Here is a 57671-nt window from a genome sequence, read left to right as displayed (position 1 = left end):
ATGAGGGCGTGGGATTTTCAATGATGGACTGTTATCAATACATCCCCATGAAGGTAAATCGCGTAAGGATATCGGGGGGCGGTGCCCAAAGTGACTTTTGGTGTCAGCTTCTATCTGATATGATCGGGCTTCCCCTGGAAGTGCCCAAAGGTTCCGAGTTCGGTGCCAAGGGTACGGCCTTAGTAGCAGGGATAGCTGTCGGTTTATACAAAGATATTGAAGATGCCGTCAATAAGACAGTCCAATTAGAAAGACAATACCAGCCAGATGTGGAGAAGACGAAACGGGCAAGGGCCTTTTATACGTTGTATCGACGGTTGTATGAACACGTGTGGGACGATTGGGATCTTTTGCAAGACATACTAACACAACGTTTCTAACCTTGAAATTATTTGTCAAAGGGACAAAAGGGGATATCTCAAGTGCCTTTCCTTAAGATGGTGTTAGAGCTCTTGCCATCGGAGTGTTTTCATACTGCTTGAAATATTGCCCGCGGTGAGGTTCTGTGATGCTATGGGAGTTCGTTTTAAGGGGGTTTTGTCGACATTCTTACCATTCGATACCTTTTTGTATATAAAAGTTAGACCAATAGAGAGGAGAGATAACCGTGTGTGATACTTGGGTGGCTTTAAGAGATGCAACAGCTTCAGGCAGCGTAATATTTGGGAAAAACAGCGACCGTCCTTTTTTCGATTGTCAACCCCTAGTTCTTCATTCTAGCCGTGAGTGGCCAAGGGGTAGCGCCATACAATTAGAATATATTTCAATTCCACAGGTTAATATGACCCTCGCAACCTTGGGCTCGAGCCCTTATTGGTGTTGGGGATATGAAGAGGGGATAAACGAGTATGGTGTTGTGATTGGCAATGAGGCCATATTTACTAAAGGGTTTAGGGATTCAGCTAAAAAGTACCAGATTGACAAAGGGCCCGATCTTGGTTTGACGGGGATGGACATTGTACGTTTAGCATTAGAAAGGGCTAAAAGTGCAGAAGATGCTATTTATGTGATAGGAAAATTGGTGGAAGAGCATGGCCAGTTCGGTTCCGGCGTTCCTTCCCAGGATCATGTTCAGGGAGGTTATGATAATTCCTACATAGTTGCAGATAGAAAAGAAGCGTGGATTGTAGAGACAGTCGGCAAAAGATGGGTGGCCAGAAGGGTTATTGGCGGGATTGCTTCGATATCTAATGAGCCATCGATAAGAAATCATTGGGATGCAGGCTCATCTGATATCGTGGACTATGCTATTATGATGAAGTGGTGGCCTGAAAAGTTAAGAGGATCTTTTGATTTTGCCAGGGCGTATATCGATGATATGAATTCGAGACAGGTTTCACACATTAGAGCACAAAGAAGCAGAGATATACTTAAACAGAGTTATGGCGGGATCGATTTATCTGTCATGAAGACAATAGCGAGAGATCACTATGAGGGAACATTTTTAGAAGGTCCATATTTTGACGCAGCTGATCCAGATTTCCAGAGTATATGTATGCATGTTTCCCCTTCTGGATTTACGTGGGGCAATACTTCAAGTTCCTGTATTGCTGTGCTTCCTAAAAATGACGATGATATTCCTGTTTTTTGGTGGGCTCCGGGACCTCCCTGCAATAGCTGTTATGTCCCCTTTTTCGTGGACGGATCGGCGTTGTCAGAAATTGTAAGTGAGGCAGGTTCTTTTGGAAAGGTATTAACTCCTCCTGTCAGTGCGACCGAAGACAGTTTTTCCCCTAAGTCCTATTGGTGGCTTTTTAGAAGGTTGATGGACCTTACTAAAGGAGATCCAATAGCGAGCTTGCCAGGATATTACGACGAAAGAAATCCTGTTGTGCGATCGTATTTCGACGAACTAGAGTCTTCTTTTGAGCAGGAAGTACCCGAAATAATTGAAAGAGCACAACGAATTGGTGGCAACGACAAGAATAAGAGGGCCGAGGTCTTTGATCAGTTTACTGCACAATGTGTGAAGCGAGTGGTAAGTGTATTGGAAAAACTGCTACATGATTTTTCGTCATGATATCATGGCTTGCGGATAAATGTTAAAAGACATAAAATCGTTCTAAAAAGCGCTTAGGAGGCTTTTGGAGGTTAATTGTAGAGAAGGATATTTGGCTATAGAGAAAACCAAACAAGGGCAGACCAAGTCCTTTGGATACGTTATGGGGCGTGTTTCTAGAATCTTACAGGAATTTGGCACTGTCATTGTAGAAAAGAACTTTTGGAAGAGGAAAATGATAAGTTATAATTAAATACGGCAATTAAGATAATGTTAGCGATTTCTAGAGAGACGATAAGATGGCGAGTTATGGTTCCTATGAATGGTGGAATGAGATAGTCGAGCTGGAAAAACTCAAAGATCTGGTAGACAGATTTGCCGCGGCTATGCATGTTGGTGCCGTGATAGCTGCTACTGACGGAACTGCGTTGACAATACCCAGCAATTTTTGTGCCTTTTGCCGGAGGCTTCGCTCTCACCCCGAAGGTAGGTGCGGTTGTGAAAAAAGCGATGCTTGGGGAGGTCGACATGCCCTAGATTCGGGAGGTCCTCTGGTTTATCGATGCCATTGCGGATTGATCGATATGGCAAGTCCGCTCATGATCGAAGGTAGATTGGTGGGCACGTTATTGTGTGGCCAGGTGTTACTCAGGCCCTATACAGAGGAGGAGGTTCGCAGCGAAATAGCCCCCCTTTGGCCATGTAGCGCCGATGAATTGGACGATTGGGTCAATGATTTTTTGGCTCTTCCCGTTGTAGACGAGTCAACCGTAATGAATGCCATGAATCTTTTAAATGTCATGGCTTCTCACGTCGTAGAGTTATGCGAGCGCCATTTGATAGAAAGCAAGCTGCTGCACAGAACTATGGAGTTGGTCACAGCTCAGCGCGACAAGGAGATGCTTGAAAGGAACTTGAAAATGACTCAGCTCAAGGTCCTCCAAAACCAGTTAAACCCTCATTTTATGTTTAATACTTTAAATATCATGTCTCGTTTGGCAATGTTCGAAGGAGCTTCTCAAACACAAGAACTTACTATCCAATTCGCTGACTATTTAAGATATATACTGAGAAGGCAATCCAGGGAAGAAATGGTCCCCCTTGCAAGCGAGATCGAGTGCCTGAAACAGTATTTAGCCATACAAAAGGTCAGATTTGGCGATCGTTTTTCATATATTTTAGACATAGAGCCCGTGGCTTTGTCGTGCAAGATTCCCTTTTTAATACTTCAACCAATTGTTGAAAATGCCGTTGTTCATGGGATCGAGCCTTCTCTCAAACCGGGACTGGTTTGCATAAGCGGCAAGATTGAGAATAAGAAACTGGAGATCACCATAGAGGACAACGGAGTCGGTTGTTCCTTGGACGAAATATCCGAGGGCGTGGGTATTTCCCATGTTAAAGAGAGGCTTAAATTGCATTACGGAAGAGACGCATTATTCGATATATGGAGCGAACCGGAAGTCGGTACGAAAGTAAGCCTAAGCTTGCCATCTGTGGAGGATTAGGTCATGTCCAGGAAAATACTCGTCGTTGAGGATGAACCGCTGGAAAGACGCGCACTGGTCGAAAGGCTCAAATCTTTTCCTGTCTACTTGGAATTGGACGAGGCTTCTAATACGGTGGATTTTGAAAATAAGGTCCGTTCGTGGAATCCTGACGTGGTTTTGCTCGATATAAAGGTTCCCGGCGGAAACACTTTAACATCGCTGGGAAAGCTGCGAAGCGAAGGTTTTCAGGGCAAGGTTATAATCGTGACTGCCTACGATTTTTTCGAATACGCCCGGCAGGCTGTAGGGCTAAACGTAAATGCTTTTTTGGTAAAACCGATCAAGGATGAAGCTCTTTGCGATGCCATAGGCAAAGCGATAGATGAAATAAAGGAAGCCAACAGAGCGTCCCAACAGCTCTTGAGGCTGAAAAAGTTTATATTGGATAACAAGAACTTCGTGGCATCCCTGATGATCCAGAGCATAATTTACGGCGAAGAAATTACCGAGGGGCTCAAAAACGTGGCTAGGGAAGTAGGATTTTTACCTACAAGGGAGTTGCATGTCTTTGGAGTAGTAGCTTTGGGTACATCAGATGTAGAGGAGAACCAGTGGCCTCAGCTGACCCTTTTGGGTGAACTTCAAAGAACCTTGGGGGAGTCTGTTTTTTTGGTACCCTGGGTTCATTACATAACTCTCATATTTTTTAATGCTCCCTTGGAAAGTCCTGAGACAGTTGCGTCTAAAGTTTTCGACATGGCTTTACAAAACGATATCCATTGCAATGTCGTTTATATGGGAAAAATCAGAGATTTAAACGAAATTTCGGAGATTCTTCCCAGTTTGGAAGAGACGTTGGAAGAAAGCATTTTAGAGGGTTTCGGGAACTTCATATATGGGCAACTGAAGCCCAAAGTGGAAAAGGTAAGAACGGATGCCGACCAAATTGATTTCAACGAATCGTTTTCGGTCGTTTTAGAAGGTATACGAGATGGGCAATTGCAACTTGTAAACGAGGGAGTCAACAGGCTGTTCTCTCTTTTATCTCAATGTGATGTAACAAGGTCCAACGTAGAAGTGGTAAGACTGCTGTTTGGAGGTTATTTAGGTCAAATATGTCAGTTGCTTTTAGATCTGAAATGCGACGAAGAGGCTATCAAGACTTGGGCCAGAAGGCAGGTTAGGGATATGATGATACCGGTCAGGAGCCTCGTCGACCTAAAAAACATGTTTTTTATCTCCCTCGAAGAGGCGTGGAGGGTCAGGCAGAGCGTAAAAGATCCGGAATTGGCATTGATTCAAAAGGCCTTAACGTACATTGAGGAAAATTTGGGCGAGGCTAATTTATCCAAAGTTGCCCAACACGTCTATGTTAGCCCTAGCCATTTGAGCAGGATGTTCGGAAGGGTCTTGAACAAGAGGTTTATTGATGTCATAAAAGAAAAGCGCATAGAACGCGCCAAGAAATTACTTGCAATGGGATATAATGTCACCGAGACAGCTTCTGCTGTGGGATATGAAAATATCGCTTATTTCAGCACCCTCTTTAAGGAAATGGTTGGTTATCCCCCAAGTGAATACAAGAAATCACTCCCCTTTTTAAAAGATGGCACCTGATACCGGATGAATTGTTTTTTCAGTAATAGAAATATGAGCAAGAAAACAAAAGTTTAGTAAAAGGACCTGAGGAAGAGCTTCTCAGGTCCTTTGTCGTATGCGCGAACAAAAAATTTGATCAAAAATGAGCTATTTGCTTTTAATGCAATATTATTGCTTTTCTAGTTTACTAATACATGGTATAGGGGGTGCTCAAGTGGAGGGTAGCGAACGTTTAAGAGTTATCCAAGAATATGTCCCCGGCAAACAAGTCACTTTGGCGCATATTATAAGAAATCCAAAGGGAGACCTTTGTCAGAAAGTGGGTATCGACAGGGCTGGAGCGATAGGCATCATGACAATTACCCCCGGCGAGGGTGCCATAATAGCCGCCGACATAGCGAGTAAATCCTCTGCCGTAAACGTGGAGTTTGTGGATAGATTTACTGGTTGTGTCATCCTTACGGGCGAAGTTGCCTCCGTGGAAAATGCCCTAAGCACAGCTGTTAATTCCCTCAAGGATGCGCTTGGGTTTTTTCCTGCCGAGGTCACCTTTACATAATGTGTGTCATGGTTATCGGGCCGTCAGGTGCCGGCAAGACAACGCTGTTGAAGGCCTTAAAGTTGCTGGAAGATGAAGGGCCCCTTCGCAAAACGCCCTTTTTTCAGTTTTCCGGGAAGGCAATTGATACGCCCGGTGAATTTTTTGATCTACCTCGTTTTTATCATGCATTAATTACGGTTTCTTCGCGTTCACAAATAATACTCCTTTTAATTGACCCCACAAATTTAAGACAGTTTCCCTCCCGTTTTACTAAGTCTCTGAGGTCTAAGGTCATCGGGGTTATAAGCAAAGTGGATTTAGTCGATGAAGATCGGATAAAAATTGCAAAAAAGTTTTTGGCGGAAGCGGGAGTTGAGGAGGTGGTTTGCGTCTCTGCCTTAACAGGAGAAGGGATAGCTGCTTTAAAGCAAAAAATTGAAAAGTTCATCAGGAGGTGTGTAAGACCGTGAATGGAGAAGCGTTGGGTATGATCGAAACAAAGGGACTGGTCGGAGCCATCGAGGCTGCCGATGCAATGGTCAAAGCAGCGAACGTCAGGCTTATCGGCTACGAGAAAATTGGCTCGGGCCTGGTTACCGTAATGGTTCGCGGTGACGTTGGAGCGGTGAAGGCAGCGGTTGATGCGGGAGCGGCCTCGGCGAAACGTGTAGGCGAGATAGTTTCGGTTCACGTCATTCCAAGGCCACACAGCGATACCGAGAAGCTTTTGCCTAAACTGGGCTAAGCCAGCTTGTGGAGGTGTGATTGATGGAACAGGATATCATGCAAAAGGTCATGGACGAAGTTATGAAACGCCTCGGAAGCGGCAGCACTGTCGTAACCCCCGAGAAGGCTGCGCAAGAAAAGGAGAAGTGTGAAACGCCAAATGTGAGCGTACAGAGCGTCGTTGGCGTTACCGAGTACGTCGGCATCTCCGAGGGCGACACCATCGGCCTGGTCGTGGCCAACGTTGAGCCTATGCTTCACGAAAAGTTGGGCATAGACAAAAAGTTCAGATCCGTGGGGATCTTTTCGGGCAGAACAGGTGCAGGGCCTCAAATAATGGCTGCCGATGAGGCGGTAAAAGCTACCAATACCGAGATAGTGTCCATAGAGCTTCCCAGGGATACCAAAGGTGGAGCCGGTCACGGATCGTTGATAATTTTCGGGGCGGAGGACGTATCCGATGCAAGAAGAGCCATTGAGGTGGCTTTGAAGGACTTGCGCCGCACCTTCGGAGATGTTTATGCGAATGACGCAGGACATCTTGAATTTCAATATACTGCCAGGGCCAGCTATGCCTGCAATAAAGCCTTCAACGCGCCTGTCGGAAAGGCCTTCGGATTAATAGTGGGAGCTCCTGCAGGCATTGGTTTCGTCATGAGTGATGCGGCTTTGAAGGCCGCTGAAGTTGATTTGATCGATTACTTGTCGCCTACAAAAGGATTATCCCTTACTAACGAAGTGGTTATAACCTTCACGGGTGATTCCGGCGCCGTTAGGCAGGCTTTGATAGCGGCAAGAATGATAGGCAAAAAGCTGCTTGGCGCAATGGGTGCCGAGCCCAAATCGGCTACGACCCCTTACATTTAGGGATTGTCGAATACGGAGGGGGCGAACAAATTGGCTGAGAAGAAGAGCAAAAGATTTGAAGTACTGAACAATAGGCCGGTACATAAAGACGGTTTTATTGCCGAATGGGTGGATGTAGGACTTTATGCAATGGGAAGCCCCAAGGACCCAGTTCCGTCAATAAAGATCGAAAACGGCAAAATTACCGAAATGGATGGCAAAAAACGCGATGACTTCGACATGATAGAACAGTTCATTGCTAATTATGCTATCGATATCGAGATAGCTCCGCAAGCCATGGCAAAAAGTGATCTAGAACTGGCGAAGATGTTGGTGGATCCCAATGTATCGAGAAATGAAGTCACAAAGATCTTTCAGGGTTTGACGCCGGCCAAGATAAACAACGTAATGGACTGTTTGAACATCGTCGAAATAATGATGGGCATATCCAAAATGAGATCCCGCAAGACTCCTGCAAACCAGGCTCACATCACGAGCGCAAAGGATCATCCTGTCCAGCTTGCTGCCGATGCCGCTGAAGGAGCTCTGAGGGGATTTGTGGAACTGGAAACAACGGTGGGCGTGAATCGATATGCTCCTTTAAACGCGCTCTCATTGCTGATAGGTTCTCAGACCGGCAGGCCAGGGGTACTCACCCAATGCGCTCTTGAAGAGGCCTTCGAACTACAGATAGGAATGAGAGGGCTTACGAGTTACGCTGAAACGGTATCCGTATATGGCACCGAAAGCGTGTTTATAGACGGGGACGATACGCCTTGGTCTAAAGCTTTTTTGGCATCTGCCTATGCAAGTCGAGGGCTGAAAATGCGCTTCACCAGCGGCACCGGTTCAGAGGTTCAGATGGGTGCAGCCGAGGGGAAAAGCATGCTATATCTTGAAACCAGGTGCGTTATGATAACCAAAGGCGCCGGAGTGCAGGGTCTGCAGAATGGCTCCATCTCCTGCATAGGAGTTCCCGGAGCCGTTCCAAGCGGCTTAAGGGCCGTTGCGGCAGAAAACTTGATTACCGTTACGCTTGATATGGAAGTTGCTTCAGGTAACGACCAGACCTTCTCGCATTCGGACTTGAGGCGAACTGCACGCACCATACCTCAGCTTTTCTCCGGGACAGATCTCATCTTCTCCGGTTATTCAGGCGTACCCAATTACGACAACATGTTTGCCGGTTCCAACTGGGATATTGAGGATATGGACGATTATTTGGCTATTCAGCGTGATTTCAAGGTCGACGGCGGTAATAAGCCTGTCTCCGAAGAAGAAGTAGTCGCTGTCCGCAATAAGGCGGCAAGAGCGCTCCAGGCCGTTTACGATGCGCTGGGATTTCCGCCCATAACCGATGCCGAAGTCGAAGCTGCAACTTATGCTAACGGCAGCAAAGATTTGCCTGACAGAAACGTGACTGAGGACTTGAGGGCGGCGGAAAGGCTTTTGAACGAGGGTATAAACGGCATTGACATTGTCAAAATACTAGCTCAAAGGGGTTTCAGAGATATAGCTGAAGCTATCGTAATGATGATGCGCCAGCGGGTTTCCGGAGACTATTTGCAGACATCTGCATGGATAGACAGCGATGGTACAGTTTACAGTGCCGTCAACGACCCCAACGATTACCAGGGCCCCGGCACGGGCTACAGGATATCGGAAGAGCGTTGGAAGGAAATAAAGGAAATCCCCTGGGCGATAAGGCCCGAGGACGTATAGGGAGGGGAAGACAATGCAGGTCAACGAAGAATTGATTAAAAAGGTAATAGCGGAAGTTTTACAAGAAGTAATGGGAGAGCAGGCCAAGACGTCTTCCCCCACGGCCACCCTGCCTCAAAGGGGAGGGAAAATGACTTTAGTGGAGGTTGGTGTGGCTAAGAAGGGGACCGATCCAAAGGAAGTGGTAGTTGCCATCCCTCCGGCCTTTGGAACCGTGTTTACCGAAACGATAGTGGGAGTCCCTCATAGCGAGGTTTTGAGGCAGGTCTTTGCAGGTATTGAAGAAGAAGGTCTTAAACCAAGACTTGTGCGCGTATATCACACTGCCGATGTGGGGTTCATAGCTCACCAGGGCGCTAAGTTGTCCGGTTCGGGCATAGGTATCGGTATATTGTCCAGGGGCACGACGGTCATACATCAACGGGATCTTAACCCACTGAACAATTTAGAACTTTTTCCCCAGGCACCCCTTCTCGATGCCGAAGTTTTCAGGGCAATAGGCCGCAATGCGGCGAAATATGCTAAAGGGGAACATCCCACTCCGGTGCCGACAAGAAACGATCCCATGGCTCGTCCTCGTTATCAGGGTATTGCAGCACTATTACACAATAAAGAAGTGCGCTATTTAGACCGCTCCAAGTCACCGATGGAGCTTGAAGTTCGTTTCGAATAAGAGGGGGCGTTAAAGTTGGCTCAAATGCTTAATGAAGAAATGATAGCTGAACTGGTAAAAGAGGTCTTAAAGGGTATGAGTTCTTCGGGAGGAGAAGGAAAGCCCCCCACTCCAAAAGAAAGCACGGGACAGAAAGGGAGCCTTTCCGTAAAGGATTATCCCTTAGGTTCCAAAAAGCCCGACACCATAAAGAGTCCAAGGGGAAATGCCTTTAGCGAACTCACCTTAGATGCTGTCTTGCAGGGCAGGGCTACCTTTGAGGACTTTCGAATTGCTCCGGAAGCCTTGTTGATGCAGGCGGAAATAGCAGAGTCGGCCGGAAGGCGTCAGGTGGCATCAAATTTAAGAAGAGCTGCCGAATTGACGAAAGTGCCCGATGAAAGGGTGTTGGAGATCTATAACGCTCTAAGACCACATAGATCGACCAAGGAAGAACTCATGGCAATTGCCGATGAGCTTGAGAACAAATATAACGCAACGGCATGTGCCACCTTCGTTAGAGAAGCGGTCTCTGTTTACGAGCGACGCAAACTTTTACGTGGCGATATACCGGAATAGCGGCACAGTTAAAAAGGAGGGTCTTCAGTGCCTATTATTGCTGGCGTTGACATAGGAAATGCTACTACTGAAGTGGCCCTTGCGCGAGTGGAAGATGGCTCGGTGGACTTCATCTCTTCCTCTACTGCCTATACTACGGGAATAAAGGGAACATTGCAGAACGTAACCGGCGTTCGCCGAGCTCTGTCTCTTGCTCTGGAGCAAGCGGGATGGCCACATGAAGATTTCAAAAGGATCGACATAATTCGATTGAACAAGGCAGCTCCTGTGATCGGAGACGTTGCAATGGAGACTATTACCGAAACAATCATTACCGAGTCAACGATGATCGGTCATAATCCATCGACGCCGGGCGGAGTTGGGATTGGCGTTGGAAGGACGATATCGATTTACGATCTCGGAAAGACGAAGCCTGAAGATCCTGTGGTAGTTGTCATTCCAGAAAGCGTTAGTTTTGAAGAGGCTGCAAACATGATCAATCTAGCCTTATCTCGTGGAATAGCCGTCAATGGGGTTATTTGCCAGTCAGACGACGGAGTGCTTATAGCAAACCGGATCAATAAAACTATTCCTATTGTCGACGAAGTCAAGGCAATCGATCGTGTTCCTTTGGGCATGCAGTGCTGTGTGGAGGTAGCTCCTCCGGGAAGATCTGTGGAACTTTTGTCCAATCCTTACGGTATTGCAACTATTTTTGGTTTGTCTTCCGATGAAACTCGTCAGATCGTTCCCGTTGCCAAGGCCCTAATAGGCAACAGGTCAGCCGTTGTGATACGGACACCCTTGGGCGAGGTGAAGGAAAGGCGTATTCCAGCCGGAGAGCTGTATATCCTAGGCCCAACGGGCAAGAGGAGCATCAACATTGACGAAGGCGCCAAGGCGATCATGGAAATTGTTGATGCTAATTGGCCCATTACTGATATTTTTGGCCAACCAGGCACCAACGTTGGGGGAATGATGGAGCGGGTTCGTAAGACCATGTCGGAATTGACGGGTTTGCCTCTGGGGGAGATACACATCAAAGATCTATTGGCAGTCGATACAATGGTTCCCCAGAGAGTCGTGGGAGGCTTGGCAGAGGAATTTGCAATGGAAACCGGAGTGGCTTTGGCCGTAATGGTAGAAGCCCAGGAACTGCCAATGCAAAAATTGGCCTCTGCAATAGAGTCCGATATGGGCGTAAAAGTCGAAATCGGAGGGGTTGAGGCCGAAATGGCAGTTTTGGGAGCATTGACCACTCCCGGAACGGATGCTCCTCTGGCGGTCTTGGATTTGGGTGCTGGCAGCACCGATGCCTCACTGCTCCGCTCTAATAGTCAGGTAGAACTCATTCATCTGGCGGGCGCGGGTAACATGGTTAACACCATAATTTCCAGCGAATTGGGCATAGATGATATGGAGTTAGTCGAGAACATTAAAGAACATCCTCTATGCAAGGTCGAAAGCGTTTTCCACGTCCGCCTCGAGGATGGAACGGTGAGGTTTTTTGAAAAGCCTCTGGCTCCCGAGCTATTCGGTAGAGTTGCCTTGATGATAAAAGAGGACTTTTTAAGTCCGATTTTGTTGGATACATCTATCGAAAAGATCAGGGATGTAAGGAGGAAGGCAAAGAAAGAGGTCTTCGTGACAAATGCTTTAAGGGCTTTAAAGCGTGTCGCCCCGGCACAAAATATACGTCTCATAGATTTTGTGGTGCTCGTCGGAGGTTCTGCTCTGGATTTCGAAATTCCAAGCATGATCACGGAAGAATTGGCCAAGTATTCCGTCGTTGCCGGGAGAGGGAATATCAGGGGTAGTTTAGGGCCGCGCAATGCTGTGGCGACCGGTCTTGTTCTATCGAGCGCTGGGAGGAAGGCTTTATGACTTGGTGCGGTAGATTGGGCGAGATGAAAGAGGAACGACCCACGATTTTGCTGTTGCTTGACGAGTCCTCCAGGTCTATTGCCGGCGAGGTGGGTATCGGTGCCGAGGAAGAGGGGGTTCCTCTGGCATGGGATGTCATGGAGGGAGATGCCAAAAAGCTCGCATGGGAAGCAGCAAATCGATCCCGTTTGCGGGTCGGAATAGGCGTTACTCAAGAAGGGTGTGCCTTAACCTTAGCAAATCTCGATCCGGGGAAGCCATTGATTTATCACGAGGACGGAGGAGCGCTTCGTTGGTTGGGGCAGGCAGCAGCACGTTTGGTCAAAGGCCTTCCCCTGCCCCCAATGCCCCAATTAGCCAAGGGCACTTTCAATAAGGGTAAGGCCCGCGGACAAGCGAGCGAACAAGAGGTTGCTGCAGTAATCGCTAAAGTTTTGCGACAAATGGGTTTGGCTTAGGAAAGGGGGATCCCCAGTGTGCAGGATATTAAGTTAGCCTTGGGGTTCATAGAGACAATAGGGTTGGTGGCTGCCGTAGCTGCTGCAGATGCTGCTTTAAAGGCCGCAAATATTACCCTGATAGGACGAGAAAATTCTCAAGGCGGCATGATGACAGTAAAAATTGCAGGAGACGTAAGTGCAGTGAAAGCTGCCCTATCTGCCGCTAAAGCTGCCTCCGAAGGGGTCAATCGAGTATGGTCAATTGATGTTATCCCAAGGCCCGGACGAGGAATTGGCGAGACATTGGCTTATAACAAAGCGACCTTGGGGTCAGAGGAGTGGCTTGATTCGCTTCTTCCTAGCAAAAAGGCGGAAAAGAGTGAGCCAATCGTTTCAGATGAAAGAGAGACTGAGGACGAAGCAGATCGGAATACACCTCCGAAGCATGATGAAGAATTAAAAGCCGAAGCTACCGAAGTTGAAGAAGATTTTATAAAACCGGAGCAGGACAGAAGGAAGAGATCAAGCAAAACAAGTTCGAAGAAGACGCAGAAAAGGGGCAGTCGAAACGTAAATGTAAATAACAAGGGAGGGGAAGCTCATGACTCAGGAAGCCCTGGGAATGATCGAAACTAGAGGGCTTATCGGTGCTATAGAGGCAGCGGATGCCATGGTAAAAGCTGCAAATGTCCATTTGGCGGGACAGAGGTTTTCAGGAGCTGGATTGGTGACCGTCATGGTAAGAGGTGACGTTGGAGCGGTAAAAGCAGCTGTCGATGCAGGAGTGGCCGCTGCATCGAGAGTGGGAGAAGTCGTGTCGTCCCATGTCATCCCAAGACCGCATACAGATACCGAGGGCATATTACCCCATGAAGAGGCTCCCAAGACCGAGCCAGTTGATGTGCAAAGGGATTAGTTCGATTGCTTTGCAAAGAGAAAATGCTATCTAAGAGGATGTGTTAATTATGGATGAGGCTCTGGTGAGGGAGGTTGTCCGTAGATTATTGGACAGGCTTGACTCGGATCCGACGCAGGTTGTAGCCGGAGTTAGCAATCGTCATATTCATCTTACGGAAGTGGATGTCAAGATCTTGTTTGGTGAAGATTATATGTTGACCAAAGTCCGCGATCTTCGTCAGCCGGGGCAATATGCATGTAAGGAGACGGTTACTTTGGCCACAGCGGGCGGGGTATTGGAAAACGTCCGCATTTTGGGGCCTACCAGGAAAAACACGCAGGTTGAGATGGCGCCTTCGGATGCTAGAAAGTTGCATATCGACATACCTCTGGTTAAGAGCGGGTCATCTCAACCCTGCCCTCCCCTTGTCGTAATCGGACCAAATGGGCACATAGTTTTAAAGAAAGGCGTAGGCATGGCTTGGCGTCATATGCACCTTTCTCCCTCAGAAGCAGAAACCCTTGGCCTAAAAGACGGCCTGGAGGTAGACGTGGAGGTGGGGGGAGATCGGGGGCTTATTTTCAAAAGGGTGTGGGTTAGAGTAGGTCCAAATATGGTGAGCGAGTTTCATGTGGACATAGATGAGGCAAATGCCTGTGGCTTGAAAACAGGCGATTACGTGAGGGTTTTGGTATGACTTACGGAAATCAAAGCGTCTTGCATGGTGATTTAATCGACGAAAATGTCCTAGGTAAGCTTGCATCTATCGATCAAGCCTTCGGCGGCAGCGAGCCTTTGGCAGATTGGGAGGAGCTTTACCTCGGCTTCGATCTGGGCACCACTAACATGAAGCTTGTCGCATTGAATGAGCAGGGTCAGCCTGTTACCGCTGCTTTATACGACTCCCGTTCTTCCATACGCGATGGCGTAATAGTGGATTATATCGCCGCCATCGATGGCATGGAACATTGCCTGATGACATTGAGAGAGCGTTTGGGAGTCGATGAATTTCCCGGAGTGGGCGCATCGGCCTACCCGCCGGGGATTTCCAGAAGGACTGCCGAAGTGTGTGCTAATGTGGTAGAGGCCTTGGGATTTTCATGCCTCGGCCTCTACGAGGAACCCGTGGTTGCGGCGGTAGCTTTGGGTTTAAAAAGGGGAGCAATAATAGATATAGGCGGAGGCACGACGGGCATAGCTGTGATTTCAGATGATGAAGTGGTGTATTCTGCTGACGAGCCAACAGGGGGTACCCATGTAACGTTAGTTATTGCCGGCGCTTTGGGCATATCATTCGACGAAGCCGAAAGATTAAAACGTGACGTAAATTCCCACAAAAAAGTCTTTAATATAGTCCGTCCCGTATTTGAAAAGATGGGTTTGATTGCAAAGGACCATCTTACCAAAAGCGGCTTTCTCGGGAGAGTGCCGGTCGTAGTCGTTGGCGGTGGAGCAAATATGCAAGGTGCCTCGGAAGTTATATCTAAGGTATTGGGAGTTGAGGCTACCTTGGCTCCATATCCATTGGTTGTGACCCCTAGCGGAATTGCTGAATGCCTGTGGAGGCGATGTCATGGGGGATATTGTAAGTAACGTACGCGATATCGTGATGAAAAGGGTATTTATGCCCAGGGTAGGGGTTCTATGGTCTTCGGAAGGACCCAAAATGTATCAATGGCAATCATGTGACGAGGTGACATGGGTGCATTATGTGCCAAAGAATTTTTCCGAGGCATTTAAAGTCGACAATAATCCCCGTTATTTCGTGGAATCCCTGGAAGACCCGCGGCGTGAATCTGCTACGTTATCGGCCTTGGCGATACCGATGGCCTCCATGCAGCTGATTTCCGAAATATATTTGGGAATCCCCTATTCTGCTGCCGGGTTGCTCGTCGATGGTTGCCTTGAAAAGGGCATGCCGATCGTGCTCCATGTTGGCGCCGTCAAGTGTCATCCGGAAACGACTGCGGCGAAGAAAGGCACCTTTGAAGATATTTTATTGAAACTTTCCAAAAAGGGCATAGCTGTAATTGCTGGCGATGAATTCGTTACAAAAGAAGGCACGGTCAGCAAAACCTTGTATGTCGAAGAGGAAGGCTGGATAAGTTGGTGTGAAATAGCAGATCGTCTGTCAGGCGTTTGTAGAGTGCTTTTGGGCAAGAAGGCTCGTTTGACCGATGAGGCTTTGGACAGACTCCGGTCTCTCGGAATTAAAGTGGAGGAGAGATGACGATGGCCCTTCAATGGGAGCTCATAATTGCACCCTCCCCTTCATGTAAGAGGATTTTGATGAACCGAATTATGAAAAGTATGCCTGTTGATCAAAAGGAGCTGCTCAACAGAGTGAAGTGGGGCGCAGTTTTACTATTGCAGGGAATGATAGCACAGACGATAGCTGCTGTAGATATAGCTACTGACATCGCTTCAGTAGAGGCATTTGAGGTAATGGGAAATTGTCCTCAGCACATGCCGGCTGTAGCTATTGTCGGGTCTGTGGGCGAAGTGGAAAGGGCTCTTGAAGCTTTAAAGAGTGGGGGTAAATTGCTGTGAAGCTGGGCAAGGTGATAGGTCAAATTGTTTCGACCCGTAAAGATGAAAGGCTTGTAGGCCATAAATTGCTGCTTGTTCAATTTCTGGAACCGACAAAGGATGGAAAACTTGCGATTGCCCGTAGCAACGGTCGCGTCGAAGTTTCCGTTGATCTTGTGGGCGCAGGTGTGGGAGAGACGGTCCTTCTCTGTTCGGGCAGCTCGGCCAGAAATGCTACCGGAGTAATAGATGCTCCAATTGACTACGCCATCGTGGGAATTATCGATACCGTTGACGTGTTTTACGACGAATAGGTGCAGGAGCCGTAGAGGGTTATGGTGAGAATATATACCAAAAGGGGCGACTTGGGAGAAACGTCTCTCTACGATGGTACCAAGGTCAGAAAAGACGATCCAAGGATCATCTTAAACGGCACCTTGGATGAAGTGACCTGCGCTTTGGGAATTGCGCGATCTAAGGCCATGCCTAAGGTTTCAGGCTGGATTTGTGAGCTTCAGTCGGAGCTAATATTGGTCATGGCTTACATAGCGCGCGGGCAAGCCCAAAGGCAAAAACCTTCACCCCAGGAACTAGAAAAACGCATCGATCTCCTCATAAGTGAGTATCCCTTTTTTAATCAGTTCGTGCTCCCAGGTGACGACGAGGTAAGTTCGACGCTTCACCTTGCGAGGTCCTTTGCTAGGAGGGCGGAAAGGGTAGGGCTGCAGGCCTTGGAATTGAATTTAATAGACAGCGAGACTTATATGTATTTGAACCGCCTTTCTGATTATATATATGCTCTTGCTATCTCGGCACATTGGGAAAGCGTTATAAACAGAGTCACAAAAAAGGTGGTGTTAAAAATGGGACAACAGGCGGATATGGGTTCAAAACCTTTAAATGCGGATGTGGCGCGTAAGCTGATGAATGCAGGGCGTAATAAAGCCAACGAGATAGGCGTCCCCATGGCGATGGCAGTGTGTGATGCCTTCGGCCTTCTAGTGGCTTTTGAAAGGATGGAGGGAGTGCTTCAAGTCAGCTTAGGCCTTGCCCCAAAGAAGGCTTCCACCGCCATAAAACTTAAGATGCCGACGGGCAATTTGGCTGAATTGGTGCAACCGGGTAAAGAATTGTACGGACTTCAGAATGACCCTGAGCTCGTAGTATTTGGCGGCGGCTTGTTGCTAAAAAATGGCGAAGAAATAGTTGGAGCCGTTGGGGTAAGCGGAGGATCAGTCAAAGAGGACACGATCGTGGCTGAAGCCATGGTAAAGGCGTGGGAGAGCTAGGAGGGGTTTACATGAACACGACAATCGAAGTCGATGATCTCGTTAAAAAAATTGTGGCAAGAGTTGCCAGCGAGCTAGCTCGCGAAGAGGCAAAACCTCCCACCTCTGTAAACCAGATCGTTGAAGCTGCAGTCAAAGCTCAGAGGGCCTGGCAGTGGGATTTCAACCTGGAAAGTCGAACGAGGGTAATTTCAGCCTTAAAATCAAAACTCTTGCCCCATGCTGAGGAATTGGCCAAAATTGCGCGAGACGATACTAATATGGGTCGTCTAGACGATAAAATATTAAAGAAGAAACTTGCAATTACCAAGACGCCGGGGCCTGAATACTTCACTACCAGGGCAATATCAGGCGACAATGGCCTTATACTGGAAGAGCTGGCTCCCTTTGGAGTTATAGCCTCGATAACGCCCTCCACCAATCCGGTCGCTACCGTAATAAACAATACTATCTGCATGTTGTCGGGAGGCAACGGGGTAGTATTCTCACCCCACCCAGGTGCATTGCGTTGTACCTTAAGAACCGTAGAGCTGATCAGAGACATTTTGGCCGAGGAGGGGGCGCCAGTCGAGGTGGTATCGACGTTAAGCGATGCGTCGCTGGATAGCTTAAAGGAGTTAATGTCCCATCCGGACATTAAGCTGATATCGGCCACAGGAGGCCCCGGAGTGGTAAAGGCAGCCCTTTCTTCAGGCAAGCCTGCCATAGGAGCAGGCCCCGGCAACCCTCCGGTCCTGGTCGACGAGACGGCGCATCTCGAAAAAGCTGCCAAGGACGTAATCGCAGGTGCTTCCTTTGACAACAACCTTCCATGCATCGCGGAAAAGGAACTGATAGCCGTCAATTGTATCGCCGACGAGCTGAAAGATCTAATGTGCCATAACGGGGCGTACGAATTAAAGGATCGATCGAAGATAGATGCTTTGGTCGACCTGGTGTTGACAAAGGATCACAAGATAAAAAAGGATATGGTTGGCAAAAATGCCTCAGTATACCTGGAAAAGTTGGGCATTACCCCTCCTCCCAATGTGCGGCTTATATTAGTCGAATGTGACGAAAGACATCCCTTCGTCCAGGAAGAGCTCATGATGCCGATACTTGCCATGGTAAGGGTTGCCGATTTCAAAGAGGGACTGGCCATGGCAAAGCGCGTAGAACACGGCTTCAAGCATTCTGCCATAATCCACAGCTCCAACATAGACAACATGAGCGACATGGCAAAGGCAATGGAGACGTCGATGTTCGTCAAAAATGCACCCTCATTTGCATCTATAGGCGTTGGAGGTGACTGCCCCACGGCATTTACCATAGGAACGACCACCGGAGATGGCCCGACTACGCCGCTGTCCTTCTGCAGGCTGCGCCGTTGCGTCCTTCACGGAGCGTTTCGCATAGTTTAGGCAGGCGAAACCTATGACTAAGGATGAATTGACAGAGCTTGTAAGACATGCAGGTGTTGTGGGAGCTGGAGGAGCGGGATTCCCCACCCATGTGAAGCTTCAGGCTACAGGTATAGATACCTATGTCATAAACGGCGCTGAATGCGAGCCGCTCCTTTACGTAGATCAGACCTTGATGTTAAGTTGGGCCTCCTATTTGATAGCTGCATCTCAGGCTATATCGTCTGCCATGGGGTGTAAGGTCGTTTTTGGGGTAAAACAAAAACATGGCGACTGCATAAGCGCCTTGCAGGCTGCAGGAGGCGATGTATGCGTTTTAGGCGATTACTACCCGGCCGGAGATGAGGTTATCCTGCTTCACGAGTGCGTTGGCCGTATTGTCCCTGAGGGTGGCTTGCCCCTCCATGTGGGCGCCATCGTAAACAACGTAGAGACGCTTTACAATATAGGTCGGGCTTTAGAGGGAAAACCCGTAACTCATAGCTTCGTTCAGGTCGGAGGAGCGGTCAGTTCTCCAGGTGTATGGAGCGTCCCCCTTGGAGTGGAGGCCTCAAAGTTGGTCGAGGCTGCCGGGGGACCGACCATTGATGAGCCCGTGTTTGTGGACGGTGGCCCAATGATGGGGCAATATCACAAAGATGCAAATTTCCCCGTCACCAAGATGACAAAGGCCATATTGGTACTGCCATCAAACTCCGCCTTTGCAAGGTACGAGAACATGCCGGTCAGCGTAATGCTTAGGCAGGCTCGTGTGGCCTGTTGCCAATGTAACGAATGTACCATGGTTTGTTCTCGCTATCTTATAGGCTACGACCTTCGTCCTCATAAGATTATGCAGGCCATGGCTTATGAATCCATGAGATTGCCTGAAATAGTCCAGTCGGCCATGCTTTGTTCGGAATGCAATTTGTGCAGCGGCCTTTATGCATGTCCCATGCACCTTTCCCCAAGGCGGGTAAATCAGGTGATAAAGGGAGCCATGAGGCAACAGGGGGTAAAGCCACAGTTCGAGAAAAAGGCGATATATCCTAGAGCAGAAAGGCCCTTCAGGTTGGTCCCGACCAAGAGGTTGATGTCGCGTCTGGGTTTGGACACATACGACGTACATCCTCCCTTTAACGGCGAGTTTGTGGCTGAAAGGGTGATAATACCTCTTAAACAACATACCGGTGCACCGTCTGTTCCCGTCGTGTCGTTGCACGATGAGGTTCAGGAGGGAGATTTGATAGCCAAGCTGCCGGATAATGCCTTGGGAGCTAACGTCCATGCCTCTATCAGCGGCTTGGTCGAGGAGATAACCTCGGAATATATTGCAATTAGGGCTTCAAGCCTGTAGGGGGATGGTTGTCATGGAAAGGGCTATAGGAACTTTCGAGCTTATTAGCGTAGCCAGGGGTGTGGCAACAGTAGACGCGATGCTTAAGGCTGCAAACGTGAAACTTTTTCATGCCTCGCCAATATGCCCCGGGAAATACCTGATCGTGGTATGGGGACAGGTGGGTGCCGTCAGAAACGCCTTAAACGCAGGAAAGCAAGTGGCGGAGGAGATGTTGACAGACGAGATGCTGCTTCCAAACGTTCACCCTTCCGTCTTTCCTGCCCTGGCATGCACTACAGAGGTGGGCGATATGGGAGCATTGGGTGTGGTAGAAGCGTTGGCTGCTCCCTGTATCATAGAGGCAGCAGATGCAGCTGCCAAGGCTGCTAAGGTAGTTTTGATAGAGATCAGGTTGGGAAGGGGCATGGGGGCTAAGTCCTTCTTCTCCATGGGAGGAGATATTTCTGAGGTCAAGATGGCCCTTACTGTCGCCAAAGAGTTGGTCGCAAGCAAGGGTTTGCTTGTGGATACCTCTTTTATCCCCAATCCCCATCCCGATCTGAAGGGTGCAGTTTTGTAACCTATTTTAAACTTATAAGGAGGAATTGGAATGACCAGGATAATGATAGCCCCGGGCAGGTATGTCCAGGGGGCAGGGGCAATGAACGAGGTCGGAAAGCACGTAGCATTGCTGGGCAAAAAGGCACTGGTGCTTGGTGGAAAACGAGGGCTAGATTCCGTTAGGGATGCCATGAAGAAAAGTTTTTCCGAAAGCGGCATAGAATATTTTGAAGAGCACTTTGGCGGGGAATGCTGCGACCAGGAAATTGACAGGTTAACGGCGATTGCCAAACAAAGCGGTGCTGACGTTATAGTTGGCGTTGGCGGAGGAAAGGCGCTCGATACCGCCAAGGCCGTTGCCGAGTACATGAAGGTCCCCGTGGCCTCAATACCCACCATAGCAGCAACGGACGCTCCTTGCAGTGCGCTGGCCGTCATCTATACACCTGAAGGCGTATTTGAAAGGTATTTCGTCCTTCCTCATAATCCCAATTTGGTGTTGGTGGATACCAATATAATTGCTAAAGCTCCAACCAGGTTGCTCGTATCCGGCATGGGAGACGCCTTAGCTACGTGGTTTGAGGCAGAAGCGTGCAGCTTCACGAAGGCCCCCAACATGCCAGGAGGCGAGGGGACTGCCGCAGCACTGGCCTTGGCTAAACTCTGTTATGAATTGTTATTGGAATACGGCTTGGATGCCAAGATCGCCTGCGAAGCCCATGCCGTGACTCCTGCATTGGAAAAGATCGTCGAAGCCAATACCCTGCTTTCCGGCTTGGGGTTTGAAAGCAGCGGGCTTGCCGCCGCTCATGCGGTCCACGATGGCATGACAGTCCTAGAAGAGACGCATAAAGCCTATCATGGGGAGAAGGTATCCTTTGGCACGTTGACGCAGTTGGTGCTTCAGGACGCAGATCCTGACACCATATATGAGGTGCTGGATTTCGCATGCTCAATTGGTCTTCCGGTAACACTAAAGCAGCTTGGACTTAAGGAGGTAAGCTACGAGAAATTGTTCCCGGCTGCTGAAGCTGCCTGTGCGGAAGGCACCACGATGGCAAATATGCCGTTCAAAGTGACCCCCGATATGGTCGTAAATGCCATGCTTGGCGCCGATGCATTGGGAAGGGCCTTCTTGGAAGAGTAAGATACTTAAATGACATAGCTAGTCGGTCCCCGCAATGAAATTTGTAAGCGGGGACCATTTTTTGTCCGTACATCGAGCCTGTACTTAAAACTATTTTAATAAGCTAAACCATATTTGTGATGTTGAAAGATAGTTAATGTTGTATAATGAACAAAGGTTATCTGTCGGTTTTCTACTGTGTGAATGACTTATTTCTGCTGTATCATCGTTAGGGGGTTTATTAATGATTCGTCATCGACTGGGGCTTGTGGTCAATCCCATTGCCGGCATGGGAGGCAGATTGGGGTTAAAAGGTACCGACGGCGAGGAGGTCTTGAGGATCTGCAGGGAAAGGGGGGCGATAGCTGAGGCGCCCAAAAAGGCCGTAGAAGCGCTCCTCCGGCTAGCCCCCTTAAAAAACGAAATAGAGATAGTCACATACGCTGGAGAGATGGGCGAGATCGAGGCAAAAGATGCAGGTTTTAACCCTACCGTTATAGGCAAGATTACCCCGGGAGATACGACCTCGGAAGACACAAAGAAGGCGGCAAGAGAAATAGCAGATTACGGCGTTGAACTTTTATTGTTCGCGGGCGGAGACGGAACTGCCAGAGACATATATTCGGCTATAAAAGAAAAAAGGCAACCTGTTTTGGGAATTCCGGCGGGCGTTAAAATCCATTCCGGAGTATTCGCTATAAATCCAAGGAGAGCGGGCGAGCTTGCTCTCCTTTATTTGCAGGGAAAGACAAAGGATGTAAAGGAAGCGGAAGTCATGGATATAGACGAAGAGGCCTTCCGCAAAGGCCGGGTTAGTGCTGCCCTTTACGGATATTTGTTCATTCCTCACGAGAGGACTTTCGTTCAAAGCAAGAAGGCGGGGCAAGCAGCTTCTGACACGATGGACCTGGAGGGAATATCCTATTACATTTTGGATCATATGGAGAAGCACAAGGATGCCCTTTACATTTTGGGCCCCGGCACAACAACGAGGGCCATTAAAGAGAAGTTGGGAGAAGGCTACACGTTGCTTGGTGTTGACGTCGCCAAGGGCAAGCGACTTGTAGCCTTCGATGCCGACGAAGAAAAGTTGCTCGAAATTTTATCGGATGCCAAAGAAGCCTTTATAGTCGTCACGATAATTGGGGGACAGGGATATATATTTGGAAGGGGCAATCAACAGATCAGTCCAAAGGTTATAAGAAAGGTCGGCCTTGACAACCTCATCGTAATTTCGACGCGCAACAAGGTATCGGCCTTAGGCCATAATCCCCTTCTGGTCGACACGGGAGACGAAGAGCTGGATCGGGCACTCTGCGGATATATTAGAGTGGTTACGGGATATCTCGAGCAACGCATTATGAAAGTCTCAGCTTAAATTTAAGGGAGGAGGTTTTGGCGTGGAGTTAAGTGAAATAACGTCATCCCTACACAGGGCACTGTCAGAACTTTTGTCCATTAGCGAGCTTAAATCAAAGGACATACTCGTCGTTGGATGCAGTACCAGCGAGATTTTGGGAAAAAAGATAGGTTCGGCATCGAATCTTGAGATTGCCAAGGCTGTTATGGACGGCATTAGGCCTCTTGTCAGGAAATTTGATTTATACCTCGCAGTGCAGTGTTGTGAGCATTTGAATAGATCTCTTGTCGTAGAGGGAGAGTGCGCTGAGAAATATCAGCTCGAGATTGTTACCGTCCTGCCCCACCTCAAAGCCGGTGGTGCCCTGGCGGTGACGGCTTACGGAGAATTCGAAGACCCAAGGGTAGTTGAAGGCATAAGGGGTCATGCGGGAATCGACATTGGAGATACAATGATAGGAATGCATCTCAAACATGTTGCTGTCCCGGTCAGGAGCGAGATTAAAAAGATTGGCGCTGCCAACCTGGTCATGGCAAGAACGAGACCGAAATTAATTGGAGGAGAGAGGGCTCAATATCCCTCTTACTACAAAAAATGATCTCATCAATACCAAAAGCAAAAGCCAACCTGGATGTCGCTTTGATCAACATGCCCTTCGCCAGTTTTAGGCAACCTTCCTTTGCCCTCGGTATTTTAAAAAGCGCTTTGAAAGATGAATTCAACGTCAAGGTTTTTGATTTCAACGTTACTTTTTCTGAAAAGATCGGTGTAGATTTGTATGATAAAATATCTACATGGCATATTGTAGATTTGCTTGGAGACAGGCTGTTTGCCGAAATGCTATATGGTAATAATATTCCTCCATTCGAGAAATATGTTGACCAAGTGCTCATAGGAAATTTAAAGGAGCATAAAGCACCATACGATAAACCTGCCGTTGACGCTCATCTTTACGATGAACTTTTAATAGTTCAAAGCTCTGTAGGCTCCTTTTTAGAAGAAATTTCAAAGGTCGTCGCAAGGGAAAGGCCGAAAATAGCAGCTTTCACAAGCATGTTTCATCAGCAGGTCGCCTCTTTGGCGTTGGCAAGGAGGATAAAAGAGGTTCTCCCAAACACCACGGTGGTCTTTGGTGGAGCCAATTGCAAAGGAGCGATGGGCCTGGAATTTTTGGCGAAACACCCCTTCGTGGATGCCATATGCCTGGGAGAGGGCGATACTTCATTTAAAAAATTCGTCGGTCTCTGCCTTGAAGATTTCGACTTGGGTGGCCTGTCCAAGGTAGATGGAACTGTAACTCCTATGAATCTGAAAAGCGAAGGTGAAAAATTTTCTGATCATTACCGTCATGTTTTGGAGATGGATATGGGTTCGGTACCAATTCCAGATTACGATGATTTTGCGAACATTTATAGAAAAAGAAGGTCCGATTCGCGAGGAAAGCCGAGGTTGTTTTTCGAGATGTCCAGGGGTTGTTTCTGGGGCCAGAGAAAAAGGTGTATCTTTTGCGGCCAATCGAGCGAGACGCTCGTCTTCAGAAAGAAAAACAGAGGCAGAATAGTCTCAGAAGTAAGAACTCTTGCAAGCAAATACGAGGGCTTTAGTTTATGCGCAAGCGACGAATCGGCCGATAAGGAAATGCTCGAGGCTTTGGCGGATGCGCTGTCCGCATTTGAAAAAAAGCCGGAAATCATTTATCTCCAGGTAAGGTCGGACATTGACTTTGGATTACTTGAGAAGCTATCTGCCTGTGGGCTAAAAAGGCTTGAAGTCGGCATTGAATCCTTAAGCTCAAGGGTTTTGTCCATAATTGGCAAAGGAGTGAGTGCACTTCAAAACATAGCATTTCTCAAAGGGTGTCGCGAAGCAAAAATAATGCCGGTGTGGAACTTTCTATGGGGTTTCCCGGGCGAACCTGTGGAGGCTTACGAAAACATGGCGAAGCTAGTGCCCCTGTTGACTCATTTACATCCGCCCAACTATGCTGGCCAATTCAGGCTAGACCGCTTTAGTCCCTGCTTCGAAGATCCCTCGGGATATGGTATAAAGGACGTAAGTCCCTATCCATCCTATTCTTACGTTTACCCCTTTGATGATGAATCAGTGAGCAATCTTGCCTCTTTTTTTACCTTCGAATATCAGGTTCCCCAAAATTGCGCCGAGTATACCCATGAACTTATGGAAAACATATTTTTCTGGAAGGAAATTCATCCCAAAAGTTCGCTTTGTTTTTCACGCGACGAAGAAGGGCTCATAATCGACAGAAGGTCCGGTGAGGGTGAATGGCACATAAAGCTTGATCCCTTTACATTGGCGGTTTGCAAAGCTTGCAGTAAGCCCGTGACCATTGAGGCTATCGCGTTAAGTTTAAGCGAAAAAGGTTTCGTAGAAGATGAAGATAAGATTAAGCAATCTATTATCAATTTAATAAAATATGGCATGGTATTAAAGGAAGGTGAGATGTTATTGAGCCTTGTGACTGAAGAAGAGGTGATGCCCTGAGGAAATGTATCTGGTTATTTTTAGCGCCTCAAAATTTATCATTTGGGAGGGGTAACAGCATGGAAGAGAAGGAAAAGAGAAGGGCTCATCCTTATATCCCCAATTCCGTTCCCGAAATTAAGGAGGAGTTGCTGAAGGAAATAGGGATTGAAAGCGCGGAAGATATTTTCGGTCAAATTCCAGAACATTTAAGGCTTAAAAGGCCTCTAAACATCCCCAAGGCAATCACATCCGAATACGAGCTTAAAAAACACGTAACGAACCTGCTTTCCAAGAACAAAAATTGCGAGGAATACCTAAACTTTCTGGGCGGCGGATGCTGGCAGCATTACGTGCCGGCAGTTTGTAAGACCATAATGGAAAGGGATGAATTTTTGTCCGCCTACGTAGGAGAGGCCTTCGCAGATCACGGCAAATTTCAGGCCCAGTTTGAATACGCAAGCTGCATAGGTGAACTGGTCGACATGGATATGGTGAACACTCCTACCTACGATTGGGCCATGGCATGTGCCACCACCGTAAGGATGGCATCGCGCATGACGGGAAGAGGTAAGGCATTGATAGCTGCATCGATCAGCCCTGAGCGACTGTCCTGCATCGAAAACTACGCATGGTCTTCTACTTCAGATATAGAGACGGTCAAGTACGATCCGAAAACCGGCTTGCTTGACGTTGACGACTTAAAGAGCAAACTGTCCGACGATGTTTGCGTCTTGTATATGGAAAACCCAAATTTCTTCGGCGTCATAGAAAACCAGGGACAGGAGATAGCCGACCTTCTTCATTCTAAGGGGGCGTTGCTCTCAGTAGGCGTGGATCCAATTTCTTTGGGCGTGCTTGAACCGCCTGCCCACTACGGTGCCGATTTCGCCTGTGGCGACGTGCAGCCTATGGGCATTCCCATGAGCTATGGCGGCGGCTTGGGAGGATTCATAGCCACCCATGATGAGCCTAAGTTCGTGGCGGAGTATCCCTCTTTGCTTTTTGGAATAGCTGAGACAGTGGAAGAGGGAGAATACGGATTTGGCGAGGTCTTGTACGAGAGGACGTCTTATGCATCTCGCGATAAGGCCAAGGACTTCTTGGGTACGATGGCCCAGCTTCACGGCATCGTGGCAGGCGTTTACATGGCTTTGATGGGACCGCAGGGAATGAAGGAATTAGGCGAGGGATTGCTTCAGAGGGCTTCTTATGCCGCTAAAAAGCTTTCGTCCGTCAAGGGAGTTAAGGCGCCGCTCTTTGATTCCTATCACTTTAAAGAATTTACGGTCAATTTCGACGGGACAAAAAAGACGGTAGCGGAGATAAATAAAGCCCTGCTTGACCACAAAATATTTGGCGGCAAAGACCTGTCGAAAGACTTCCCTGAAATGGGGCAAAGCGCTCTCTTTTGCGTGACGGAGCTTCACAGCAAAGAGGACATAGACATGCTGGCGGATGCTTTGGCCTCCGTCGTAGGCATGTAATGGTAGGAGGGGATATGAGATGGAGGACGTTAAATTGAGAAATTTCCATCAGGCCCATTGGAACGAGCCGATAATATTTGAGCTCTCCGTCCCGGGGCGAAGGGGCCTAATCCCTCCGGCTCCGGACGAGGAAATCAAGAAGGAGGCGGGCGATGCGAAAAATCTTGTGCCAAAGGGGATGTTTCGAGAGCAACTTCCGGCATTGCCCGAGCTAGATCAAAAGAGGGTCTTAGCGCATTATATCCACCTTGCCCAGGAGACGCTTGGAGCAAACCTGTGTAACGACATAAGCCAAGGCACGTGCACGATGAAATATAACCCCAGGATCAACGAAGAGCTGGCGGCACATCCGGGTATAGCTTCCCTTCATCCCTGGCAGGATGTGGATACCGTTCAAGGGATACTTCAAATGTATTACGAATTCGAGGAGATCCTCAAAGAAATCTCCGGGATGGACAAGTTCAGTTTGCATCCACAGGGCGGAGCTCATGCCGTTTATACGGCAGCAAGCATAATGAGGGCTTATCATCGCGATCGCGGCGAGTTGGATAAACGCAGGGAAATCATAAGCGCAGCCTTTACGCACCCCTGTGATCACGCAGCCCCTGCAACGGCCGGCTTCAGGCTGATAATCCTTCCTCCCAGCGAAAACGGCTATCCTTCAATAGAAGCGGTCAAGGCTGCCGTATCGGAAAGGACCGCCGGGATGTTCATAACCAACCCCGAGGATACGGGGATATACAACACGGAGATCGACCAATTCGTCAAGATAGTGCACGATGCAGGCGGCCTGTGCTTTTACGACCAGGCAAACGCAAACGTCCTTCTGGGAATAGCAAGGGCACGCGAGGCCGGATTTGACATGTGCCACTTCAATATTCACAAGACCTTCGGCACTCCTCACGGCTGTTCGGGGCCAGGCTTAGGTGCACTGGGCGTAAGGGATTACCTGGCAAAGTACTTGCCCTTCCCAACGGTCGAATACGACGGGGAAAAGTATTACCTCGATTTCGACAGGCCGGAAAGCGTGGGCAAAATAAGGCAGTTTCAAGGTCCTGCGGGGGTATTGGTCCGCGCCTATGCCTGGATCAGGGCCGTAGGTCAGGAATACCTCAAGGAAGTATCCGAGATATCTACGATAAACCACAATTACCTGCAAAAGAAGCTGCAGGAATTGATCCCTGAAATGGACGTACCTTACGCACCAGGAAGAAGACGCCTTGAGGAAGCCCGTTACTGTTGGCAGAAGTTGTTCGAGGCGACGGGAATTAGCACGACGGATATCATGAGACGAGTGGGCGACTTTGGATTGCAGCATTACTGGACGAGCCATCATCCCTGGGTGGTTCCCGAGCCCATGACGCTTGAGCCCTGTGAAAGCTACGGTAAGGAGGATTTGGATGAATACGCAGCAGTTTTAAAACACATTCGCGATGAGGCCTACTCCGATCCTGAAGTTGTGAAAAATGCGCCTCATAAGTGCGCATCCCACAAGTTGGCCGATGAGTCTGCGCTGGATGATCCCAAGCGTTGGGCAACCACATGGAGGGCGTACATAAAGAAAAAGGGTCGAACCTAAGCCAGTTGGACGAAGTAGAGTAGATAGAAATATAATGGTGGCAAGGCCTCTAAAAAAATGACCAATAGGCTTTGCCGCCTTTTTTATATGACCGGAAAGCTGATTGAGAGGTGATTGAGATAGTGGATGAAGAGAAAGTGAAGGAAAAGGTGGAGGAGTACTTGCGCTCCTTGCAAGAAAAAGGTTTTCGCATTACCAGTCCTCGGAGGCTCATAGTAGAGACCATACTCCAAAATTGGGATAAACATCCGAACGTTAGAGAGCTTTTGAACCTCATACAGGAAAAGGATCCCTCCATAGGTCTTGCCACGATCTACCGTACAGTAGAGCTCTTGGTGGAGATGGGCTTTCTGCACGAGGTAAATTTAGATGAGGGTTTTAGCCGATTTGAGGTGTCGCGCAAGGATATCCATTTCCATCTTGTCTGTCGCGGCTGTGGCAAGGTGGTGCATCTTAACGATGAAGATCAAAAGAGCCAGGTCGCGGAAGAGTGGGCTGAAGATATGGGGTTTACTTTACTGCCGCAAAGCATTGAGCTCTTTGGCGTATGTCATGAATGCCTCAGTAAAGGTTTTGACCCCTCAAGAATGCCCCAAAGGGAATGTCGTTGTCGTCGCAGGAGGCGCATGCATCGCGGACTTATGTGATCTGCTGTTGCAACATCTTCATTGCCCAAAAAGAAAGGAGTGCACTGTCACGTCCATAGCTATTAAAGCTGAAGGGTTAATTAAGCGGTATGGGGATATAGTTGCCGTTAACGGGGTAAGCTTCGATGTGGAAGAAGGAGAACTTTTTGGTTTTTTAGGCCCCAATGGCGCTGGGAAGACCACCACCATCCGCATGCTCACAGGGCTATCTAAACCTACAGCAGGCAATGTGGAGCTGTTAGGTCTTGACATTAAGGCGAACGCTGCAACGACCAAGGGGTTTACGGGAGTAGTGCCGGAGGCCTCAAACCTTTACGATGAGCTCACGGCCTTGGAAAATCTCCTCTTTATGGGCAAACTCTATGGCGTAAGAAGGAAGGAGAGATATGAACGAGCTGGGATGCTCCTTGAACTCTTTCGCCTGCAGGAAAAGAGGGATCGTCCATTTAGGACGCTCTCTCAGGGGATGAAGAGGTCTCTTACCATTGCCGCAGCCCTCATTCACAACCCCAAGATATTGTTTTTGGATGAACCAACTGTTGGACTTGACGTCATGGCTGCACGCTCTCTGAGAAGTGCTATTCAAAAATTGCGCGATCAAGGGATGACGATATTTTTGACCACCCATTACCTGGAAGAGGCAGACGTTCTGTGCGACCGCATCGCGATCATCGTAAGGGGACAAATTGTCGCGGTCGAAAAGCCTGAAGAGTTAAAGAAAATGGCGATTAAGGAACAGGCCATTGAACTTACCATAAGGGGATCTGCCTCAATATTGGTAGAGCAGCTAGCCGCTCTTATAGGGACTAAGCCCATCATTGTAGACTCGAACACTTTGCGTTGCAGTGGAACCACAAATAGTCTGCTTCCTCATATCTGTCGAGCAATACAAGATGCAGGGGCAGAAATTGAGTCTATTAATACTATAAAACCCACTCTTGAGGAAGCTTTTGTGAGGATCACCGGGCTTTCCTCAAGTATGATGGCGATGGAAAAGGGAGGCAAGTGACGATGCGCGATGACTTGAGGGGAATATGGTGCATCATTGCAAAAGACATGAGGACCTATTACCTTAAACCTCCCGCCATAAGTTGGGGAATAGTCTTTCCTATTGCATGGGTTCTGGCCTTCTATCTTAGAAACCCAGTGGATTTTAAGGGGTTGATCCCTGGACTCCTTGCCATGACCGCGTTGTTCAGCACTACTGCTGCGGAAGCGGTGGTGATAAACTTCGAGCTTCGTCTCGGGTCATTGGAGAGGCTTTTACTTGCTCCCATTAGCATGATGGCAATTTTACTTGGGAAAATTCTGGGCGGAGCCATCTTTGGCCTTCTTATGAGCTCACTAGTGGCAGTGGTGTGCGCCCTTTTCTTAAATTTTGACTTGGACTGGATATCCTTTTTATCAATTCTTTTGCCGGCCCTGCTGGCATTTTCCGCTATGGGATCACTTCTTTGTTTAATGGTAAAGGAGGTCTTTGAGGCTCAAACCCTGCTCAATCTTCCTCGCTTTGTCATGGTATTTATAAGCGGTGTGGTATATCCTGTTGAGGCCATGCCGAAAGCCTTGCAATTTTTAGCTCATCTTTTTCCCCTCACATACGCAGTTAAAGGATTCCAGGGCGTTTCAGGTGTTAGTCAAGGTATCAATGTAGCGCTTCATGCTGCTGTTTTGATGGCCTTCTTTTTGATTTTTTTCCTTCCGGCGGCCAATTTGCTATCAAAAAAGTTTGAATGACTTTTCATACGCTTGGTAGGAACATATTGACTGGTTATTTCGTTTAAGAATCGTATAATCATATACCTATTGCCTCTCCTTTATTGGCAAATGTATTGACAATGACGGTTATTTTAGTATAATTACAATTGATAATGATTATCAATATTAATATAAAGGGGGGGTTTGGGTATGCCCAGAGGATTTGGCAGAGGCGGTTATGGGTTTGGCTTTCGGGGGTGGAGCCCCGCATGGCCATATGTTGGTATGGGCAGAGGTGGTCTTCCCAGATGTTGGTACTTCTTGGGCGGTGCTGCAGGGGCACCTTACGAAGGATATATCCCTCGTCCTTGGTGGGGGTATGCGCAAGGCGCTTCTAACCCTCAAGCAATGAGTAAGGAGCAGGAAATTGAGCTTCTAAAAGCTCAAGCTGATGCCGTAAAGGCCCAACTCGATGCTATTGAAGCCCGCGTCAGAGAACTTGAGGGAAAGTAGAGGAGGTGGATTTTATGAAGATAGCCGCATCGGCGACCGCTCCTAATTTAGATGCGTTGGTAGATCCTCGCTTTGGACGCGCTCCCTACTTCATCATCGTCGATCCTGATTCCATGCAATTTGAGACTATGGAAAACAGCAGCGCAAGTGCTCCAGGAGGGACAGGAATCAGCGTTGCTCAGGCGATAGTGGGGAAAGGGGTACAGGTAGTGCTTACAGGAAGCTGTGGCCCCAATGCATATGAGGTCTTATCTGCCGCTGGCGTGCAGATCATCACAGGCGTTTCTGGCACAGTAAGGGATGCCGTTCTATCTTTTAAGCAGGGGAAGCCGGCGTCTACATCTGCCCCAGATGTCCCTCCTCACTTCGGGATGGGCGGAGGGTTCGGCAAAGGTGGGGGTCGAGGTATGGGCGGCTTCGGGATGCACGGAGGCGTTAGCATGTCAGGGGTTGTGTCCCAACCGCCGAGCGAAGAAGAAGGGCTCAGGCAGCTGAAAGGTCAAGCAGAAGCGTTGAAGCAGCAACTTTCTGAAATAAACCGTCGCATTGATGAGATAACTTCTGAAGATTAGAGCGGCAATGACAGCAAGAGCTGTAAATACGTGCGAGGGGGTGGGGATGTGATCGTCTCCGTAGCGAGCGGCAAAGGCGGTACAGGGAAAACGTTGGTGGCCACGAGTTTAGCCTTGGCCGTAAGCGAACGTGCTTCAGTACAGATATTGGACTGTGACGTAGAAGAACCGAATGCCAACCTGTTTGTGCACGCGTCTATCGAAAGAGCAGAGCCTGTGCATGTCCCCACTCCCAGAATAGACGCTGATAGGTGTAATTATTGTGGCAGATGCGCAGAAGTATGTGCCTATCATGCCATAGCGTCCCTTCCGAGCAAGGTGATTGTTTTCCCTGAGCTGTGTCACGGTTGTGGAGCCTGTTCTTATTTGTGTCCAGAGTCAGCTATTGTAGAAGCTAATAGGCAGGTAGGTGTTGTTGAAATAGGTTATCGCAAAAATCTGGAACTTGTCCAAGGAAGGCTCAATACAGGGGAACCCATGTCAACACCAGTAATAAGGAAAGCCAAGATGTATATAGATGATCAAATTGATAATCAAAGGGACGTGATAATCGACGTGGCTCCGGGCACCTCTTGCCCAGTGGTAGAGGCTGTACAGGGGAGCGACTATACTATCTTGGTCACCGAGCCGACCCCCTTTGGGCTGAATGATCTTTCTCTGGCAGTGGAGATGATAAGATATCTTAACATCCCTTGCGGGGTCGTAATCAATCGTTCGAGTCCTTCACGCGATAGCCTGATAGAGAAATATTGTCGCGAGAGCGAGATACCTGTGTTGCTAAAGATCCCTTTCGACAGGGATATCGCTACTCTCTACTCCAAAGGTATTCCCCTGGTAGAAGTGAAGATGCGATGGCACGATGCCTTTTTAGATCTCTTCTACACACTTAAAAAAGGTCGGCTTCATGCCACATATAACGCTTAAACGCCAAGAAAGGAAAGCCCTATGAACGAAATTGTAATAATAAGCGGTAAAGGCGGCACGGGAAAAACCAGTATAGCGGCTTCGTTCGCTGCCATTGGGAAGAGCAAGATCTTGGCAGACTGTGATGTAGACGCCTCCGATCTTCACCTTGTCATGTCTCCCAGAATAGCAGAAAAGGGTGAATTTTGGAGCGGGAAAAAAGCTCGCATCGAAGAGGAAAAGTGCAACAAGTGCGGCCTTTGTCAAAAGCTATGTCGGTTCTGCGCAATAAAAGACTTTAAGGTCGATCGCCTCTCGTGTGAAGGGTGCAGTTTCTGTTTTCATGCATGCCCAGCCGGCGCAATAGTGATGGAAGATGTCCTATCGGGCCACTGGTTCGTGTCCGAGACCAGGTATGGCCCTTTGGTTTATGCAAGACTCATTCCCGGAGAAGAGAACTCGGGAAAGCTCGTGACTTTGGTGAGGCAGAAAGCAAAGGCATTGGCCGAAGAAAAAGCGTTAAAGTATATTATCACCGATGGGCCGCCAGGTATAGGTTGCCCGGTAATATCGTCCCTTTCAGGAGCTGCCATGGCTTTATTGGTAGCTGAACCCACTGTGTCAGGGGTCTACGATTTGGAACGCGTGGCGGGAGTTTGCAAACACTTCCGCGTTCCGGCTGCAGTCTGCATAAACAAATACGACTTAAACGAGGAAATAGGCCGCGAGATCGAAAGATACTGTAATCAGCGAGGCATAGAATTGATCGGTAAACTTCCCTTCGACGAGGTTTTTGTTGAAGCTATATCGCGAGGAGTGCCGGTGGTAGAGGTCGATAGAGGAAATATAAAAGACGAAATAGAGCGAATGTGGGATGCCATTGTTACGATGGTAGAAATCAATAGAAAGAGGAGATGATGTCATGAAAGTGATGATTGCTGCTGATAGGGGTGTTGTTTGTCCCCATTTCGGCCACGCTCCAGAATTTAGACTCGTTGAGATCGATGGAAGCAAGGTTGTAAAAGAAGAGATTTATACTAATCCTGGACATGCACCGGGAGTGCTGCCCAGATGGATGAAGGATCTTGATGTGGATATAGTGATAGCAGGAGATATGGGGCCAAGGGCAAGAGATTTGTTTGCCTCTTTCGGCATAACGGTTCAAACGTGCGATCCCATGAGCGTAGATAGCGCGCTCGAAGCATTTATAAAGGGCAATCTTTCCGGCAGTTCCAACTCTTGTCATCATGGCAAGGAACATAGTGCAGACACTGCTTGTAACGGGCATCACGAAGCATAAGAGGAATTGCGGGGGCAATAAATTGGCATATGCTGTAAATCCCAATATATGTCAAGGTTGCGGGGTATGTGCTAAGACATGCCCCACAGGAGCCATAAAAGTGGAAGATGGCAAAGCAATCATATACCAAACTCTCTGCAACCAGTGTGGTGCATGTGTCACAGTTTGCCCCTACGGAGCCATATTTCGAGACCTTTCCGAGATTCAGGGACCAGAGTCGGTCAAAGAGGGGTATGGCGAAGGGTCTTTTATAGTTATAAGGGCGAAAAAAATCTCGTGCTGAGCCTATTTATGACTGAAGTTGAGAACTTTTGTAGATCTTTGGACTAATCTTTTGGTGCTGAAATGAGAGGGTAAACGTTTGATTTGTCTGGCTTGATATACCTTACATGGGTATGGTAAAATAAATTCCCACAAGTTGGAGCGCAGCGCTCTCAGAAGCGGAGGGATATATAGATGGAAGGGAAAGGACAGATAGACCCCAAAACGTGGAAGGGCATTCGCTCTGTGATGCAAGTGCAGCTTATGGTAGCTTTCGTCGTGGCTGTGCTCCTGCTGAAACAATGGTGGTTTTGCGTCTTGATGATAGCCTTGGGTGGCTTACTCTCCGCATTCCATGGGAGGATATGGTGCGGCCTGCTCTGCCCTAACGGCGGATTCATCGATCTAATCTGGTCAAAGATCTCTTTGAGATTATTGCCCTTCCCCAGATGGCTAAACAAGGGCAGAGTCCTTCAAAGCGCATTCCTCATCGGTATGATTGGATATTTCGCCTGGATCGTTTGGCTTGTCAATATCCATAAGGGCTTGCCAGTAGCTTATGCTTCTTACGCTCAGCATGGCTATTTGTTCCTGCGATTTTGCCAAGTCATGCTGGCTTTGGCGGCGGGTTTAGCAATCGTATTTGAGCCCAGAACGTTCTGCGCTCACCTGTGTCCAGGCGGCACAATAGGGACGATAGCAGCTGCATTGACCAAAAGGAGCCCTATAGTGATGGATACGGAGAAGTGCGCAGGTTGTAGGGTTTGCACTTCCGTCTGCGATGCCCCAGACCGTCTTCTCGTGCCGCTCATCGAGAAATCACAGGCGTTACAGACCCAAGGCAAGAAGGAAAAGCTTCCCATTTCGCCAGAATGCTACGGGTGTCTCGACTGTGTGGCGATTTGTCCCAAAGGCGCTCTGCGCGTAGAAACCTTAAACGCATCTGAAACAGAGGGAGTTCCCTTGAGAGAAGCACAGTAACAGCAATAATTTTTGTCGGAGGTGAAGTATATGAATCAAAGGCGTTTTCGATGCCTCAATTGCGGTGAGGAGTTTTATGGAGAATCGTCGAGGGAGATTCAGTGCCCTCAATGCCGCAGCCATGTGGTTATACTCCTCGAAGGCCCGTCGCTGCGCAAAGCAGCGGGCAGCAGTGGAAGCGACGGCGGCAGCTGCCCATTGTGCAATATTTAAGTTTGTGGAAGACTGCCAAGTAAATCCTATTTTGACAGAAAAATAGGGCTTGACGACGTCGTTGAAGGCGGGCAAGAGGGTATATAATCTCAAAATGAGAAAGGTTATCTAGAAGGGGGTGTTTCTCATGAGCATATTCGGTCCCGTTCCGTCTCGTCGGTTGGGATCGAGCCTTGGCATTAACAACATCCCCTATAAGATCTGTTCTTATACATGCGTCTATTGCCAGATCGGGCCAACGTTGTGCATGGAGACCCAGCGCCAGCACTACAGCGATCCGGAAGAACTCGCTGCTCGTGTCAAAAAAAGACTCTTGCAGCTTGCGGAAACGGGAGAACGAGTCGATTATCTAACAATTGTTCCCGATGGCGAACCAACACTCGACCTCGCCCTTGAAGAGTTGCTATTGAGGCTGAAGGAAACGGGCATTCCTGTAGCCGTTATTTCCAACGCCTCTCTCATCTCGAAGGCAGACGTAAGGAGGGCTCTATATGTTGCGGATTGGGTCAGCCTGAAAATTGACGCCCTTTCGGAAGACCTTTGGAAACGAATAGACCGCCCGCACCCATCCCTTGATCATGGCGATATCCTTGTCGGCATGGAGGAATTCGCTCGTTCCTATAAAGGCACGCTGTGCAGCGAGACCATGCTTGTGAAGGGTCTTAACGACGGGCAGGTGGAACTCGAAAAAGTTGCCCGGTTTATCTCCTCCAGCCTCAGTCCCAGCAAGGCCTACATTTCCGTTCCCACCCGTCCTCCCGCCGCTTCATGGGTGCAGTTGCCCGATGCAGAAACGGTCGCAGCCGCCTATGCAATATTTACAGAGCAAGGGATTGACACAGAAACGCTAACGGGCTACGAGGGCAACGCCTTTGTAGTTACCGACGATCCAGTAGAAGAAATTTTAAACATCACCGCCGTCCACCCCATGCGCAGCGACGCCGTCAAAGAGGTTTTGCGCCGCAAGGGCTTCGACGAAAAAAGCATCGATTGCCTAGTAGCCGAAGGCAGGATCAGACGGGTTCAATACGGGAATTGGGTCTATTATGTCCGAGTTATGAAAGAAGGGGAACGGTAAAAATGTCGAAATTTTCCCTTGACGTCCTGAAACGACATGTCTACCCCTTTACCATATCGTTATGCCCCCTAATCTTGTTCTTATAGGCGTGGGATAGTCTTTCTGAAGATCGAACTATTTCCCTGGATAGTCATACAATGTCTATGGAGTTCCTAGTTACCAGCAGCTTTTCATCCGTGTCGTACCTCCTCCAGCCCGTATATGCCCTTACCATGGCTTTGTGCTTTAATGCATGTACTTCGGTCCAGCCCGTAGATACCTCCGTGGCCGTAAGGGCTTAGATCCTTAAACTCCGGATGAGAAAATAGCTTTGCATTGTGTTTGATTATGGCACACCTAGCCTTCATGGGGTATGCTCCTTGTGATACACGGCTGGCCTCTCAAAATCCCCACTTAAAGAAAATTTCATCCAAAAGGGATTCTCGGAATGGTTGCCCTCTTTGTCAATCATGAGGAAACAAACTTCTTTCGAAGAGATTATTTTTGAGGAAGATAGGAGAGTTGACATCTGAGTGTTATGGATTATATTATTCGTAATACTCATTTTATAAGGGGGCTCCCAATGTCAAGCAGATCTACTATCGAGGCATATAAAGCATATACTTACCGTCGCAAAGTGATGTTTTTCACTCTCACCTTAGGGCTTATGGCGATGGTCTTCGTCTCCCTCTCCGTAGGCTCCTTCCAAGTAAATTTAAGCGATGCCTTTGCAGCCTTGTTAGGGCGTTCCGATGACGTTACATCTACCATCCTATGGCGTATCAGGCTTCCTAGGATCATTGGGGCGGTCCTCGCCGGATGGGGGCTTGCCATGGGAGGGGTGGCGATGCAGTGCATCCTGCACAACCCCCTTGCTTCGCCTTATACGCTTGGGGTCTCTCAGGGAGCGGCGTTTGGAGCTGCCGTTGCTCTCGTCATTTTAGGCTTGGGACCGAGCGGCAAAAACGAAAACTTCTTGGCAGGTTTGCCTTGGGGCGTGAACATGTTTGCCTTTTTAGGGGCTTTCGCCTCCACGTGGCTCATCTTGTTCCTGAGCCAAAGAAAGCGTTTATCACCTGAAGCCATTGTGCTATCAGGGGTCGCCTTGTCAGCGCTCGCCACGTCGGGCACAATGATGATCCAATATTTCGCCAGCGACATTGAGGTGGCGTCTATCGTGTTTTGGACCTTCGGCGATGTGGGGAGGGCTTCCTGGAATGAACTCCTTCTAATGGTCCTCTCCATAGTACCCGCGAGCTTTTTCTTTCTGCTCAACCGCTGGAACATGAACGCCCTCGCCGCAGGAGACGATGTGGCGAAGAGCCTCGGCGTAAATGCCGAACGCCTGAGAAATATGAGCCTCATAATAGCTGCTTTAATTGCCGCTGTAGCGGTCGCAACTTTTGGCGTTATCGGATTCGTAGGCCTCGTCGCACCACACATAACCCGTAGATTGGTGGGCGGAGATCACCGCCATCTATTGCCCCAATCGTGCGTTGTGGGAGCTTTGATACTGCTCTGCGCAGACACGGCTTCCAGGAGCGTTATGTCGCCAATTGTGCTTCCCGTCGGCATCGTAACCTCTTTCATGGGGGCACCGCTTTTCCTCTATCTGCTCATGAAGGGAGGATATGGAAAATCCTAACAGCCAAAGATGTCTCATTTGGATACCGAAAAGATGTAGTCCTAAAAGGGATAACGATCTCAGTGGACAGAGGGACCACAACGGCAATCCTCGGTATGAATGGCTCGGGTAAATCGACGCTTATAAAGTGCCTCAATGGCTTACTGAAGCCGTGGTTAGGAGTTGTTATGCTCGATGGCGACAACCTAAGCAAGCTAAATCGCCAGCAGATATCACAAAAAGTCGCTTATGTACCGCAACGTTCTCCTGAAGGTGAGCTTTCCGTCTTCGATGCCGTGCTGTTGGGACGAAAACCCCGCATGAGGTGGAATCCCACAGATAGAGACTTCGAAGTAGTTGACGAAGCCCTGTGCGCCATGGGGCTTGAGAAGTACGCCCTTCGTCCCGTCAGAGAACTCTCCGGGGGCGAAATCCAGCGAGTCGCTTTGGCCCGAGCCATAGCTCAAGAGCCAGATGCACTCCTGCTCGATGAACCGACCAGCAGCCTCGATCTCCATCGACAGTTCGAGGTGATGAATTTGCTCTGCGAGTTGGCAAGAGAAAGGGGCATGGCGATAATTTTTTCTCTCCACGACATAAACCTGGCCCTTCGTTTTGCCGACAAATTTCTCTTGCTGCGAGATGGCGAGGTTTATGCCTACGGTGGACGGGAGATCCTTACTCCTAAACTCATAGAAGAGGTCTTTGACATTCGTGTTGTTATGCACCGCGTAGATGATCACTTCATAGTCATTCCAACATTCGAAACCAAAAAGGAAAGAATTTTTACAAAAGTTGAGGTAGGAGCATGAAAATAGGAATATTTGCACCAAAACGCATTTTGGCCTTTGGAGTGGCGCTCGCCCTCCTTTGGATGACCTCTTCTGTTGTAGGGGCGGAACCTCTAACCGTTACAGATCTGGCAGGTAGATCCGTAACGATTGACCTTCCTGTGAAAAGGATAGTTTGCGCAGGACCGGGAGCGCTTAGGCTTGTAACCTATATGAACCAAGCAGAAAAAGTGGTCGGCGTGGAAGAGATGGAAAAAGACCCGACAGGGCGACCTTATGCCTATGTCCACCCAGAGTTCAAATCCCTTCCCACGATAGGCCCCGGAGGGCCAGCCTATATAGACCGCGGACCAGATCCAGAAGCAACCCTTGCCTGCAAACCCGACCTGCTTTTTGTAACATACATGCAAGGGCAAAACGCAGAAAAACTACAGTACAAACTGGGCGTTCCCGTTGTAGTGCTGTCTTATGGTCACTTGGCGACTTTCGACGAGACAGTTTTCGATTCCTTCGGGCTGATCGGACGAATAATGGAATGCAACGATAGAAGGGCAGATGCCCTCGTCGAATTTTTCACGCAGATGAAGAAAGACTTATTTGAACGAACAGCAGCAGTGAGCAAACATCGGCAAAAAGTATATGTAGGCGGGATTGGACATAAAGGGTCGCATGGCATCGATAGCACCCTTAAGTCCTATCCTCCTTTTGAGTTTTTAGGTGTTAAAAGTGTCGTAGAGGGACTAAAAGGCGACCATATTTTTATAGACAGAGAAAAACTCTTGGAATGGGATCCGGACGTGATTTTCATCGATGGCGGCGGAAGACATCTAATCCAGGCAGATATAGAAAAAAATCCGCACTTTTACAAACACTTGTCGGCGTTTAAACAGGGGAGAGTCTATTCGACTCTCCCCTATAACTACTACACCACAAACTTGGGCACCTGTTTTGCCAACGCTTATTACGTGGGCATAGTCTTATACCCAGAGGCGTTCAAAGACATCGATCCGGAGAAAAAGGCCAATGATATATATAAATTTCTCTTAGGCAAAGGCGCATATGATGATATGAAAAGGAGCTTCGGCGGCTACGGCCCCATATTTTAAACGCCTCGCTTTGCATCTGTTGGAACTTTACGCAAAATCTAGGATAGTCCCGGTTAGCAGTGCATGTCGCTTGCGACGGCATTACAACAAGCGGCATCAGACCCAGACGGATCCAACTTCTTCTCGTGGTTCCCTTAGCGCAGCATGTTACGGAATATATGTAATTCTACCTAGGAATATAGAGAACCAATACTATTGTTGACTACCGATATGCATCTCTGCGATGTCTTACCCGCATTACCATTACAGCCTTTTTCTCATCGTCAACTTCATAAATTATGCGATATTCTCTGACACGGATCCGCCAATCATTCTTTGATCCCACTATTTTGCGGCAACCTGCAGGTCTTGGATTTTCGGCCAAAGCTCTGATATTAGAGATAATGCGGTCGAAATCTTCGGAAGAAAGGCGCTTTAAATCCCGTTCGGCTGCCCGTTCCAGGTAAACTCTATACTCGTCCACTCTGACATTCTCTCAAAAATTCATCCAATTCCCTAAAATGCAGGGGCTTTTTGCGCATCTCTTCCAAAAGTTTCAGATCTTCTGCGTCCTCCAAGCGTTCTAACAGCTCCCGATATTCATTAATATCTAAAATTACAGCCACTGGTTTGCCATCCCGATATACAAATTCAGGTGTTTTTTTCTCAGCACCACTTTTCATGACACTTCACCCCTAAAATATATGCCAGTAGTATATATTATAACCTAGCTTTGGCGTACCTAGCCTATATAGGCCGTGGCCCGGATTTGGAGGCAAGGGTTGCCTGATAATTAAAGAATAGCGCGAGGTAGGGGTCGTCCACAGCGTTTTGCGAAGGACAATGAGCGAAGTAGTGGCGCAAAATCTCTGATATGCTTTCCTTCGCGGTAATGATGTCCAAAAAACGCTCGCTCAAGTTGATTACGGGATCGCCTTCGATCACAGCTTGAAAACCGATTATTTGCCCTTCTTTTAAACCAAGAGTTTTTTCTTTCGAGATAACGACCTTCCAATAACCGTCTTTCCCCAAAGGCATAGCATTATCCCTCGTTCTAACAGGAAGGACGATCGTATTTACAGGAATCCCTGCTTTGTTTGCCGCCTCTTCGCTCCACCCTACGCTGGCCCAATGCAGGTCAAAGAATGAGCTAACTCCCCATATTGTAACGGGAGGAAGCTCTGCAGGCATTCCTGTAATATTTGACGCCGCAACTAACCCTTGTCGCATGGCAAGGGTGCCTATGAGTGGCAATATCGCCCTGCCAGTGGGTGCATCAACGACCTGTACGGCATCCCCCACGGCGTAGACATCGGGATGAGATGTTCTCATGTGGGAGTCGACCACGATTCCCCGCTCCATTTTGAGCCCGCAAGCTTTAGCTAATGCTACGTTGGGGCGCACGCCTGTAGCGAAGAGCACACCATCAGCTTTGATAGTTGAGCCATCGGACAAAACTACACCTTCGGGTGTTACGTCAGTCACACTCACGCCGATATAGGCTTTAACGCCCCGCTCGAGCGCACGCTTTTCAATCAAAGATGCCAAATCAGCGTCCAAGGCCACGCTCAAATGCGGCAATACCTCGACAATATGGACTTGAAATCCGCGGTCGTGGAGGGCTTCTGTCATTTCCAGTCCAATGGCACCGCTTCCCACTACAACTACGCTTTTGCCGCGAGAGGCGAACTTATCAAGTCTTCGAGCGTCATCTGCTCCCCTGATAACAAAGACGTTGGGCGCCAACTTAGATTTCTCGACAAGTTCATTTCCATACATAACCCATGTGTCTTTGCCATCAGATGTTGCAGACGATGTACCTTCCCGCAAAACACCCGATACAGGAGGAATCCATGGGACGGCTCCGGTGGCTAAAATGAGCTTTTCAAAGGAAATCTCGATCTGCCCATCAGCCTCTTCCGCATAAGCTTTTTTGGAAGCTATATCAAGTTCTTTCACGACGCCATGTACGATATCCTTCGGCATATCTTTGGGCATGCGCTCGCCTTTGGAAAGGTTTACCACCAACGCTTCGGGGCCTTGGGGCACGAGCTTCCTGCCAACCCCATATGGCAAGCTACAGATGATCGTTGGTTCTTCATTCATAACTATCTTCACGTTGTCCTCGCCCATCATTCGCAAAGCCATATAGGAGATGCGTCCACCCGGCCCTCCGCCGATGATGAGAACTTTAGTAGATAAACTATTTTTATCCATGTTTTCTTTCCTCTCTTTCCCTTTTTAAGTTAACTCCATATAATCCCGCAATTTAGGAAACATTATATACCCACCAGGGGTAATATGCAAGCTATTCCCCACATAAAATCTTATAGCTGTAATGTATTTTGTTCTTTCTGTTCCTAATTTGCTTAATGTGATGTGGGAAAGTAGGGTTCCTCGAAATTGAACACATACCCATATACATTGACTTGTGTTTGGCTCATTACAGCCAATTCAACTGCTGCTTTGAGGACTTTAAAGGAGAATACGTGCTTGTTATTCCTGTTTATTTTATTTAGTGCTGCTTTCAAATCCTCATATTCGGCTTTGCATTGAAGAATCTCTTCATTGGTTCCAGCTAAAATCTTCACATTAACATTGATGACATCGCCCTCTCCATTTGGAAATTCCATTCGCACAATACCGTTGCGGATGGGGTGAAAGGGGATATGTTCGGGCTCTATAGCTCTCATGCCCAATGTGTCCAGCTCAATTGATAAAAAAGATCTTATGCCTTCAAGCTGTGATTTGGGCAAGTCGATTAAAAAAATATATTCGCTTCTTCCTTTTTTCGTGATGGCTGGTATAGCGTGAACGCTTGAGGCACCGCGAGCCATCAACCCATCGATCAGATAAGGTAATGCCTCCCCTGTTATGCTATCTACGTTAACTATTAGGAGCATTGTTATCCCCTTGCTTCGCTGTTATTTACCTAATCAACTGCATCTTGCATATCTTTCGCTAAACGCACTGCAAGCTGGCTCACTTTATAGGCCTTCTCTTCAGCTCCAGGTATAGCGTTTGTGATGTTGGCTCCTTTTACAGCTTGTTTGGCAGCATCTTTTGGATCCAATTTGCCAGAGGAGGCAGCTACAGCAGCAGGTATGACCGCATTGACAGTGCAGCAACCAATGTACATTAACTCCTGAGCCACTGCTGATGCTACAGTTATGGGGATGGTCCACTCGGTTCTTCGATTAAGTACAACATCCGGCGTTACTTTATGAGATAAGCCTTCAATCTTAAACTCCTTGCCATCTACCGTGACAACTGCATCTATATCGGCATCGAACCCCCAGAAGGTTTGAGCGAAAGGATGGCCTCTGCGGGCTCCCCCTTTTAGCTTGCTGAACTTAATCGATATCTTTCGATTGAAAAAGCTGCTGAATATCATGCTCGAACGTTCCTCAACCTTCGTTAGCCTCTTGAGATCTATGTCATGGCATATTTCCTCAAGGGTCTTGCCTGCCTTGAGGCCATCCCATGTGTACTTGGCTATGCGGTACTCCATGTTGTAACGAATTCCCTGGGTTCCCTTAATGACTGCCTCCGTAACCGGGCCGCGCGTGAGTTGCTCTGCTTTGTGAGCTACCATATTTGCCGAAGCTGCGGCAATCTCTGGATCGATCCATTCATTAAGCTTCATGTCACGTATCATGTCCGCAGTTGCCTCGACATCTCCGCCAGTCTCAAGGAGCTTAATGGAAGCACATATGGAATCAGCTACAAGATGAGCAAGCGGGGGGTTAACGGGACCTGCTCCAAATCCTGCGCCAATCATGGGACCTTCCTGAAAGATCGCTATCATCTCGTTAAGGGTCATCATTCCGACTACGGTGGGTGCTCCAACATCCTTCAAGATCATTCCCATATCTCCAATTAACGTCGCTGTGTCGTATTCCTTCCCGGTTCCGCGCATATGAAGCTTTGGGGGAAGTCCGGCCGCTTCTGCAGCGCCCTTGCCGACAAGATATCCTGTTCCCTGGACAAAAAATTCGCCATATTCTTGACCTATCATTCCATCCGGATTAACTATTTCTAGAACAGCAGCTGCTGCGATTGCAGCCGAAAGCCATGGATTAGGGTTGATGCCAACACCTTGGTATGCTCTAAACATGGCCTCCACTCCTACTTTCGTCCCCTTTTTAGCTAGATCAACGTAAATCATATCCTCTCCTAAAACGCTATGACCATAAACGGCTCCACCTGCTACGAAGGGAGGGACAACTTCTCCGCTAAAACGACATATCTCGCCCTTGTCAATAGCTTCGTAAATTGCTTTAACTGCAGGAAAGCCTGAAACTTTGTTAGTTAGCTTAGAAGTGGGTATTGCTTGAACACCGGCTCTACATGCGCCGGCCTTAATCCTGGCCAACGAACCAAGCTTTCTGTTCCCAGCCGGGACTCCGGCTCTCGACGCTGTTCCCATGAGATTTAAGAACGCTGCAACAATGAGGGCAGCGTTTGCTGCATCAGCACCAGCCTCTTTGGCCGCTTTTATCCCAGCTTCTACTATTGCATCCACTGGTAGATATTCCATATTAGCGTCTGAAAGCTTTATGCTGCGCCCCTGAAGGATTTCTTTGACTACTACGTTAGCTACACTATACACAGCGAGATTGAGCATTCCATGTCCTCTCGTGAGTGCTTCAAGACGATCGCTGGTCTCATTTTCGACGAAGGTATTTGCCGCCATAATTGCTGAACCTATCTCCTTTTGCATTTCTGTTACACCTCCTATTTTTTGGTTGACGAATCTCTTTGCGTTATTTCCTTAACTTTAAGTATATTGAAATTGATACTCATTTATGATTTTATCAAGAGGAGTTGCTATGTCAATATATGGGAGGCTCTATTCAATGGTTAGTGCGAAAACTTACCGGTGATGAGAATCCAAAAGAATAGTTCCTTCGCTTCGGTATTATAGATATTGATATTCATTATCTATAAAGTATAATATACAGCGTTTGCTTTATGAGGAACGAAAAGGAGTTTCTTGTGTTTTTTCCTCACGGAGAGTCATGTATGTTTGGATCAGGATAATCAATTGGGAACGAAGGAGGAATTCGTTATGAATGAAGACCACGATAGTGCGCCAATCGCCAAAGCCAAGAAAGTGGGAGTGGATCATGTATTGGCTATAGGAAGTGGCAAAGGGGGCGTTGGAAAAAGCTCTGTTACTGCTCTGTTAGCTGTAGCTTTACAGCGACAAGGATTTAAGGTAGGTATTCTGGACGCAGACCTCACAGGGCCATCCATTCCAAAACTTTTAGGGGTGGATGGAATGCCTAAGACTGCTTTTTCCAGCTTAATTCCACCGGTTTCGCCAAATCTTGGGATCCGCGTAATGTCCGTAAATCTTCTCCTAGATGATCCGTACAAACCTGTGATATGGAGAGGACCCCTCATAGCAAACGTTATAAAGCAATTTTGGGAAGATGTGATGTGGGAAGAGATTGACTATCTGTTGGTAGACTTGCCGCCTGGCACTTCTGATGCTCCCCTCACGATCATGCAACTATTGCCTTTAGATGGTTTTTTGGCTGTCACATCACCCCAGTCCCTTTCGGCCATGGTTGTAATTAAGGCAGTGAACATGGCTAACATGTTGTCCATACCAGTTTTGGGTGCAGTGGAAAATATGAGTTATGCCATATGTCCTTACTGTCATCAGGCGTGGGAGCCCTTCGGTTCTAGCCACTCGGAAGAGTTGGAAGAACATAACATCCCTATTTTGGCTAAACTGCCCATAGATCCGTCAATTGCCAAACTTGGAGATGAAGGCAAGCTTGAAACCTACGATAACGCGGAGGTGATGCAGAGTCTCCTAGCTATCGCAACAAATAAGTAACGATGGACGCGACTCCTTATATTCTGAATTGCAAGATAATTTTATTTGCTTGACATGTCTCTGCGATCAAATTAGAATGATCGGAAATTTACCGCTAGAAGGAGGGGAAACGCAGATGTTACGTCAGGACGTAGTATGCATGGAATTGGTCCTAGTGCTAGTTCTAATAATTATAAGCTGCGGGTCCCCTCCCGGAGCATAGGGCTCTTATTACCCTTAGCTTCCAAGGTCGGGACCCGTAGCATAAATGGGCCCCGACCTTTTTTATTTGTTTTACATGAAGGGAGGTGAAAGCAGTGAAGTATGTCATAGGTGTTTTGTCAGAAGATAAGCCGGGTGTATTGTCAAGGATAGCAGCCCTAATAGCACGAAGAGGATACAACGTGGAGAGCTTAAGCGTGGGTCATAGCCATATCGAGGGAATTTCCCGATTTACCATGGTTGTAGAAGGCGACGAAAGGGTTGTCGACCAGATTGTGAAGCAGCTGGATAAATTAATAGAGATAGTGGAGGTGAGAAATTTGAGCCAGGCTCCCTATGTGGAACGTTGGATCATGTTGATAAAGGTTTCGGCTCCATTGGAGATCAGGCCTCATGTGCTTCAAACGGCCGAAGCCTTTCGAGGAAAAGCTGTAGATGTGGGCGGAGATGCCTTGGTCTTCGAGGTCACCGGAGACAAGGGCAAAGTTGAAGCCTTCTTGTCTGCCATGAGGCCTTTCGGGATTCTGGAAGTAGCTTCAAGCGGAGCCGTGGCAATGCAGCGCGTGGGATTTGAAGGCAAAGTTTCAGGCCGATGCGAAGAGTATGAATTGAAACTGGCATAAAATTTTGCACGACTAATATTAAGGAGGAATAGAATATGGCAAGGGTTTATTATGACGGAGATGCTGACATAAAAGTTTTGGCTAATAAAAAGGTCGCAGTATTGGGTTACGGAAGCCAAGGCCATGCCCATGCGCAGAACTTGCGGGACAGTGGTCTGAGCGTAGTGGTTGGCCTTCACAAAGGGAGTTCTTCTATAGAAAGGGCACGCCAGGATGGCTTGGAGGTGCGAGATGTGGAAGAGGCGGTGGCCATGAGCGACCTGGTCGTCTTTCTAGTTCCCGACCACATCCAGGCTAAAATCTACAAAGAACAAGTGGCTCCTAACCTAAAAGATGGAGCAGCGCTGGTTTTCGCCCACGGTTTTACCATTCATTTTCATCAGATCATACCCCCTTCCACCGTAGACGTCTTCATGGTCGCTCCCAAAAGCCCTGGGCATCTGCTGCGTAGAACCTATCAGGAAGGAAAGGGCGTTCCTGCGCTATTTGCAGTTCATCAGAATGCGTCGGGTTCGACCAGAGAGATGGCTTTAGCTTATGCCTGTGCTTTAGGTTGCGGACGGGCAGGTTTGATTGAGACAACTTTTGCCGAGGAGACGGAAACGGATCTATTTGGAGAACAGGGTGTCCTCTGCGGTGGAGTGACGGAGTTGGTCAAAGCAGGTTTCGATACCCTGGTCGAGGCCGGATATCAGCCGGAAATTGCTTATTTCGAATGTTTGAACGAGCTTAAGCTGATAGTGGACATGATGTATGAGGGAGGGCTGTCTTGGATGCGCTATTCGGTGAGCGATACGGCCAAATATGGGGACATGGTAGCAGGTAAGAAAGTTATTGACTCGAAAGTCAGAGAGACGATGAAGGAGCTTTTGAAAAACATTCAAGAGGGCAGCTTTGCTAAAGACTGGATACTTGAAAATCAATGCAACAGGCCTCAAATGAGAGCTTGGCAGCAGAGGGAGAAAAATCACCTTATAGAAAGGGTCGGCTTTGAACTTAGAAAGATGATGCCCTGGCTCGATGCCAAAAAAGCTCCGGAAAATTAAAAAAGGAGATGTCGAATGATGAGTGACGATCGTGTGAGAGTATTCGATACGACGCTTAGAGATGGAGAGCAGTCGCCGGGAATAAATTTAAATTCGCAGGAAAAGCTCCACATTGCCTATCAATTGGCTGCCTTAGGCGTAGATATCATAGAAGCCGGTTTCCCTGCCGCTTCACCGGGAGACGCAGAAGCCGTCCGACTTATAGCTGAAAAGGTTAAAGGTCCTATCATAGCAGGATTGTCTAGGACAAGAAGAGAAGATATAAGGGCTGCCTTTGAGTCGGTAAAATGTGGAGAGCGTCCGCGCATTCACGTGTTCATAGCCACAAGCGATATCCATATGCAATATAAGCTCAAGATGACGAGGGAAGAAGTGTTGGAAGAAATTCGTTCCGCTGTAAGTTATGCCAAAAGCCTCGTTGCCGACGTGGAATTTTCCGCTGAGGATGGCAGCAGGTCCGACCCCGAATTTCTGATAGAAGCCTTCAAGGTCGCAGCAGATTGCGGGGCAACCACTTTGAACTTGCCCGATACCGTAGGATACGCCATACCCGAAGAATTTGGAGATTTCTTTTCTAGGGTGATGAAGGGCGTAGGCAGAGAAGATGTAATATGGTCGGTTCACTGTCATGATGACCTGGGCTTGGCCGTGGCAAATTCCCTGGCTGCAGTTAAGGCGGGGGCAAGACAGGTAGAGTGCACAATAAACGGAATAGGCGAACGCGCCGGCAACGCTTCACTGGAAGAAATTGTCATGGCCTTGCGTACCAGAAAAGAGTACTTTGGAACCGAGACAGGCATAAACACTACTCACCTTTATCCCACTAGCAGGCTTGTGTCTCGATTGACGGGTTTCGTCGTACCTCCCAATAAAGCAGTCGTGGGAGATAACGCCTTTTCTCATGAGGCCGGAATACATCAGCACGGTGTCTTATGCGATAAGAGGACATACGAGATCATGAGACCTCGGGACGTAGGAGCTCCCGACACTAAATTGGTGTTGGGAAAGCATTCCGGGAGACACGCCTTTTCGGAGAGGATAAAAGGCCTCGGATATCATTTAAACGAAGAAGAGATGGCAAAGGCCTTCGTGTTATTCAAGGATTTATGCGATAAAAAGGGGATCGTCAGCGACGGCGATATTGAAGCTTTGGTCGTGGACGAAATTCTTGGAGGCGCAACGAAGAAGACCTTTGAGTTGAGGGATTTCATGGTCAATGTAGGAGCGGGCGGCAGGGGATCTGCTACCGTGGTGATTTCCGACGGCGAAAGGACTGTGAGCGATGCCGCCACAGGCAACGGCCCTGTTGATGCAGCTTACAAGGCGATAAAAAGGATAATAAACATCGAACCGGAGTTGGTCAGCTACAAGATTTCCGCAGTCAGCGAGCGTTCCGATGCAGTGGGAGAAGCGGTGGTAGTTGTGAAATTAAAGGGCGTGTTGGCCCAAGGAAGAGGAGCGAGCACCGACGTCATAGAGGCGAGCATAAAGGCCTATTTAAACGCCGTAAATCGACTGGTCCAAATTGCGGAGGCTAGAGGGATTAACATCTTTCCGCAGTATGTGAGCACGGTGTAATGTCGAGGAGAGGGGGTGGGGAAGATGGCCCATGATGCTAAAATGACGTATCGTATCGGGCTTTTGCCGGGAGATGGCATAGGGAAAGACGTGATTGCTGAGGCGCGAAAGGTCGTTGAAACTGCTGCAAGTTCGTTTGGTTTTTCCGTGGAGTGGAGGAAATTTCCCTACGGGGCCGAACACTACTTGAATACAGGAGAGATCTTGCCGGACGAAGCGTTGGAAGAGATGCAGCAGTGCTGCGCGCTGCTGCAGGGAGCCATAGGAGATCCCAGGGTTCCTCCGGGTGTCCTTGAACGGGGAATATTGCTGAAGACGAGGTTTCATTTCGATCAATACGTTAATTTGAGGCCTGCCTCAACCTATCCCAATGTTCCTACGCCTTTGAAGAAGGGAGAGGATATGGATATAGTTGTGGTCAGAGAAAACACCGAAGACCTTTACGTAGGTTTGGGCTTTCTTTCTAACGAAGAGATCGAGGCAACGGTGGATATGAAGAGACCTTCATATAAATTAAAGGGAGCCCTTTCCCTAAAAGTTGATCCTTCCATGAAATTTGCTGCACAGTTGGCTTTGGCTACGGAAATGGGCGTTAGGCGCATTACGCGCTATGCCTGCAACTTGGCCCGTCGCAGAAAGGCAAGCGAAATAGTGCTAGCGACGAAATCAAACGCCGTGAAAGAGCTGTACGGCTTTTGGGAAGAAATAGCGAAAGAGGAGACCTCAAAAGAGGGGATATCGCTTAAACTGGTCAATGTAGATGCCCTCTGTTATCAGCTTGCAAGAGATCCCTCGGGATATGGCGTGATCTTATGTCCAAATTTGTTTGGCGACATCGTAAGCGATCTCCTGGCGGGACTTACGGGCGGGTTGGGTTTGTCGCCCAGCGCAAACATAGGAGATGGCCTATCGATGTTCGAGCCGGTTCATGGTTCTGCGCCCGATATAGCCGGTACAGGAAGGGCAAATCCCTTAGCTGCCATATTGTCGGCAGGTTTAATGCTTGAACATCTTGCACAAGCCGAGGCGTCCGAAGCCGTAAAAAATGCTGTTTTGGAATATTTAAGGGCCTTTCCGCGGCAAAGACATCCTATAGAGCTTGGTGGTGAGGCGACAACTTCAGAAGTCGGAGACACGGTTGCCTCAATTATCCAAAGGATGTGAGTTAAATGCGTTTGACAGGGGCACAGATGATAATTAAGGCGTTGGAAGAAGAGGCCGTGGAGACGGTGTTCGGATACCCTGGAGGGACAGTAATTCCGCTTTATGATGCCCTATACGATTCAAAGATAAGACACGTATTGATGCGCCATGAACAAGCGGTAGGGCATGCGGCCGACGGATATGCGAGGGTAAGGGGAAAACCGGGCGTCTGTTTCGTTACGTCGGGACCCGGTGCTACCAATATAGTGACTCCCTTGGCTTCGGCCTATATGGATTCCATTCCTGTGGTCGTGATCGCCGGCCAGGTAGCTACGAAGGTGATGGGAACTGATGCATTTCAGGAGGCCGATATCTTTGGCTGTTCCATGTCAATGGTGAAGCACAGCTTTTTGGTAAAAAGCGCTTCTGAAATTCCAAAGGCGGTGCGTGGGGCCTTTTACATCGCCACAACAGGAAGGCCGGGTCCCGTTTTGATAGTTTTGCCCGTGGACGTTCAAAACGAGGAAGGAGAGTTTGTCTATCCTCCCAAGTTAGAATTTCCGGGATATCATCCCGAAAGGAACGAGGATCTTACGATGTGGGGCGATGTGGTTGAGGCCATCAATAAAGCCGAACGGCCCTTGTTGCTTCTTGGGGGAGGGGTTATACACTCCCGAGCAAGCGCAGCATTTAGCAGCTTTATCGATGAATTCAGGATGCCTGTGGCTACCACTCTCATGGGCAAAGGGGCCTATCCAGAAGGAAATTTTTTGTCCTTGGGCATGGCCGGAATGCACGGGCGCCCTGCGGCCAATAGGGCGATCCTGGAAGCCGATCTGGTCATTGGGGTAGGAACACGTTTTTCCGACAGGACGACGGGTAGAGCAACCCGCTTTGCTCCAAATGCAAAGATCATACATATCGATGTCGATCCTGCGGAAATCAACAAGAACATAAGAGCGTCTCACTTTCTGATAGGCGATGCAGGAAAGATTATATCGAGTTTGCATAGGGAAATTAAAGCTCGCGACCGTTCCACCTGGCTCAAGGACATAGAGAAATTTAAACAGGAGGAACTATGCGACGATGACAGCTCTTACATAACTCCTCGCGTCCTTTTGATGTCTCTTAGAAAAATGGTCGAACCTCAACAAATAGTCTCCACTGAGGTGGGACAAAACCAGATGTGGGCTGCCCTTCACTGGCAGGTAAAGTTTCCAGGAACCTTTTTGTCTTCCGGAGGTCTTGGGACTATGGGATACGGCCTTCCTGCTGCAATTGGTGCGGCCTTTGCCCTTTTAGACCGACCCGTCCTTTGTATTTCCGGTGACGGAAGCTTTTTGATGAACGTACAGGAGCTCGAGACTTGCGTCAGATATAATTTGCCCGTCAAGCTGATTGTCATAAACAATTCCAGCCTTGGCATGGTAAGGCAATGGCAAGAGCTGTTCTGGAACGAAAGGTATTCGGCCACCAATGAAGCGCCGTCGCGCTCGCTGGTGGAAATAGCAAGAGGGTTTGGAGTGAAGGGCTATCGAATTGAACGTTCTCATGAGATCAGCTCTACACTTCAAATGGCATTAAGTCAAGAAGGGCCTACATTGGTGGAATGCATTGTTCCTACGAAGGAGAAGGTCTTCCCGATGGTTCCCCCGGGCGGCGGGATGGACGAAATGATCCTTGAAGCTTGAGAATCCACAAATTGATGCCAACCAAATTGCTTCGTAATCGAAAAAATAAGCTCCCACTCATGGCTTGGGGTGGGAGCTTATCGGGTGTTTAAGCATGCCTTAAGTAACGTTTCGCCTGAAGATCCATTTGTCGCTTCCGTTGAGCAGAGCAGGTATGCTCACAAGATCTCCTTCTTTGCCGCTGAGAGAAAAGGTCTTTTCGACTGTCCTTATGGTGTTGCCGTTGTTGTCCAAAACTTCCACTTTTATCTTATGTTTGCCGTAGCCAACCAAGATGGCCAGATCGGCCCTGTTTTTCTTGAGGTCTAACTGGATTTCGTCATCGAAAGTAACCCTAACTGGACCCTCTGCTTCGTATACGACGTCACCCAGAGTATAATTTTTATTTTCTACGATCAGTTGGAAGCCCTTGCCGATTCGATATAAGAATATGCTTATTACGATTAGCAGAACGACGAGGCCAATTTGCATAATAAGGCGTTTCTTCAAATTTATTACCCCCTCCGGGAAAAATTGCATGGGACGTACATCTTCTTACGCTTCGCCCCTAAACATGCGCCTTGCATATGCCCGTTCCTGAGCGCGGCGCCACTCGTATATAGCCAGAGCCAAAGCGACAACCCCATAAGAGACGAAAACTCGGAAGTATTCTCCAAGCTGTGCTTGTCCTATTAGGTATTTGCCGGCCATGGGCGATACGACGAACATGAGGTGGAATAACACGACTCCTACGAAGACGTTGGGTAGAGTTGCCTTCGCTACACTTGCTCCTCCTACCAACAGCGCTGCGATGGCGAACATCCCAGCCTGTTCATGGCTGTTATAAGTGTTGAGGGTGCCTATGTTTTGTAAAAATATTATCTGTCCGTAAGCTGCCAACACCGTCGAAATCACTATAGAGATCAATCTGGTGCGCTCTACGGCAATGCCCGCCGAACGAGCCACTTCCATATCTTGGCCGACAGCTCGCATATCCTGCCCTAGCTTGGTGCGACGGAACCATACTATAAAGGCGCTGAATATGGCAATAACGATGAAAGTTCCCAGGGGGACTTTAACGCCATGAATTGTAACTGGAATAAAATAGTCCAGGCAGTTCCTGATGCCCAAGAGATTGACGGCGTTCCTGATGCCATAGCCTCTGGAAAGCACCAGTTCCGGGCTGCGTATTGGTATTAAATATCCGAAAAAGTAGAGTACGACCAGTTGATAGAGGCCATTTACGAAGAACCCCAATATATAGGAAGTGACCATTTCTCTTCCCTTGGCACGATTTAGTATAGTACCGCACATCCACCCCAGGGCTATCGCCAGGGGAGTTGCTATTATGGCGGCCAAGGCCATTCCCGGAATACCCAATATCTTCCAGTCGGTAATGAGTATCAGCCCTATTTGTCCGGCCATTGCACCTAGCACCATGCCAAAATTCAGGCCCATGCCTGCTATGATCGGTATCAGAAGGGAAAGCACCAGAAAAGAGTTTCTCGCCAGGCGAATTAGCATCTCCTGTATCAGGTAGTTCGCCGAAAATTGCGAAATTGGTATGGCAAAGGCTGACAACAGTATAAAAAGAATTGGCACGATGTTTGTCATCAAAAATCTTTTTATTGTAAATTTAGCCTCTCTCTTTTTCATCGCGATTTCACCCTTACTCCCCTTGTCAATGCATAGAGGATCATACCGTTGGATGCGATGATCCTAATTACCTCCGACATATCCGTCTGCAGCATGCTATTAATTACGGAAGGCGTCATCGTTAATATGCCTTGAAATAGGAACGTGCCGATCACGACATGCGTTAGAGTGGCTCTATTGATCGAGGCACCGCCGAGCAGGATGGCTGCCACCGACGGGAAGGCCATAAAGAAGGGTCCCATGTAAAGCTGAATGAATCCGAAGCTCTGTTCGTAAACGATTATTCCTATAGCTCCAAGCAGCGTGGACAACATTACAGATATCGTTCGCATTCTGTCTATGTTTATCCCAGCGGCTCGGGCAAAGTCGGGATTGGCGCCGACAGCCGATATGGCAGTACCCATTTTGGTGCGAAAGAACATCCATATAAGCAGGGACATAAGGGCAAAAAACAATATGGTGCCGGTGGGGATGTAGAAAAATTCGCCGATCCTTATCGAAAGGAAATTGTTAAGAACGCCGCCCCAATATTCTTGAACGCTAATCGTGGTTCGAAGGCCTTTCCCTGCGTATCCCCATACCATAGTGGGGTTATTATAAGGCAAAAGCAACCACATTATGCACATGAAAGCGACGGAGGAAAAGCCAACATAGGTCGCTATCATCATCTCTCCGCCCTTGACCCTGTTCAAAAGCTGTCCGTAACCCCAACCAAATATGAGAGCGAATGGCGTGGCCAAGGCGATTGCCATGAAAAAACCAAGAAATCCGACAGCGTTGAACTCTAGGCTCATCGTTGCACCTAGAAGCCCAGCTATGATTCCAAGAGGCAATCCAAAATTGAGCCCGCAACCGGATTGTATCATTGGAACCATGGCTAAAACCAATACGCCGTTCATACCAAATCTTACCAAGGTATCGCTTATGGAAGAGTCAAGTCGGACGTTTACGAATGGCGCTATGACGAAGAGGGCCAACAAAAAGAGAGCGATGATGGCACGAGGCCACCCAATGTCAATGATGAATTTTTTTATCCTATCCAACTGAGATCACACCTTCCTCGTTTGATGCCTTAGCCCCCATCAGGAGAAGGCCAAACTCTGAGCTGTCGCTTGAAGCGGGAAGTATGCCCGCAATTTTTCCTTCGTGAACTATTGCTATACGATCGCAGATGGCACGCATTTCTTCGAGCTCGGAGGAGGTCACTACAATTGTGGTCCCGTGTTGCCTGTTGCGCTGATATATCATATCGAGAACAAGTTTTTTCGCTCCAATATCGATACCCCTTGTGGGCTCGGATACGAAAAGCAGCTTCGGGTCAAGGGCGAAAGCCCTGGCCAGACATACCTTCTGCTGGTTTCCTCCTGAGAGCTCCTTGACCTTTTGGTTTTCGTGAACGCATCTGATTGCAAGCATCTCTATGTATTGTTTCGCTGCCTTTACGATCTCTTGATCGTTCCTCCACTTTACGAGACCGCCCAGGTAAGTTTTGAGATATGCGTCGTGTATTTGCATCGCGGTAAAGACTATATTAAACGCAATTCCCTCATCGAGGATCAACCCCACTCCTCGCCTGTCTTCGGATACGAAACCGATCCCCTTTTTTAAGGGAACGGCGGGATTGTTCAAAGGCAGTTCATCTCCTTGAAAGGTGACCTTTCCGCCTGACGGGAAAAGCCCCATTATTCCGTTTGCTATTCCGAGTTTCCCCTGACCTGCCAAACCACCAATGCCCAATATTTCACCCTCGTATACCTCGAGATTGACGTCCCTCACAGTTTCGCCGGGCATGTCTACCCAGAGATGTTCGACTGTTAAAATCGGCTTTGTAAAGGCCCTATCCTCTCCGGTCCTTTGAGTCAAACCTTCAATTCGGCGCCCTACCATTGCACTTGCTATCTCGCGCAGGTTTGTTTCGTTGGCCTTTTTCTCGAGGGTTATCTCTCCATCTCTCAAGACGACGATGCGATCGCATGCTTCTAATACTTCCTGCAGCCTGTGAGATATGAATATGATGCCTATTCCTTGAGATGCCAGGCGTCTCATGGCATCGAGCAATATCTTTGCCTCTGATTCGGTTAGTACGGCAGTAGGCTCGTCCAATACCAGTAATTTGGTGTTTTCCTTTTCAATTTCTCGTGCTATCTCGGTGAACTGCTTGTGTCCTACGGGCATTTCGGAGACAATCATGTCCGGATCCAGGGAAAGCCCTAATCTTCCGATAGCGTTTGTGGCTCTGGATTTGATCTTTGGGTAATCTAAAGTTGCAAGCCTTTCGCCAAATATTTCTACCAAAAAGTTATACATGGTGGACTCTCTGTTGAGAACGATATTTTCTGCGGCAGTGAACCCCGGTATTAGTGAAAATTCTTGGTGCACCATTCCGATGCCGGCATCAAGAGCCTGTAACGGGCTGGTAAAGTGCATCTCTTGGTCCTCAAGATAGATTTTCCCCTCGAAGCCCCCTGTTTCAAATATGATGGGCAGGCCGAAAAGTATGTTCATTAAAGTGGATTTCCCGGCACCGTTTTCGCCAACCAGGCCTAATATTTCCCCTCTTTCGAGAGTGATATTGACATTCCGCAATACCTTGTTCTCGAAAAAGGACTTGGTAATACCTTGCATTTTAAGCAGCGTTGAAGACATTCAATTCACCTCTTACTCCTTTAACATGAGCACAAGATTGCAGAGGGGAAGCCCCGCTTCCCCTCTGGTTAACACTGATTTACATGCCTTTTACAGAGAATCACTTACTTAATGGTTAGATATTTCTCCGGAACTTCAACCTTGGTCATCTCGAGGAAGCCCTTGCCAAAGACATATGTATCTTGGTACACCAACATGTGATTTGTCTTTTCTATGCCGGTGTTGAGGTCCACGTAATAACCGCAGTTCCACGTAGCGCCGGGAGTGAATTTTTCATAGCAGGCTGCGAGGTCTTCCAAGGATATCTCGGCCTTTCCATCGAGGATGCGTATTGCCAGCTCACCTAATCCTGCAGTAGTCGTATAACCGTAGGAGTAAACCCAGGTCCCCAATCGTCCGGATGCACCTTTTTCAATGATTACCTCTTCGATCTTCTTGGTGATGGCCAGAAAATCGCCCTTCTCGGCAGAGAGGTCAATTCCCAATGCTCCGGGGTATCCCATCAGAGGCGAAGGCAGATCGGCTTCTACGAAGTATCCGCCGTGAGCGACTATTTGCCTGATCAACGGTTCGGTGTGGGCGTCGTTGGTGCAGAAAAAGGCAGTATTGGGTCCGTATTTTTCAAGCCATGCCGGAACTTTTTCGAGTATAAACTGCTGTGCTCCCGCTACTCCCACATCGCTTACGGGATCCGGAGCCGTCTCGAAGTGGAATTTAAGGCCTATGTCGTTACATGCTGCTTCCATTATGTTGCGCCTTCTCGATAGCAGTTCGTAGCTCATATGACGAGGGAAGGATATGTGGACGAAGTCGGTAGCCCCTATCTTCTTGGCGGCAAGAGGTATTAGGTAACCTCTGTAGATGTTGTGTACGTTGATCGCAAGGTCGGCTACTGATTCGATAACTCCGGGGTCTTCGTGTGCTTCTCCGGCGAAGCAAAGGATATCAGGCCTTCTTTCCTTTACGCGCCTAAATGCCTCGGTGGTTCCGGGAATGGCTTGGTTGACGATGATTGCCTTCATTAAGGGATCATCGGAAAGCCCGGCAATCTGGCTAATAGTAGTTTCCATCTCCTGCATGAAATTGTCCGGGTAGGTGATATGTTGAATGATACCTCCGCTGGCTAC

Annotated in this window: 62 protein-coding genes (1 of these 62 running past the window's edge); 51 read left to right on the top strand and 11 right to left on the bottom strand. The window is 48.3% G+C overall.

Going from position 1 to position 57671, the window contains the following annotated elements:
- The 42 genes from B3N34_RS07780 to B3N34_RS07575 all read left to right on the top strand — a co-directional run.
- Positions 1-380, top strand: the final stretch of a protein-coding gene (locus B3N34_RS07780; RefSeq protein WP_286976532.1) for an FGGY-family carbohydrate kinase. Its footprint begins 1162 nt before the window's first position; the window shows 380 of its 1542 coding nt (coding positions 1163-1542); its start codon lies off the left edge, out of view; its stop codon occupies positions 378-380.
- Between the two features lie 227 nt (positions 381-607).
- Positions 608-2020 (top strand): C69 family dipeptidase, encoded by a 1413-nt coding sequence (locus tag B3N34_RS07775; RefSeq protein WP_286976529.1) that lies wholly within the window; start codon positions 608-610, stop codon positions 2018-2020.
- A gap of 278 nt (positions 2021-2298) precedes the next feature.
- Positions 2299-3507 carry a sensor histidine kinase gene (locus B3N34_RS07770; RefSeq protein WP_286976527.1) on the top strand — a complete coding sequence of 403 codons (1209 nt, stop codon included), beginning with the start codon at positions 2299-2301 and terminating at the stop codon, positions 3505-3507.
- Positions 3508-3510: 3 nt separating this feature from the next.
- A complete protein-coding gene (locus B3N34_RS07765; protein WP_286976524.1) occupies positions 3511-5106 on the top strand; it encodes a helix-turn-helix domain-containing protein in 1596 nt (531 codons plus the stop codon).
- A 196-nt stretch (positions 5107-5302) separates the two neighbouring features.
- The gene (locus B3N34_RS07760; RefSeq protein ID WP_040348279.1) at positions 5303-5647 is read left to right on the top strand and encodes a BMC domain-containing protein; all 345 of its coding nucleotides are present in this window, start codon (positions 5303-5305) and stop codon (positions 5645-5647) included.
- Positions 5647-6099: a EutP/PduV family microcompartment system protein gene (locus tag B3N34_RS07755; RefSeq protein WP_286976522.1), complete on the top strand. Its 453-nt coding sequence runs from the start codon at positions 5647-5649 to the stop codon at positions 6097-6099. Before B3N34_RS07760 ends, B3N34_RS07755 begins: the two co-directional genes overlap by 1 nt.
- Positions 6096-6374 carry a BMC domain-containing protein gene (locus B3N34_RS07750; protein ID WP_009201841.1) on the top strand — a complete coding sequence of 93 codons (279 nt, stop codon included), beginning with the start codon at positions 6096-6098 and terminating at the stop codon, positions 6372-6374. The genes B3N34_RS07755 and B3N34_RS07750 overlap by 4 nt, the downstream gene beginning before the upstream one ends.
- A gap of 23 nt (positions 6375-6397) precedes the next feature.
- A complete protein-coding gene (gene pduB / locus B3N34_RS07745; RefSeq protein WP_286976518.1) occupies positions 6398-7222 on the top strand; it encodes a propanediol utilization microcompartment protein PduB in 825 nt (274 codons plus the stop codon).
- A 30-nt stretch (positions 7223-7252) separates the two neighbouring features.
- Positions 7253-8923 (top strand): propanediol/glycerol family dehydratase large subunit, encoded by a 1671-nt coding sequence (locus B3N34_RS07740; RefSeq protein WP_286976516.1) that lies wholly within the window; start codon positions 7253-7255, stop codon positions 8921-8923.
- 13 nt (positions 8924-8936) lie between these two features.
- Positions 8937-9596 (top strand): propanediol/glycerol family dehydratase medium subunit, encoded by a 660-nt coding sequence (locus B3N34_RS07735; protein ID WP_286976513.1) that lies wholly within the window; start codon positions 8937-8939, stop codon positions 9594-9596.
- A gap of 24 nt (positions 9597-9620) precedes the next feature.
- Complete coding sequence (locus B3N34_RS07730) at positions 9621-10154, top strand: diol dehydratase small subunit (RefSeq protein WP_286976737.1); 534 nt, start codon at positions 9621-9623, stop codon at positions 10152-10154.
- Positions 10155-10181: 27 nt separating this feature from the next.
- Positions 10182-12017, top strand: coding sequence for a diol dehydratase reactivase subunit alpha (locus B3N34_RS07725; RefSeq protein ID WP_286976512.1), 1836 nt, complete (start codon positions 10182-10184; stop codon positions 12015-12017).
- Positions 12014-12475 carry a glycerol dehydratase reactivase beta/small subunit family protein gene (locus tag B3N34_RS07720; RefSeq protein ID WP_286976509.1) on the top strand — a complete coding sequence of 154 codons (462 nt, stop codon included), beginning with the start codon at positions 12014-12016 and terminating at the stop codon, positions 12473-12475. Before B3N34_RS07725 ends, B3N34_RS07720 begins: the two co-directional genes overlap by 4 nt.
- Before the next feature lie 18 nt (positions 12476-12493).
- Complete coding sequence (locus B3N34_RS07715; protein WP_286976508.1) at positions 12494-13093, top strand: BMC domain-containing protein; 600 nt, start codon at positions 12494-12496, stop codon at positions 13091-13093.
- Positions 13059-13373, top strand: a complete 315-nt coding sequence (locus B3N34_RS07710) for a BMC domain-containing protein (RefSeq protein WP_091461701.1) — start codon at positions 13059-13061, stop codon at positions 13371-13373. Before B3N34_RS07715 ends, B3N34_RS07710 begins: the two co-directional genes overlap by 35 nt.
- A 49-nt stretch (positions 13374-13422) precedes the next feature.
- Positions 13423-14052 (top strand): PduL/EutD family phosphate acyltransferase, encoded by a 630-nt coding sequence (locus B3N34_RS07705; RefSeq protein ID WP_091461700.1) that lies wholly within the window; start codon positions 13423-13425, stop codon positions 14050-14052.
- Complete coding sequence (eutJ, locus tag B3N34_RS07700) at positions 14049-14948, top strand: ethanolamine utilization protein EutJ (RefSeq protein WP_286976501.1); 900 nt, start codon at positions 14049-14051, stop codon at positions 14946-14948. The genes B3N34_RS07705 and eutJ overlap by 4 nt, the downstream gene beginning before the upstream one ends.
- Positions 14929-15585 (top strand): hypothetical protein, encoded by a 657-nt coding sequence (locus B3N34_RS07695; protein WP_286976499.1) that lies wholly within the window; start codon positions 14929-14931, stop codon positions 15583-15585. The genes eutJ and B3N34_RS07695 overlap by 20 nt, the downstream gene beginning before the upstream one ends.
- 2 nt (positions 15586-15587) lie before the next feature.
- Entirely contained in the window at positions 15588-15905 is a 318-nt protein-coding gene (locus B3N34_RS07690; protein ID WP_286976496.1) for a hypothetical protein, read from the top strand.
- Positions 15902-16198 (top strand): EutN/CcmL family microcompartment protein, encoded by a 297-nt coding sequence (locus tag B3N34_RS07685; RefSeq protein WP_213699143.1) that lies wholly within the window; start codon positions 15902-15904, stop codon positions 16196-16198. Before B3N34_RS07690 ends, B3N34_RS07685 begins: the two co-directional genes overlap by 4 nt.
- A gap of 21 nt (positions 16199-16219) precedes the next feature.
- The gene (locus B3N34_RS07680) at positions 16220-17173 is read left to right on the top strand and encodes a cob(I)yrinic acid a,c-diamide adenosyltransferase (RefSeq protein WP_213699094.1); all 954 of its coding nucleotides are present in this window, start codon (positions 16220-16222) and stop codon (positions 17171-17173) included.
- 11 nt (positions 17174-17184) lie between these two features.
- Positions 17185-18573: an aldehyde dehydrogenase family protein gene (locus B3N34_RS07675; RefSeq protein ID WP_213699093.1), complete on the top strand. Its 1389-nt coding sequence runs from the start codon at positions 17185-17187 to the stop codon at positions 18571-18573.
- 13 nt (positions 18574-18586) lie between these two features.
- Entirely contained in the window at positions 18587-19909 is a 1323-nt protein-coding gene (locus tag B3N34_RS07670) for a 4Fe-4S dicluster domain-containing protein (protein WP_286976491.1), read from the top strand.
- Between the two features lie 13 nt (positions 19910-19922).
- Complete coding sequence (locus tag B3N34_RS07665) at positions 19923-20471, top strand: BMC domain-containing protein (RefSeq protein ID WP_213699091.1); 549 nt, start codon at positions 19923-19925, stop codon at positions 20469-20471.
- Positions 20472-20501: 30 nt separating this feature from the next.
- The gene (locus B3N34_RS07660) at positions 20502-21599 is read left to right on the top strand and encodes a glycerol dehydrogenase (RefSeq protein ID WP_213699090.1); all 1098 of its coding nucleotides are present in this window, start codon (positions 20502-20504) and stop codon (positions 21597-21599) included.
- A gap of 223 nt (positions 21600-21822) precedes the next feature.
- Positions 21823-22956, top strand: coding sequence for an ATP-NAD kinase family protein (locus B3N34_RS07655; RefSeq protein WP_286976485.1), 1134 nt, complete (start codon positions 21823-21825; stop codon positions 22954-22956).
- Positions 22957-22978: 22 nt separating this feature from the next.
- On the top strand, positions 22979-23536 hold the full coding sequence (locus B3N34_RS07650; RefSeq protein WP_286976482.1) for a TIGR01440 family protein: 558 nt from the start codon (positions 22979-22981) through the stop codon (positions 23534-23536).
- A gap of 50 nt (positions 23537-23586) precedes the next feature.
- Positions 23587-25440 carry a RiPP maturation radical SAM C-methyltransferase gene (locus tag B3N34_RS07645; protein ID WP_414632109.1) on the top strand — a complete coding sequence of 618 codons (1854 nt, stop codon included), beginning with the start codon at positions 23587-23589 and terminating at the stop codon, positions 25438-25440.
- A gap of 59 nt (positions 25441-25499) precedes the next feature.
- Positions 25500-26906, top strand: coding sequence for an aminomethyl-transferring glycine dehydrogenase subunit GcvPA (gene gcvPA, locus B3N34_RS07640; protein WP_286976477.1), 1407 nt, complete (start codon positions 25500-25502; stop codon positions 26904-26906).
- 19 nt (positions 26907-26925) lie between these two features.
- A complete protein-coding gene (gene gcvPB / locus B3N34_RS07635; protein WP_286976474.1) occupies positions 26926-28485 on the top strand; it encodes an aminomethyl-transferring glycine dehydrogenase subunit GcvPB in 1560 nt (519 codons plus the stop codon).
- Positions 28486-28607: 122 nt separating this feature from the next.
- A complete protein-coding gene (locus tag B3N34_RS07630; protein WP_286976471.1) occupies positions 28608-29132 on the top strand; it encodes a Fur family transcriptional regulator in 525 nt (174 codons plus the stop codon).
- A 7-nt stretch (positions 29133-29139) separates the two neighbouring features.
- Complete coding sequence (locus B3N34_RS07625; RefSeq protein ID WP_286976468.1) at positions 29140-30141, top strand: ABC transporter ATP-binding protein; 1002 nt, start codon at positions 29140-29142, stop codon at positions 30139-30141.
- A 2-nt stretch (positions 30142-30143) separates the two neighbouring features.
- Positions 30144-30869 (top strand): ABC transporter permease, encoded by a 726-nt coding sequence (locus B3N34_RS07620; protein WP_286976466.1) that lies wholly within the window; start codon positions 30144-30146, stop codon positions 30867-30869.
- 171 nt (positions 30870-31040) lie between these two features.
- Positions 31041-31343: a DUF5320 family protein gene (locus B3N34_RS07615; protein ID WP_091461666.1), complete on the top strand. Its 303-nt coding sequence runs from the start codon at positions 31041-31043 to the stop codon at positions 31341-31343.
- A 14-nt stretch (positions 31344-31357) separates the two neighbouring features.
- The gene (locus tag B3N34_RS07610) at positions 31358-31915 is read left to right on the top strand and encodes a NifB/NifX family molybdenum-iron cluster-binding protein (protein WP_286976459.1); all 558 of its coding nucleotides are present in this window, start codon (positions 31358-31360) and stop codon (positions 31913-31915) included.
- Positions 31916-31963: 48 nt separating this feature from the next.
- Positions 31964-32839, top strand: a complete 876-nt coding sequence (locus tag B3N34_RS07605) for an ATP-binding protein (protein WP_286976457.1) — start codon at positions 31964-31966, stop codon at positions 32837-32839.
- 21 nt (positions 32840-32860) lie between these two features.
- A complete protein-coding gene (locus tag B3N34_RS07600) occupies positions 32861-33736 on the top strand; it encodes an ATP-binding protein (RefSeq protein WP_286976454.1) in 876 nt (291 codons plus the stop codon).
- 4 nt (positions 33737-33740) lie between these two features.
- Positions 33741-34118 carry a NifB/NifX family molybdenum-iron cluster-binding protein gene (locus B3N34_RS07595; RefSeq protein WP_091461660.1) on the top strand — a complete coding sequence of 126 codons (378 nt, stop codon included), beginning with the start codon at positions 33741-33743 and terminating at the stop codon, positions 34116-34118.
- A gap of 22 nt (positions 34119-34140) precedes the next feature.
- Positions 34141-34401, top strand: a complete 261-nt coding sequence (locus B3N34_RS07590; RefSeq protein ID WP_286976452.1) for an indolepyruvate ferredoxin oxidoreductase subunit alpha — start codon at positions 34141-34143, stop codon at positions 34399-34401.
- Between the two features lie 173 nt (positions 34402-34574).
- On the top strand, positions 34575-35360 hold the full coding sequence (locus B3N34_RS07585) for a 4Fe-4S binding protein (RefSeq protein WP_286976449.1): 786 nt from the start codon (positions 34575-34577) through the stop codon (positions 35358-35360).
- A gap of 76 nt (positions 35361-35436) precedes the next feature.
- Positions 35437-35619 (top strand): hypothetical protein, encoded by a 183-nt coding sequence (locus B3N34_RS07580; protein ID WP_286976447.1) that lies wholly within the window; start codon positions 35437-35439, stop codon positions 35617-35619.
- 81 nt (positions 35620-35700) lie between these two features.
- Positions 35701-36651 (top strand): radical SAM protein, encoded by a 951-nt coding sequence (locus tag B3N34_RS07575; protein WP_286976444.1) that lies wholly within the window; start codon positions 35701-35703, stop codon positions 36649-36651.
- A 170-nt stretch (positions 36652-36821) separates the two neighbouring features.
- Here the strand turns inward: B3N34_RS07575 and B3N34_RS07570 are convergent, their stop codons facing one another.
- Entirely contained in the window at positions 36822-36998 is a 177-nt protein-coding gene (locus tag B3N34_RS07570; RefSeq protein WP_286976441.1) for a hypothetical protein, read from the bottom strand.
- Positions 36999-37213: 215 nt separating this feature from the next.
- On the opposite strand from B3N34_RS07570, the gene B3N34_RS07565 reads away from it, so the two are divergent.
- The 3 genes from B3N34_RS07565 to B3N34_RS07555 are packed head-to-tail and all read left to right on the top strand — an operon-like array spanning position 37214 to position 40151.
- Positions 37214-38275, top strand: a complete 1062-nt coding sequence (locus tag B3N34_RS07565) for a FecCD family ABC transporter permease (RefSeq protein WP_286976439.1) — start codon at positions 37214-37216, stop codon at positions 38273-38275.
- On the top strand, positions 38260-39066 hold the full coding sequence (locus tag B3N34_RS07560) for an ABC transporter ATP-binding protein (RefSeq protein ID WP_349679705.1): 807 nt from the start codon (positions 38260-38262) through the stop codon (positions 39064-39066). The genes B3N34_RS07565 and B3N34_RS07560 overlap by 16 nt, the downstream gene beginning before the upstream one ends.
- Positions 39063-40151 carry an iron ABC transporter substrate-binding protein gene (locus tag B3N34_RS07555; RefSeq protein ID WP_286976436.1) on the top strand — a complete coding sequence of 363 codons (1089 nt, stop codon included), beginning with the start codon at positions 39063-39065 and terminating at the stop codon, positions 40149-40151. The genes B3N34_RS07560 and B3N34_RS07555 overlap by 4 nt, the downstream gene beginning before the upstream one ends.
- A 202-nt stretch (positions 40152-40353) precedes the next feature.
- Here B3N34_RS07555 and B3N34_RS07550 read toward each other — a convergent pair whose 3' ends face one another.
- The 5 genes from B3N34_RS07550 to B3N34_RS07530 form a co-directional block, all read right to left on the bottom strand.
- Positions 40354-40614: a type II toxin-antitoxin system RelE family toxin gene (locus tag B3N34_RS07550; RefSeq protein ID WP_091461649.1), complete on the bottom strand. Its 261-nt coding sequence runs from the start codon at positions 40612-40614 to the stop codon at positions 40354-40356.
- Complete coding sequence (locus B3N34_RS07545) at positions 40601-40813, bottom strand: hypothetical protein (protein WP_286976431.1); 213 nt, start codon at positions 40811-40813, stop codon at positions 40601-40603. Before B3N34_RS07545 ends, B3N34_RS07550 begins: the two co-directional genes overlap by 14 nt.
- 64 nt (positions 40814-40877) lie before the next feature.
- Complete coding sequence (locus B3N34_RS07540) at positions 40878-42347, bottom strand: NAD(P)/FAD-dependent oxidoreductase (RefSeq protein WP_286976429.1); 1470 nt, start codon at positions 42345-42347, stop codon at positions 40878-40880.
- 152 nt (positions 42348-42499) lie between these two features.
- Positions 42500-43033 carry a nickel insertion protein gene (larC, locus tag B3N34_RS07535; protein ID WP_286976426.1) on the bottom strand — a complete coding sequence of 178 codons (534 nt, stop codon included), beginning with the start codon at positions 43031-43033 and terminating at the stop codon, positions 42500-42502.
- Between the two features lie 29 nt (positions 43034-43062).
- Complete coding sequence (locus B3N34_RS07530; protein WP_286976424.1) at positions 43063-44853, bottom strand: hypothetical protein; 1791 nt, start codon at positions 44851-44853, stop codon at positions 43063-43065.
- Between the two features lie 348 nt (positions 44854-45201).
- On the opposite strand from B3N34_RS07530, the gene B3N34_RS07525 reads away from it, so the two are divergent.
- The 6 genes from B3N34_RS07525 (at position 45202) to ilvB (ending at position 52263) form a co-directional block, all read left to right on the top strand.
- Entirely contained in the window at positions 45202-45981 is a 780-nt protein-coding gene (locus B3N34_RS07525; protein WP_286976421.1) for an Mrp/NBP35 family ATP-binding protein, read from the top strand.
- A gap of 296 nt (positions 45982-46277) precedes the next feature.
- Positions 46278-46805: an acetolactate synthase small subunit gene (gene ilvN / locus B3N34_RS07520; RefSeq protein ID WP_040348260.1), complete on the top strand. Its 528-nt coding sequence runs from the start codon at positions 46278-46280 to the stop codon at positions 46803-46805.
- 35 nt (positions 46806-46840) lie between these two features.
- Complete coding sequence (gene ilvC / locus B3N34_RS07515) at positions 46841-47851, top strand: ketol-acid reductoisomerase (protein WP_286976419.1); 1011 nt, start codon at positions 46841-46843, stop codon at positions 47849-47851.
- Between the two features lie 18 nt (positions 47852-47869).
- On the top strand, positions 47870-49429 hold the full coding sequence (locus tag B3N34_RS07510; RefSeq protein ID WP_286976417.1) for a 2-isopropylmalate synthase: 1560 nt from the start codon (positions 47870-47872) through the stop codon (positions 49427-49429).
- Positions 49430-49453: 24 nt separating this feature from the next.
- Positions 49454-50593 (top strand): isocitrate/isopropylmalate dehydrogenase family protein, encoded by a 1140-nt coding sequence (locus B3N34_RS07505; RefSeq protein ID WP_286976415.1) that lies wholly within the window; start codon positions 49454-49456, stop codon positions 50591-50593.
- 5 nt (positions 50594-50598) lie between these two features.
- Complete coding sequence (gene ilvB / locus B3N34_RS07500) at positions 50599-52263, top strand: biosynthetic-type acetolactate synthase large subunit (RefSeq protein WP_286976412.1); 1665 nt, start codon at positions 50599-50601, stop codon at positions 52261-52263.
- Positions 52264-52362: 99 nt separating this feature from the next.
- Here ilvB and B3N34_RS07495 read toward each other — a convergent pair whose 3' ends face one another.
- The 5 genes from B3N34_RS07495 to B3N34_RS07475 all read right to left on the bottom strand — a co-directional run.
- On the bottom strand, positions 52363-52752 hold the full coding sequence (locus B3N34_RS07495; protein WP_286976409.1) for a DUF6672 family protein: 390 nt from the start codon (positions 52750-52752) through the stop codon (positions 52363-52365).
- A 45-nt stretch (positions 52753-52797) separates the two neighbouring features.
- Positions 52798-53898 carry an ABC transporter permease gene (locus B3N34_RS07490; RefSeq protein WP_213698576.1) on the bottom strand — a complete coding sequence of 367 codons (1101 nt, stop codon included), beginning with the start codon at positions 53896-53898 and terminating at the stop codon, positions 52798-52800.
- Complete coding sequence (locus tag B3N34_RS07485; RefSeq protein WP_286976405.1) at positions 53895-54941, bottom strand: ABC transporter permease subunit; 1047 nt, start codon at positions 54939-54941, stop codon at positions 53895-53897. The genes B3N34_RS07490 and B3N34_RS07485 overlap by 4 nt, the downstream gene beginning before the upstream one ends.
- Complete coding sequence (locus B3N34_RS07480; protein ID WP_286976404.1) at positions 54934-56544, bottom strand: sugar ABC transporter ATP-binding protein; 1611 nt, start codon at positions 56542-56544, stop codon at positions 54934-54936. The genes B3N34_RS07485 and B3N34_RS07480 overlap by 8 nt, the downstream gene beginning before the upstream one ends.
- 104 nt (positions 56545-56648) lie before the next feature.
- The coding region (locus B3N34_RS07475) for a DUF3798 domain-containing protein (protein ID WP_286976402.1) at positions 56649-57671 on the bottom strand (1023 nt) is incomplete at its 5' end.

The sequence above is a fragment of the Acetomicrobium sp. UBA5826 genome, from assembly GCF_002433005.1.
GTDB lineage: Bacteria > Synergistota > Synergistia > Synergistales > Acetomicrobiaceae > Acetomicrobium.
Note: the sequence above shows the minus strand (reverse complement) of the source record. Positions and strands in the feature narration are given on the sequence as shown.

Bases quoted from the DNA above. Each gene is read 5' to 3' on its own strand.
- eutJ (WP_286976501.1), top strand. From the start codon at position 14,049: ATGACTTACGGAAATCAAAGCGTCTTGCATGGTGATTTAATCGACGAA.
- B3N34_RS07505 (WP_286976415.1), top strand. From the start codon at position 49,454: ATGGCCCATGATGCTAAAATGACGTATCGTATCGGGCTTTTGCCGGGA.
- B3N34_RS07575 (WP_286976444.1), top strand. From the start codon at position 35,701: ATGAGCATATTCGGTCCCGTTCCGTCTCGTCGGTTGGGATCGAGCCTT.
- B3N34_RS07570 (WP_286976441.1), bottom strand. From the start codon at position 36,998: ATGAAGGCTAGGTGTGCCATAATCAAACACAATGCAAAGCTATTTTCT.
- B3N34_RS07670 (WP_286976491.1), top strand. From the start codon at position 18,587: ATGACTAAGGATGAATTGACAGAGCTTGTAAGACATGCAGGTGTTGTG.
- B3N34_RS07525 (WP_286976421.1), top strand. From the start codon at position 45,202: ATGAATGAAGACCACGATAGTGCGCCAATCGCCAAAGCCAAGAAAGTG.
- B3N34_RS07705 (WP_091461700.1), top strand. From the start codon at position 13,423: ATGGATGAGGCTCTGGTGAGGGAGGTTGTCCGTAGATTATTGGACAGG.
- B3N34_RS07620 (WP_286976466.1), top strand. From the start codon at position 30,144: ATGCGCGATGACTTGAGGGGAATATGGTGCATCATTGCAAAAGACATG.
- B3N34_RS07655 (WP_286976485.1), top strand. From the start codon at position 21,823: ATGATTCGTCATCGACTGGGGCTTGTGGTCAATCCCATTGCCGGCATG.
- gcvPB (WP_286976474.1), top strand. From the start codon at position 26,926: ATGGAGGACGTTAAATTGAGAAATTTCCATCAGGCCCATTGGAACGAG.
- gcvPA (WP_286976477.1), top strand. From the start codon at position 25,500: ATGGAAGAGAAGGAAAAGAGAAGGGCTCATCCTTATATCCCCAATTCC.
- B3N34_RS07480 (WP_286976404.1), bottom strand. From the start codon at position 56,544: ATGTCTTCAACGCTGCTTAAAATGCAAGGTATTACCAAGTCCTTTTTC.
- B3N34_RS07665 (WP_213699091.1), top strand. From the start codon at position 19,923: ATGGAAAGGGCTATAGGAACTTTCGAGCTTATTAGCGTAGCCAGGGGT.
- B3N34_RS07710 (WP_091461701.1), top strand. From the start codon at position 13,059: ATGACTCAGGAAGCCCTGGGAATGATCGAAACTAGAGGGCTTATCGGT.
- B3N34_RS07610 (WP_286976459.1), top strand. From the start codon at position 31,358: ATGAAGATAGCCGCATCGGCGACCGCTCCTAATTTAGATGCGTTGGTA.
- ilvB (WP_286976412.1), top strand. From the start codon at position 50,599: ATGCGTTTGACAGGGGCACAGATGATAATTAAGGCGTTGGAAGAAGAG.
- B3N34_RS07585 (WP_286976449.1), top strand. From the start codon at position 34,575: ATGGAAGGGAAAGGACAGATAGACCCCAAAACGTGGAAGGGCATTCGC.
- B3N34_RS07555 (WP_286976436.1), top strand. From the start codon at position 39,063: ATGAAAATAGGAATATTTGCACCAAAACGCATTTTGGCCTTTGGAGTG.
- B3N34_RS07695 (WP_286976499.1), top strand. From the start codon at position 14,929: ATGGGGGATATTGTAAGTAACGTACGCGATATCGTGATGAAAAGGGTA.
- larC (WP_286976426.1), bottom strand. From the start codon at position 43,033: ATGCTCCTAATAGTTAACGTAGATAGCATAACAGGGGAGGCATTACCT.
- B3N34_RS07755 (WP_286976522.1), top strand. From the start codon at position 5,647: ATGTGTGTCATGGTTATCGGGCCGTCAGGTGCCGGCAAGACAACGCTG.
- B3N34_RS07735 (WP_286976513.1), top strand. From the start codon at position 8,937: ATGCAGGTCAACGAAGAATTGATTAAAAAGGTAATAGCGGAAGTTTTA.
- B3N34_RS07730 (WP_286976737.1), top strand. From the start codon at position 9,621: ATGCTTAATGAAGAAATGATAGCTGAACTGGTAAAAGAGGTCTTAAAG.
- B3N34_RS07580 (WP_286976447.1), top strand. From the start codon at position 35,437: ATGGAGAATCGTCGAGGGAGATTCAGTGCCCTCAATGCCGCAGCCATG.
- B3N34_RS07675 (WP_213699093.1), top strand. From the start codon at position 17,185: ATGAACACGACAATCGAAGTCGATGATCTCGTTAAAAAAATTGTGGCA.
- B3N34_RS07660 (WP_213699090.1), top strand. From the start codon at position 20,502: ATGACCAGGATAATGATAGCCCCGGGCAGGTATGTCCAGGGGGCAGGG.
- pduB (WP_286976518.1), top strand. From the start codon at position 6,398: ATGGAACAGGATATCATGCAAAAGGTCATGGACGAAGTTATGAAACGC.
- B3N34_RS07770 (WP_286976527.1), top strand. From the start codon at position 2,299: ATGGCGAGTTATGGTTCCTATGAATGGTGGAATGAGATAGTCGAGCTG.
- B3N34_RS07490 (WP_213698576.1), bottom strand. From the start codon at position 53,898: ATGAAAAAGAGAGAGGCTAAATTTACAATAAAAAGATTTTTGATGACA.
- B3N34_RS07530 (WP_286976424.1), bottom strand. From the start codon at position 44,853: ATGCAAAAGGAGATAGGTTCAGCAATTATGGCGGCAAATACCTTCGTC.
- B3N34_RS07645 (WP_414632109.1), top strand. From the start codon at position 23,587: ATGCCCTTCGCCAGTTTTAGGCAACCTTCCTTTGCCCTCGGTATTTTA.
- B3N34_RS07615 (WP_091461666.1), top strand. From the start codon at position 31,041: ATGCCCAGAGGATTTGGCAGAGGCGGTTATGGGTTTGGCTTTCGGGGG.
- B3N34_RS07540 (WP_286976429.1), bottom strand. From the start codon at position 42,347: ATGGATAAAAATAGTTTATCTACTAAAGTTCTCATCATCGGCGGAGGG.
- B3N34_RS07545 (WP_286976431.1), bottom strand. From the start codon at position 40,813: ATGAAAAGTGGTGCTGAGAAAAAAACACCTGAATTTGTATATCGGGAT.
- B3N34_RS07765 (WP_286976524.1), top strand. From the start codon at position 3,511: ATGTCCAGGAAAATACTCGTCGTTGAGGATGAACCGCTGGAAAGACGC.
- B3N34_RS07680 (WP_213699094.1), top strand. From the start codon at position 16,220: ATGGTGAGAATATATACCAAAAGGGGCGACTTGGGAGAAACGTCTCTC.
- B3N34_RS07720 (WP_286976509.1), top strand. From the start codon at position 12,014: ATGACTTGGTGCGGTAGATTGGGCGAGATGAAAGAGGAACGACCCACG.
- B3N34_RS07690 (WP_286976496.1), top strand. From the start codon at position 15,588: ATGGCCCTTCAATGGGAGCTCATAATTGCACCCTCCCCTTCATGTAAG.
- ilvC (WP_286976419.1), top strand. From the start codon at position 46,841: ATGGCAAGGGTTTATTATGACGGAGATGCTGACATAAAAGTTTTGGCT.
- B3N34_RS07565 (WP_286976439.1), top strand. From the start codon at position 37,214: ATGTCAAGCAGATCTACTATCGAGGCATATAAAGCATATACTTACCGT.
- B3N34_RS07595 (WP_091461660.1), top strand. From the start codon at position 33,741: ATGAAAGTGATGATTGCTGCTGATAGGGGTGTTGTTTGTCCCCATTTC.
- B3N34_RS07600 (WP_286976454.1), top strand. From the start codon at position 32,861: ATGAACGAAATTGTAATAATAAGCGGTAAAGGCGGCACGGGAAAAACC.
- B3N34_RS07510 (WP_286976417.1), top strand. From the start codon at position 47,870: ATGAGTGACGATCGTGTGAGAGTATTCGATACGACGCTTAGAGATGGA.